Genomic DNA, 57,671 nt, shown 5'->3' with positions numbered 1-57,671 from the left:
GGATTTGGAAGAGAATATCACATTTCCAATGAATATCAGTCAATACTTAAAGCTGCAAATATCTCCACATTCAAATTTAATATTGTTAATCCTAATGAAAGTTCGGAAGGAAACATTGTATTTGATGTACCGAAAAACACGCAAGGATTAACTTTAAAAATTAATAATGATAAGTTAGATAAAGAACTCCAATTAAAAGTGGAATAGGCCAATAAATACGTCTCCCTTAACATTCTCTACTGACATAAAAAAGTACAGTCTTTTCTACAGCAGACTGTACTTTTTTTATCATTTCACATAACATTCCCTAATTTTTTTGACTAGCTGCTCTCCAATCACGAAAAGATGTTGGGCGTCCAGAAAAAGCTCTTTGCTTTGTAACAGATGGTTTTTCTTCAGGAGTCATTGTTTTTTCTTTAAGAGTCGCTGGTTTTTCTTTAAGCGTCACTGATTTTTCTTCAAGAATAGTCACAGTTGTTTGCATTTTCTCTAACTGTTCTTTCAACAATTGTTGTTCAATCTTTAAATCCGTAAGTAAACGTAAAATCATCTCAGAATTAGCCATAAGATCCTCCTTCCCCCAATACACAGAATAAAATACAATATGTAGAAGACAAAATTCCGGTGACAAAAATAAGATCGTCAACTCTTTTTAACTTCCAAAATCCTTTTATTTTTTTAAGGACCTGCTCCATTCACCCTTAAAAACATAAATTAAATTAAATCCATTAATAAATGGTCTTTATGGAAGGAGGAGTTAATATGGGCTATGGAGGTAGTTGTGGTGGAGGCTGTGGTTTCGGCGGCGGATTTGCCTTACTTGTTGTGCTCTTCATCTTATTAATCATCGTTGGCGCTAGCTGTTGGGGCGGCGGATTCGGCTGCTAAGGAGAGGCACTCTTGAGAGTGTCTTTTTTTTGATATGTGACTCATATACATATTGCTCATAATTTCCGTTCTGGGGATAGTATACAGCATCCCCCTAATTAATAGTTGGTTCAAATCGATATAATTCTTTTAAATATAGGTTAAAACTATATTTCTCAATGAATAAAACAACTTAACATGGTAAAATAATAGTTGGATGGGAGTCCAATATATTATTAAAATTAAGATGGTTCAAGTCGAAGGAAGGCACCTTAGGGTGTCTTTTCTTTATGAAAAATATCTAACTATCAACCTTTTCTTTATGACTTCTAACATCAACAAAGGGTGATACAAACTATTACATATGTTTGTACCACCCTTTATTGATGCGTTTAGACTTCACAGTTGTTGAAGTTGTTGAAGTTTTAGACTTCTCCCTTAGTGTACCCATATTATTAGAACATCCTGTAATCTGTAGACAAAATGTAGCTAATAAAAACAATATTAATAATTTCTTCAATAAATCCTCCTACATGCATAAAACACCATATGTTACAAAACAAACATAACATCAACTCTTTATAAAAACAATATAATCCTCGGTCCTTAAGCTATCTCTTAACATAGGAGTACCGCCACAAATCCATTTTTAAAATATCCCCTACTTAAGGAATTTGTAAGTATCAAGTAAGAAAAACGAGAGCTTTGCTTCGTATAATCAAAATATAAAGTGAAGGAAGAAAGATTATTTTTGGGATTAATATGCATGTGACAAGAGAAGAAAGCTACGTTTTTTTAGAATAATAATATGAGTATGTCTAAGTTTTAGAGATTGCTTGCAAATATTTTGAAGTTTTCGCACCAGAATTCTAATTACCATACCTGTTTTTTACCATCACATATTGGAGGTTAAAACATGAATAAAAAAAAGAAAATACAAAGATCAATACTTACCTTTCCCCTACTCTTTTCTTTAGGCGTTTCATCTTTCCCGCTTACCACAACTATTCACGCAGATACACACGAGGAACAATCTGCTGAAAAGAAACTAGTCTCTTTAACGGAGCTTACATCATTATTTTTTGAATATCTCCAGCAAGGTAAATATGCAGAGGCACTACAGTTGACGTCTACTGCTTTTCAATCCAAGTTTACAGCAACCACATTACAAAACTGGTGGACACAAAGTGGCTGGAGCGGGATAAAAAGCATGGGAACCCCTGTGATAAAAGAACGAAACTTGGTCCATCAGACGGTAGAAATTCCAGCAGCTACCGAAGGAACTACCATACCACTACTCCTTAAATTCACACCTGGCGGGAAAGTAGATGAAATTGGAGAAAGGCCACCCGAGGAATCTTTTACCATCCCCCATCCTAGCTATGATCAACCTAACTCCTATCAAGAACGTGAAATCGTCATTGGAAATTCTACCTATCCGTTACCAGCGACATTAACAGTTCCGAAGCATCAGCGTGGTGAAAAGGTACCCGTCGTTGTTCTTGTGCATGGTGCTGGCATCCATGATCGCGATGCTACCTATTTGGGAACAAAAATCTTACGAGACATTGCGGTGGGCCTTTCATCCAACGGAATTGCAGTGTTGCGCTATGAAAAACGTACCTTAGAACATGCATTAAAGATGAGTGCAGAACCTGTTACATTAGACCGTGATACTACAGATGATGCCATATATGCAGCAAAGTCAGCAGCGCAGCAGGAAGGCATTGATCCAAATAATATTTTCATTCTCGGACATAGCCAAGGAGCTGGCACAATGCCGCGTATACTGAGCAAAGCGCCTTCCTCACTTGTTCGAGGAAGTATCTTACTCGCACCACCTGCACGCCCTTTGACTGACATTGCCATTGATCAGTATCAATACCTTGGGGAGTCAAAGGAAGTAATCGATGAATTAAAAAGACAGGTCGCTTTTATCCAGGATCCTGCTTTCAATCCTGACCATCCTCCAGCTGGCTACAATTTGGGGTCACCTCATTTTATGTATGATGTTTCTAGGTGGCGTCCAGTTGAAGAGGCAAAATCACGAAAAGAGCCTTTACTCATTCTGCAAGGAGCACGTGATTATCAAGTAACAGTAAAAGATGAATATACAAAATGGCAGAAAGGACTTTCAAACCGCGGGAATGTTCAGTTCAAAAAATACCCGAAATTGAATCATTTCTTCACGGAGGGTGACGGGGAATTAAGCCTCCCTAGTGAATATGAAATCCCTGCTAACGTTCCCGAATACGTCATCCAGGACATTATTACATGGGTTAACGAGACAAAAAAATAAGAAAACATCAAAAGCCTTCATGCAATCATCATTGCGTGAAGGCTTTTTGAAACTGGTGATTCAGACATATCTATTATAATTATATTTTTCTACGCACTACATAAAAAACTAAGGACCCCATCATAACAGGTGCAACGAAATAAAAGAAATGTGAAAAAGAAAAAGTAAAAAGAAAAAGAAATGGTATAAGTGTATAGATAAATGCTAGTCCTATAAATAAAAGAATTCCAAATTGAAACTCTCTACATCGTTTAATTTTCCTATATAAGACTTCCCCAAGTAAACAAGCTATAAGAGCTGGTATACTACCATAAGTGACGATAGTTTTTATGAATCCCTGTAAAACGTCCGGGTGAATAAAGCTAGGATTAAAAATATATGAAATTAAGAACCATCCAAAAATAAAAGCAAATAGACTTGCAGCATAACTAACTACAAATTTTATCAAAGTAAGCAACGTAATCATCCCCATAATTTCCTAATATTATCTTCATTGTATCATTATATAAGATAGATAAACTGTGAAATAAATGGAGCATACATGTGAGTTTGACATAACGTCCTATTATTGGAATTGAAATGTGCTTACTTACACATCCAAACTGTTGATGATAGCTAATATTTGATGATCTGTCCATTTGCCATTAATCCTTATATTTTCTTTCGCTATACCTTCTTTTTTAAACCCCACTTTTTCTAATACACGAATAGATGCTATATTATCAAGCATCGCTCCTGCTTCAATTCTATGTAGCTTTAATTCCCTAAAAGCAAAATCTACAACAAGTTGAAGAGCCTCTGTTGTATAGCCCTTTGCATTATGCTCCTTATCCAAAGTAAAACCCGTATAACAGCTTTGGAGGTCTCCCCTAACAATTTGAGTTAATGAAATGTCTCCAATCAGTTTATCATTTTCTCTTAAAAAGATTCCAAAAGGGTATACTTGCCCTTCAGCTGTCTTTTTTAGAGCTTGTTCAAGACGTATTTTTTGATGTTCTTCTGTATAAAAAACTTCTGGGAGCAACGGGCAAACTCGTTGAAAAAATTCGCGATTTCTAATATGTAAGTTAGCTAACTCGTTAGCATCAGCAGTTTTATAAAGCCGAATATAAATGTGCTTCCCTACTAGTTTCATAACATCCCTCCAACATTTTTATATGTCTAATGAGGAAAAAATATACCGTATACTATATACAGTTGGATATTATCAGGAATCATTTTGCACGAAAGAAAAGACACTCCATATGAGTGTCTTTTCCAATAGTTTTTAGCAGAAGCAAGAAGCTCCAACGATGATTAATAAAATGAATAACACAACTAATAAAGCAAAGCCTCCCGAGAAGCCACAACCGCCACAACTACCACCATAACCCATAATAGTTCCTCCTTTAGATAAGAGGGGAAAACTAAGGTTCACTCATGTATTTTAATGGATTCGTTTCATCTTATGTTTTTCCGCATTGATTGAGCAGGTCCTTTCGAAAACTATTCACATATTAACTATATTTTTAAAAATGTATAATTTAACTATATCAATAAATAGATTAATTAATATAATGTATTAATTCTAAAAGAAGGGAGGAATAGCCATGCAATTAGTTTGTTTTAAAATAGTAAGTGGTCAGTATTTCTTGTTTGTAGAAGGTATTCAAATTCCTGTACCAATTCCAGCAGTTGCTGCAGCTTTATTAATTGGTTTAGGAGTAATTCCACTTTGTTCTTAATGTAAGGAATTCGGATCATTCCTATCTTTCCATTGGAAAAGCCTCAAGTATATGAATACTTGAGGCTTTCTTTATATTAAAAAAAACACCTTACAGCGCTTGAAGATCTCCTGATTTAAATAATGCGGCCGTTACATCATCACCGAAAGTATTGAAACAGAATACTTGCTCGTCTACCGTATCCATTACTGTAGCTTCACCTATCTTGCCACCTTGAAGTTTAATAAAATAGTTATGTTCTTCTAAAATTTCACTAAAATCTCTATTTGCCCATCTTTCAGTAATTGCTAATAGCTCTTCTTTATTCTTGAAATTGTTTCCGTTTAGAATGTTTCTTACTTTCTCTGCATTCTTTTTGGACATAGGGGTTGCTCCCTTTCCTTCACACGCTTTTACTTTTTGATGAGTCATGCTATGCATAGCTGAAATCACTTCTTCTTCAGTAGAAGTTACTGTAATGTGAAGTTGTGCATTTGAGCCTTTCACTTCTGCTTCATTCGATAGTATGTCTTCTTTATTAACCTCTGCAAAAACATGGTCCTCACTCTTAAGCGGGACTTCAGCAAACTGTAACATTCCATAAGTCATACCAGTTGCAAGTACTACTCCCCCTATAATAGATGCTAGCCAATACGTTAGCTTCTTGTCCATCTTCATTTCCCCTGTCTTCGTTTAAATATCTTAACTAAAGAATACCATATTTAATTCCTTTTTATTGAAGAGTCTCTAATTTTCACTATAAAAAAACGCGCAAATCGTTTAATGCAAATATAATAACTTCATAATCATGACTATGCCTATTCTCATAACAGAATCTATATACGATGTCACTAAATCATCTGGTGAACTATTAGCGGCAGAACTTATTATAAGAACACACTCTCTCATTATTGGACTTTTAGTTATTAGCACAGCTTTGCATCGTTATTCTCAAAAAGGATAAATATTGTACATACCAATTCTTATGTATGAAGACAACCAAAACAAGTGTTACGAAAAAAATATGAAAAAGACATCTTTGCTAGGGAAAGATGTCTTTTTTATATAAACCTTAATGTTCGTTCTGTAAAACTCTCGCTTTCTTTACTCCTTCTTTCTCTTCTTTTAAGAATAACGATACGATAAATGCAACAATAATAAAGATTAACCCAAGTGCAAATGCACCTTGGAATCCTGAAGTTAAACCGTTTAACTTCTCTACCGGATCCAGTGGATTTGCGGAGCTTTCCATATACTTAGTTGTTCCTGAAGACATTTTCGAAATAAAGATAGCTGTACCAATTGCACCAGCTACTTGTTGCAACGTATTAAACAGTGCTGTTCCATGCGGATATAAATCTGGTGTTAATTGATTTAAACCGTATGTTTGTGCTGTCATGACAAACATAAGTCCAACCATTAATACGCTATGCATAATAATAATTTGTAACATTGATGTATCAGGAGTAATGCCTTTAAATAAGAACATTGCAATCCCTACTAACACAATGCCGGGAACGATAATAACTTTCGGACTAAATTTATCAAATAGTTTACCTGCAATTGGTCCCATTATAGCGCTAATAACACTTCCCGGAAGCATGATGATCCCTGACTTAAAAGCTGTAACGAGTAAAACTGTTTGCAGGAACATCGGTAATAAAGTCATCGTTGAAAATAACGACATCATCACAATGACAATTAATCCGACTGATAATGTAAACATCGGAACTTTAAATGCGCGTAATTCTAAAATTGGATTCTCAATTTTTAATTGTCGAACGACAAAAATACATAATGAGATAAGCCCAACAATTAAAGCGCCATATACTTTCGCATCGGACCATCCTAAATCACCTGATGCACTAAAGCTATACACAAATCCGCCAAATCCTAATGTCGATAAAAGGATAGATGGGTAATCTACTTTTGGCCTTGTTAACTCTGAAACATTTTGAATGTACTTCATTCCAATCATAATGGAAATGATCACGACAGGAATAACAATATAGAATAACCAGCGCCAATTTAGTGAGTCTACGATTACTCCAGATAATGTAGGACCAATTGCCGGAGCTGCCATCATCACAAGTGCGATTAATCCCATTGTGGCACCACGTTTTTCAGGTGGACAAATGATTAAAATCGTATTCATTAATAACGGTGTAATTAATCCCGTCGCTACAGCTTGGACGATACGGCCGACTAATAAAACAGAAAATGTCGGTGCGGATCCCGCAATTAATGTACCAGCTAAAAACGTTACCATAGCGATCAAAAACATTTGTCTCGTTGTGAGCCATTGCTGAAGTAACGCTGTAATTGGGACTAAAACCCCAACTACTAACATGTAAGCTGTAGAAAGCCATTGAATCGTTGAAGCTGTTACGCCAAATTCTTTCATTAATACGGTTAACGCATTACCAAGTAACGTTTCGTTTAATAATGCAACCATTGCCCCTAGAAGTAATGCAATTAAAATGGGGGTATGTTTCAAATTAGAAGTATCAACTTTGCCACTTGCAGGGCTCTTAGTTGTCATATTCATTTACAAATTCTCCTCCTGTTTCTTGCTAAAAAAACGATAAATATACCTAAACACATGTAATATAATATACATATGTAGATTAAAAAGGGAGAATCAATTTTCAGCCACTGTATATTTAATCTACAAAAAAGGAGAATTGTAGATGAACGATAATGAAAAACAAATTGATTTACGTATTAGACGTACACATAAATTACTATGGGATTCCTTATTTGAATTAATGACACAATCAAAGCAGAAATATAGTACGATCACAATTAACCAAATATGTGACCGCGCGATGGTACACCGAACAACCTTTTATAAACACTTTGAAGATAAAGATGCTTTATTAGCATTTGGATTTAAACGATACAGCAAGATGATTGCTGAAATACCCGTTTCAGATCGATTAAGTAAACCATTTCAAGTAATGGAACAATTTCTACACCATGAAGAAATCGGTAAAATATTAGAAACGCAAATGTCTGATGAACAATTTATTAACCGGACACAGTATTTAAGTCACGAAACGAGAAAACAAGAAATAGAAGCGTTACATCAACTGCGCAAAAATCATACGATGCCAAATGATCTAATCATTGAATTTTATTCAGGGGCAATCACCTCATTAAGCGCATGGTGGTTTAAAAATGAAAGAAAAGTTTCTGCTGCTGAAATGGATAGGTATCTCCACCAACTTATTAACAGGGATATTTTTCAGTTTGAAGAGGAATAAGACTACACCTTTTCAATCATGCAATAAAGTGAAACTTTAATCAGTGGGGGGTTTTGTTCATCCCCCACTGATTATTAGTTGAACCAATCGGACTTTTACGGACAGTTGATCCCCCACCTAACTTCTTTGCTTCCACTGAATTTTGAGGTGGGGGTCTTACTGCCCGTTAAAGCGGGATCAAATTGACCACAAAATAGGAATATGATATATTTTCCGTAGAATACTATATAAGTATGACATCAAATAAAATGGCATATAATAAAAAGAAGAGATGCGCTAACATCTCTTCCTTAACTGCTACCGTATAGGGTGGTGGTTATTACACGTTACTATTTTTTACGAAACCCACCCTTTTGCTTCCTACGGCGCGGAGTGGGTTTTTTGTTGTCCTTACCCAGAAGTTGCTTCCGCAAAAAATACGCTGAAACTTCACGTACAGTCGCTTTTACAAATTCTTTTACAAGGTCAAACAAAAACTCCATATTATCACCCCCTTTCCTTCCAAATGGAAAGAAGGGATAACCACCCACCCTCACAATATGCAGTTACATATATTTTATCAAATGATTGTAAAGATATTATGTAAACAAAACAAATGAAATTTTACATAGAAAAAAAGCCCTTCTAAACCGGGCTTTTCTATCATCATTATTTAGCGATCTTCTTCAAATCCGAACTTTCTATAATTGAAAGCATATCCACCTTTTATTAAGACGGACCATAACCAATAAGATGAGCAATTATAACTGCTATTAAACCGATTGAGTATTCAATTAGAATTAAAGGAAGAATCCACCTTGCCCACCTTGTCCATGAAATTCCTGCAATTGCTAATCCAGCCATTAGCGTACCACCTGTGGGAAAAATAATGTTTCCAATACCATCCGCGAATGAAAAGGATAATACAGCTGTTTGGCGTGTAATGTCCAATAAATCTGCAAGTGGCGCCATGATAGGCATTGTCAACATTGTATGACCACTACCTGATGCTAAAATAAAATGAATCGCTACTTGGAAGTTGTACATTCCAACAACACTTAAAAAAGGAGAAATATGTTCCATTCCTTCCGACACTTGATACAGTAGTGGGTCTATAATATGCCCTTGATTCAAGACAACTAAAATAGCGCGTGATACACCAATGATTAAAGCTCCCCCGATTAAAGATGCCGATCCTTGTGTAAAAGATTCTACAGTATCATCAAGAGATATCTTGCCGAGAATTGCAATGATTATAGTTAAAATAATAAATAAGGCTGCAATTTCTTTTATATACCACTCGTACTTAATAACACCAAATACAAGAATAATATAATTGATTAAAAAGGCCGTTAATATCCATTTATGTCTTTTTGTTAACTCTACTTTCGCTGTTAGTAGGCTGTCTTGCTTGTTTGTATCGAATTTTCCGTAAATTCCGCTTGCAGGATCCCTCTTTACTTTCATCGCATGACGATAAACGAATGTAACAGCAATTACATATATGACTACGAATAAAACGAGGCGGAACCCCATCCCCGAATACATAGGAAGACCCGCTATCCCTTGAGCCAGCCCAACTGTAAACGGATTCATAATTGCCGTTGTAAATCCGACGGACGCTCCTACTAGTACCATCGCAGTTCCTGTTATCGTATCAAATCCAACCGCAAGAGCTAGCGGAATAAATAGAGGTACATACACTAAAGCTTCCTCCGCCATTCCCATTAATGACCCGCCAAGCGCAAAGAACAGCATGATAATAGGAATCATTAACTTTTCACGGTTAGCAAGTTTTTTTGCCATCGTTGAAACAAGAGCCTCAACTGTACCGGATGCCTTTAATACACCAAAAAAACCTCCAATAATCAGAATAAAAAAGATAATATTAGCAGCTTCTACCATCCCTGTAGGAATAGATTTTACCGTATCAAAAAATCCAAGTGGCGTTGATTCAATCCATTTAAATGAATTTGGATCTACTGTTGTATACCCATTTTTTTCAATCTGTTCATATTTTCCTGCTGGCAATATATGTGTAATAACAGCCGCAATAACTAACAAGACAAGTAACATTGCAAATACGTTTATTTTCCATTCTTTTCTTTCCTTTTTTTCTTCTGGCTCGAATGAAACTGCCTTCTCTGATACTTGACTCATATACCAATCCCCTTTGCAATAGAGTGAAACTTTAATCATTGGGGGATTTGTTCATCCCCCAATGATTATTACTTTTACAAGCAGCCGGCAGTCTGGTTTCCCCACTACCATGACGTACCAAGCTATCCACCAATTCTTTTATTTATAACACGCTAGGATTTAACTACCTTTTTACTAATTTCATTTACAAATTGGTTAAATAAACGTTGCTGCAAGACATCCTTTTCCGACATCATTTCTGGATGCCATTGAACGGCTGCTACATAACGATGAGCTTTCGATTCAATAGCCTCTATTACACCATCAAAGGACCATGCGCTCGCCTCGAAATCTTTTCCTAATGTTTTCACTGCTTGATGGTGAAAAGAATTAACCATTAAAGATTTTTGGCCAATGGCCTCATAAATTTTCCCCTCTTCCAGAAGATCTACAGAATGAGAGCCTTGCCATTTACGGAACTGTTCTCGAACATGGAAATATTCTGGCCCCATCTCGTGCTCTAAGTCTTGATAAAGAGATCCACCAGCTGCAACATTTAACACCTGTAATCCTCGGCAAATTCCTAGAATAGGAATATCTTTTTCTAAAGCCTGCTTTGCCAAATTTAATTCAAAATTATCTCGTTCTTCCTCTACAGTACCTATATATGATTTTGGAGTATCACCGTAATAAATTGGATTGATGTCCGCGCCACCAGCCAATAACAATCCATCTAATTGATTAAGTGTGGACTCAATTTGATCAACTTCCTCAATTGGAAGTAGAACAACCGTTGCACCTGCTCGTTGAATTGAACGAATGTAGTCATAAGAAAAGATAGCCATATCTTGACCTGGCAGCCCTCGTAAGCCCTCCTTCCCTATTTCACTATAATCAATATAATACCCCGTAACACCAATTAGTGGTTTCATTTTCTCTCACCTCATAATTTAAATGGTTTCGTTGTCTTTCTCTGCTGAAATTGTATACTCTTAACCTCCCTTTTCTAGCAAGTGGTAAAGAATTAAATATATAAATTATGACTCTACTCATTTCATTATTTCTTTACACACCATTGATATAAGCAAATATCGTGCCAACATTAAAATTTAAACGATTATTTACACATATTTAAATATTTTGTCACTTTATCGGTGTTTACTATGTTGAAATGTATTATAATTGGTTATTAAATGGTTACATAATAACCATTTAATAACCAACTTTAGACCAATTCCATTCAACTAAAGAGGTGCTCTATGAACAAATTTGAAACTAACCACATTGTATTGATCACCGTTTTAAAAGAAACACGAAAAGCCCTACATCAACAACTAACGGAGATGATAGGTGACCTCATAGATATTGAAAGTTTTTCTGTAGAAGAAAGCATTCCAAAAGTATTTCATTCTACATTAATCTTGTTACCTAATACATTTACGATAGAAACGGTGAAAGACTTTATTGGGGAAAACTGCGAAGTAATAATAGCAAAACGAACATTAAATTACGAAAACGTGGACCAGCTTTTATTTTTACCAGAAGGAACACAAGCCCTATATGTGAATGATAATCATGAAACAGTATACGAATCCATTGAAACGATGCGTCAATTGGGGCTGAACCACATTGAATATGTCCCATACTATCCTGGAAAAACGAATATACAAATGATTAAGCTCGCAATCACACCTGGCGAACTTGAAATTATCCCTGACTTTGTAGAAAAAGTAATTAATATCGGTCATAGATTAATAGATATTACGACAATCATGTCCATTCTAGATCGATTTCATTTAATGGAGGAATCAGGTAACCACGTTTCTGAGAGATACTATCGAAAAATAGTAGATTTAACAAAGAATTTAGCTAAAGCTCATCGACAACTTCATCAAGTTATTGATGGTGTTGGTGATGGCATACTAGCTATTGATTATGAAGGAAGAATTATTGTCTTTAATGAATTCTTAGAAAGCATGCTGAAAATAAAAAGTAAAAACGCTATTGGTCATCCGATTGATGCCATTATTGATAATATCGATTTAGTGAACTTCATCCTTTCAGATAAGCAACAAGAAAGCGGAATATTTGTTGTAAACGGCTTGGATGTAATAGTGGAACGCCTACATATAAATGATCAATCGATTATTGTTACTTTCAGAAATGCCCTTAAGACCATCGGATTTGAACGGAAATTGAGAAAAGAATTTGTCAAAAAAGGTTATGTAGCAAAATACAATTTTCATAACATCGTTGGGATTAGCTCTACGATCCAAGACACGAAACAAATTGCCAAAAGGTTAGCTAAGACTGATTTAACTGTATTAATTGAGGGTGAGAGTGGTACCGGAAAAGAGTTGTTTGCAAGTGCTATTCATAATGCTTCCCAGCGAAATAGCGGCCCTTTTCTTGCCGTTAACTTTAGTGCTTTATCGGATGATTTAGTCGAGAGTGAATTATTTGGTTATGAAGACGGAGCGTTTACCGGGGCAAAAAAGGGCGGGAAAATGGGTTTATTTGAACAAGCAAATGGTGGCACTATTTTTTTAGATGAGATTGGAGATATTAGCCTGAAACTTCAAGCACGACTACTTCGAGTATTGCAGGAAAAAGAGATTATGCGTGTTGGCGGAAGCCAAATAATCCCGATAGACGTCCGGATTATTGCAGCGACCAATAAAGATCTACTGAAAATGATTCAAGAAAATATGTTTAGAGAAGATTTATACCATCGGCTTAAAGTACTCTTTATACACCTCCCCGAATTAAGGGCACGCCGAAATGACATTGAATTATTAGCTAAACATTTTGTCGCACTATCGGACCCTAAAGTCAAAATTGAACAAGAACTAATTGAAGAACTTCAAGGATATCCATGGTACGGAAATGTACGAGAACTTAAAAATACGATAGATTATATGCTTGCTGTCCGTACCGGAAACCAAATAACAAAAAATGATTTGCCTAATCAACATTATTTTCAAAAGCCTCCACATAAGAAAACAAATAGTGATCAGGCAGAAAATATTAAACCCTTTTCTTCAAGTTCAAACGCTCTTGATCAAGAATCACTTTTCATCCTTACCCTTATCATGAATTATGAAGAAAATGGAAAGGCAATCGGACGAAGAATTATTTCTGAAAAGAGCCAAGAAGTCGAAATGAAATTAACTGAGGCACAGGTTAGACACCGATTGAACTTCCTGAAGATGAAAGGTTATGTGGAAATAAAAAAAGGTAGAGCAGGGATTCATTTAACAAGAAAAGGGTTGGAGATTCTACGTAGTCTTTAGTCAAGGTTCGGATTTTCAGATACATAGAGGCTGTTTTATAAACAGCCTCTTTTTTTTATGGAATAAAACGTCGATAAATTTAAGTTACAAATATTCAGAATTAATATTAAAATGAATAATGGGGATAGGGGTATGGGCTTATAAAATTTATACATAACGAGGGAATAGAAATGAAACTACAATTAAAAGCGGATTTAATGTTACTACTAGTTACATTTTTTTGGGGTGCATCCATCCTACTTACAAAGCTTGGACTTGATGGCATAGAAGAATATAATTTAATCGCATTACGATTTATTATCGCTTTTCTTTTATCAGGTTTAATATTTTACAAACATTTATTTAAGATCGATTTTAAAACTGTAAAATATGCATTTATACTCGCTTCTGTCTTATTTATCGTTTACATTTTCGCGACTTTCGGTACAAAGTATACGAGTGTTTCTAATGCTGGTTTCCTACTATGTCTCACAGTCATTTTCATTCCAATATTATCAGCTATATTTTTAAAACACATTCCGGAAAAGAAAGTTATAGTAGGGATCATTTTAACGATAATAGGAATCGGCTTATTAACATTAACGAGCGAATTCAAAATCGGTAACGGCGATATATTTTGCATACTGTCTGCCCTGTTTTATGCGATCCACGTCATCATTACTGGAAGTGTAACGAAACATGTGAATTCCATTGCACTTGGAGTCATACAACTCGGCTTCGTCGGCCTATTTAGTCTTATTTTTTCATTCATTATCGAAACGCCAAAACTGCCTAGCACAACCAACTCATGGCTAATCATCCTAGCCTTAAGTATATTTTGCACCGCAGTCGCATTCATCGTGCAAGTTATCGCCCAGCAATACACTACACCTACCCATACAGGTCTTATTTTTTCATTAGAACCTGTCTTTTCCGCAGGCTTTGCTTTCGTTTTCACAGGTGAAACGCTGACAGGAAAAGGATACTTAGGGGCTACGCTTATATTGTTGAGTGTGCTAATTGCTGAGTTAGATTTTAAGGGTTTGTTGAGGCCTAATTATAAGAAGAATATAGAGTAAACATTTCAATAGAATCAATAAACATACCCCAGAAAAATATGAGTTTATATTATTTTCATTCTCTTCACTTAGATTCTCCTTTTTAATGAGACTTTTTTAGATGCTATCTTCAAATAAGGTAGCATCTAAAAAATATTAAAAGGAATTTTCTCCCTAGTGTCTTCTTATATTTTATGTAATCTGCATCTTTGACCTTTTCTACGTTCTTTAATTACTTACTGAATATAGTCATACAGATTTTTCGCTAACAATAAACAAGTTACTGTAATGAAAAGGGCACGAACATACCCGCTCCCTTTTTTTATAGCGAATTTGGAGCCAACAATCCCTCCAGCAATTTGAGCAATCCCCATTATAAAACCATACGCATAGTTGACTTGCCCTACATACATAAACATCAATAATGCACCAACATTACTTCCTAAATTAAGAAGCTTCGCATTACCTGCTGCTTTTAAAAAGTCATACCCAATAAATAAAAGAGAAAACATTAAAAACGAACCTGTTCCAGGACCTAGAAATCCATCATAAAAACCAATAGCAAAAACAAAGAAAGTAAAAATAATGACGTGTCGACCAGACAATTTCTTATGAGTGGAAATACTACCCCAATCCTTTTTGAATATCGTATAAATAGCGACCGCACCAAGCATAATCAGCATCAACGGCTTCAGTACTTCTGGATTCATTAAATGAACAGTCCATGCCCCTATTATGGAACCTATGAAAGTGAGCGGAACTAATTTAAACGCCGATTTCAAATCAAGATTACCAGAACGATAAAACACAATATTACTAGTTGCACTTCCCATTGTCGATGCTAGTTTATTCGTAGCTACTGCACTTGCTGGATTCAGTCCTGTAAATAATAAAGCTGGTAAGGCGATCAATCCACCACCACCTACAACTGAATCAATAAATGCAGCTACAAATCCAAAAACAATCAAAATCATTAATACGGATGGGTCTAAATAAAAATCCATATTAGTAGCCTCCCCTTTAGTCACTATTGTAATAGTAACTACCAATTTGCTAAATGTAAAGAGTTATTGTAACGTTAAAATATAAAAGCAAACATCGGAGGAAAAAAAGTGGACTACATAGTGCAACAGCTTAAAAAAATTGGTTTTAATGAATATGAAGCTAAATCTTATGTATCTCTTGTTAAACAAGGGCCTGTCACAGCCTACCAAGTGAGTAAAGATTCGGGTGTCCCAAGAGCGCGAATTTATGAGATTTTGGGTAACCTTGTAGAAAAAGGAATTGTCATGAAGGAAGAAATAAATGACACCACTCGCTATTCACCTCTACCTGTTGAAATCTTTTTACAGAAGGCGCAAACAGAATGGCAATCTACTTACGAAGGAATAAGTGATTCATTAAAAAAACTAGAAACTTCCGAGGAAAAAACGGATAATCGAGTAATTACTTTAAAAGACAATCAAACAATCATTAGCTACTGTCAGACATTAATAAAAAAAGCAGAACGGCGTATTGTCATTTCAATGTGGGATGAGATGTATGAAGCGTTAAAAGAAGATCTATCTGAAGTAGCTGATAAAGTTACAATACAAGGTATTACCCTGCATGTTGAAAATCCCATTAAAAATCTAGAAGCTCACCGTATAACACCTTATACAGAGACCTTGTCTACAGAACATTGGTTTATTGTATCAATAGATTCTAAAGAGATGATTTATGGACCATCACTTGAAGAGCGTAATATTGCTTTTTATACAGATGACCCCGTTCATATATACTTATTAGAGGATTACGTATGGCATGATGTTTTAGTAAATCGACTTGTCCGACGTAGCCAAGATGATTTGCAGCAATGGATTACTGCAGAGAGAAAGTCTTTCTTTATGGGGAAATGAGAAGCATATTGAAAGAATCAAAAAATAAAGCATAAGTGAATGAAATAGAACACTTATGCTTTATTTTATTTGCAAAGTGATACTCCAGTCTTTTCACTATTTTCCCTCCACAAACCGACCAAACTCCTTCATAAACCTCAGCTTAAAACTCCCCACAGGCCCATTCCGATGCTTCGCCACATGAATCTCCGTCATCTCTTTCTGCTTCGTTTCCTTATCGTAATAATCTTCGCGGTACATAAGCATAATGACATCCGCATCTTGCTCAATTTGTCCGGTCTCTCTTAAATCAGATAATAGCGGACGCTTATCTTGTCGTGACTCTACAGAACGAGATAACTGTGATAACGCTACTACACAAACATTTAATTCACGCGCTAATAACTTAAGCTTACGAGAAATCTCACTAATTTCTTGAAATCGATTGCCCTTATGCTTCGGATCACCCGTAATAAGCTGCAAATAATCTACAATAATTAAAATCTTTTTATCACCGTGCTTCCTCTTTAACTTACGAGTTTGCATCCAAATATCTTGCACCGTAACGCCTGCATTGTCATAAATCTCAAATGGCAACTCACCAATCTCCGCAAACGCCTTACTTACCTTCTCCCAATCTTCCATCGCAAAACGATGCTTCGGATTTTTCAGCCTACCTCCTGACACTTCGCCTACGCAAGAAGCCATCCTTTTCAATAATTGCTTACTACTCATCTCTAACGAAAACAATCCCACCGCCGCTCCAGACTTCGCCGCATGTAGTCCAACATTTAGCGCAAACGCAGTCTTCCCCATAGAAGGACGCGCACCAAGGACGACAAAATCACCTTCCTGAAGTCCACACGTCATTTTATTTAACGATGTATAACCAGTCTCAATACCAGTAATCTCTTTCACATCTTGATGAAGCTCCTCATACAAATCAACTAACGCATCCTTCAAATCAAACTCACATACAGAGTCTTTCTCCTCTAACTCACAAAGTGCCGTAATCGTCTCACCGATAACTTTCTCACTCTTCTCCGCAATAAGACGCTCTCCCATCTTGTGCCCGAGAACACCAGCCTGATACATTTTCCACGCACCTCGAACAAGCCCCTCATAATATGAGAAGTTGCTAGTAGTAGGCACACCATCCATTAACCCTATAAAATACTCCATTCCCCCGATGCCCTTCAAAAAATTCGGGTCCAACCTAGAAGTGAAAGTCACAAGATCAATCGGTTGCCCCTCTCCTTCCATCTTTCGCATTAACTGAAATATAGACTTATGCACCGGCATCGAAAAATACTGCTCCGTCAAACGGCACTCCTTAATAAGCTCTCCATCAAGCAATAGAGAACCTAACACCGTCTTTTCCGCCTCCACATTTTGAATACTCATGGCCGCCACCCGCGCTCCGCTAAAAAGCGCTGCAACTCTTCCTCTGACGGCGCATTCTTCTCCCACTCCTCACACCTCGCCAAAAACTCCTCCGTCTCCCCCGTACTAACAGACGACTCCTTCTTCCGAAAGCTCGCCGTATCCGCCTCAACCTCAGAAACTTTCGTAAATCCTTTCCCGTGCCACCCTCTCAAAATGCCCTTCACATAAGCAACCGTCCGCTTATTATTCTCAAACGCAATTTGAAGAGCCTTCAGCACAAGCTCCTCTGACAAATCTTCCATCCACGCACTCAGTTCCTCCACAGTATGCGGAGACAAACTTCCGAAATGTTGCTCATAAAAAGAAAACACGCGACTTCCCGTCTCTTCTTCTATAACCTCTTCTTCCGCCTCTGTCTCCTCACAAACTGGCTCAACATCATCCACAGCCAAATCACTCGGCATACCGAAATGCGCTAAAAGCATCGGAACATTCAGCTCCTCCTCTACGCACTTCTGAAGAAATATATGTACAAACTCCTTATTCTTCACACCCTTCAGCTCACGAAGCACACACTTCTCCACATTCATATTCGTCACCGGATTATAACGAAGCCAATTCAAAACGAATAACTCACGAGTATCCGCATCATAAAGAATCTTCCCATAATCAATGAAGCGCTGCACAAGCTTATCAACAGTCTCCCGATTATAACCCGTCTCCATCTCAGCTAACCGCTTTGGAAAAGGAAAAATCCCACACTGCGTCGTCTTCGAACAAGTTAACAAATAAACATAAAAATACCGCTCCTCCGGCGTCAAATCCAAAACAAAATCATCCTGCCAAAAATTCACCTGCACAGTACGATACACCGCCATCCTAATTCCTCCCGTCTCCGTTCAAAAGTAAAAGCCTCTTCATATATATATATGGGAGACTGGCTGGGTTTTTGGCGTGTTATTTCAAAATTTTTTTGACTACTACTACGGTGTTTGTTGTTGTTTTTGTTTTGTTATGTTTTTTCTCAGTGATTTATTACTTGGTAGGGGCTTGTAAGGGGCTTAGGAGGGGTTAGTTATCAGTTACTTCGATTAGGAAGACTCGATCTGAGAAACTACCTCGTTCTTCTGATTTCTTTTTACGGATGTTGTTGATTTCTTCTAGTGTTGTGCCTTCGTGTTCGGCTAGGGCGTTAATTAGTTCTAGGAGGTCGGAAAGTTCTTCGAGTTTATCGGTTTTTGTTTTTGCTTCGATATATTCTGTTAGTTCTTCTTGTGTTTTCTTGCAGAGTTCTTTTATGTATTCGTCTTGGGGTAGGATTCTTGTTGTGGGTGTTTTTCCGTTAGCTTTTATTATTTGTGGGATTTTGTTTCGGATTAGTTTGTTGTAGGTTGGCATGGGATTTCCCTCCGTTTGGTTTTTCTTCTATTATAATGGAAAAGCAGTTTAACTAGGGGTTAAACTGCTGCATTGCTTCATTACATTCTCTACATTGCTTTGAGTCCTATCAAGTTATTCCATCGTTTCTTCAATACATAAAATATTTAAACTCTAAAAAATAACCATTTCGATTCAACTAATATTGACTCGAAATGGTTATTTATAAATTATATCTTGAATAATTAAACTAAATAAAATACAACCTATTTCCCAAATAATAATTAATCCGTCAAATTCTACACCAAAGAACTACTATTAACGATAGAATCCTTATACAAATAAACCATTATCATCCATCGTTATTAACACTTTAACAGCTCAATTTTATAGTACCTACATTTTAAACAAATCCAAAATCTCTTGATAATCTTCTGTAGGATCTGGAACTAACTTCTTATCTTCAATCGCTGTAATCATTCTTTCTTCTTTTTCTTTTAATCGATGATATATTCTTTCGTCGATTGTATTTCGTCTATCTTCTTGTCCATTCAACATTAAATAATAATATTGAGTATATTGATTCTCAGGAAGCCCCAGACGATGAATTCTATCCCTCGATTGCAACATATGAGTTAAATTAAATGAGTACTCTAGATATATTGCATCATGACATGTTTTATGCAAAGAAACAGATTCAGCTAAAGTATGTGGATTGGTAATTAATACATCTATCTTTCTCGCCTTAAACTTTTCTATAATAGCTTCTCGTTCTTCTTGAAGTGTACTACCATAAATAACAGCTGGATTCAATCCTCTTAATCTTAAATCTCTACATACCTTATCGATTGTACTCACGAACGTACACCATATAATACTTTGCTTTCCTTCTTCATACAGATTACTAGCTAAATTAATAGCTTCTCTATATTTTGATGTAACTGGGACATTTTTAATTAAACTTACTTCTTCTTCAGTAAAGACTACTGTTTTATCATCCATGTATGATAACCATTTTTGAGATTCTTCTTCTCCATACATTTCAATAGCATCAATTGACTTTAATAGTAGTTCAGGATTTGCCGTCGCTTGCATTAATCTAATGTATAAGTTAAACGGAATGTCCCCATATTTACGATACAGTAAATCAATAATTTCTTGTTCTTCTGTATTTGCTACAATTTGAATGATTTCATCATCATTAGCGGGGGGGACATCTAGCTCTTTTTTTGTTGTACGCCAAAAAAATGGATACATTTTATCGTTAATTTCATCTACCTTAGCCGGACTTGGTTTCACTAAATCGTTTGGTTTAAAATTAAAGAACATTTTATATTCGTCTGCATATAGTATATTCAAAAAATTAAATACATCTTGATATGAATTTGGAATAGGCGTACCTGTTAGCACATATTTATATCCAGCATTCACAGACACACGTTTGGCAGACTGTGCACGTTTGCTAGTAATACCTTTTATTTTATGCCCCTCATCAAAAACAAGCATTGTACGTTGATCAATTATGTCTAATAGTACCGATTCATATTTCTGCAAAGATTCATAGTTAATGAGAATCAGATTCTTTTCACCACTGTCTAATCTAAGTTGAAATTCATTACTTTGATTTTCATGGATATTTAAAATATTTAATTCCTTCTTACCCCCAAAATTTTCCTTAAACTCCTGCTTCCAAGATAAAAAAGAGTTTTTCGGACCAATCATTACTATCTTATCAACTTTATCTATTTCTGGTGAATTCAAATAGGCAAAAACACCGTAAATCATAGATGTTTTACCTGCACCCGGAACAGAAAAGTTTGATGCATTTATCATTTGTTGCATATAAAACGCACTCCACATTTGTTTATCTCTTAATGTACGAGATAGCTCCTTAGTAACAATCGTCTTGAATTTTTCAAAACGATTAAGAATTTTCTCATCTTGATTTTTTAGAAGAACTCCATATTTTGAACGTTCCTCTATAAAATATGCTTTTTCTTCGAGATATTTTTCTAATTTGTCACTCACAATGAAGTTGAATTTTTTTCGTTTTGCATATTTTTTTAATATATCAATTACCTTTTTCATTTCAATGTAAGTTAAATCCCCTGAAAACTTAGGATATTTTTGATCATAATATGGTGTCAATTTCTGAGTTATTACAAAATCTGAAGTTTTGATAGTATAGGATTCAAGGTTATCATAGAGAACTAACCTTTCCTCTTCTATGGTTAGGATTAACGCATCTTCAGTTAATATTTCCGTATCCAGAATAATTCGCCCCTTATCATACTTAATAATTTCCTTTTTAATCACTTCGTTAACTTCTTTAACATAAATAATGTTATTATTTTGCCTATCATCCCACAGTTTTTCAAATTCATCTCGTGCTTTTAAGATTTTTTGTTGATCGAACGGTGATGCAAGCCATGTAGCCGTAATATCGAATGACTCAAAATTTTTCTTTATAGCGGCTTCTGTCTCATTATTTGATCCAGTGAAATATATTACATTATTATCGATATCTTGACATAACCCAAATTTAGAATGGAATATACCTGTTTTAGTAAATCCTATTTTTATGTCTACATAACCATTTGCAATTAAATTAGCTAAATTCAAAAAATTTACTTGTTCTTGCAACGATAACGGATTATCTATTTTTTTTATTAACCCTTCTTGTAATTCTTTTCTTAATGCATAGCCTTGTCTAATTAGATTAAAGTCTGTTTCACTTATATCAATAGAAATAATCAACCTCATATGACCACCATTATAAATTAAGCCCTCCAAGCCCTTTGCATAAGCTGCAAGGGCTTGAGAACTGAAATAAGCACTAACTCTGTCATACGAAACTGCTCTAGACAATACTGGATTATAAAACTCTTTCGCTATATCTGATGTAGTAGTGTAATATGACGGTTGTAATGTAAGTTCATTAAATTTCAAGAGCTTCACCAAATTCTGCTAGTACACCGTTAATTTCTTCAAGAACTAAATTAAATTCTTTAGCATCCTCAACTTTGAGACGTTTCACCTGATCGCTGTCAATTTTATTTAAATATGTTAAAGCTTGATTTAATAATTCAACAGGCTTTTTACGGGCTTCTGTAATCTGTGTATCTTCAATTACCTTATCAATAATTACTGAGCTTTCTTTTCGTGCATCTCCTAATTTTTTTCCAATTTCTTTTACTGTTTGAGATGTAACAATATCTTCTTGCAATGTTTCGTATACTTCTTCAACAATTTCTTCATACTCTTCTAAGAAATCTTCTCGATTATCACTATGAATAACGGATTTCCCTATTTGACGAATATAACGAGTTAAATCACCTCGTTCATCGCTACGACTCGTAAAGATAGCTGTAAATAAGGCATTACGAATACGAAGGTATTCTGCTTGAATATCTTTCTCTTCAAAGCTTGGATTATCTAATTCTTCAAAACTCCATTTTTTAAATTCCTTGTTTAAGATAGTAACACATTCTTGTAATGGCCCATCTAATTCCATGTCACGCGCGATAAAATATTGTTCTTTTGCATTAATAAATTCTAAAAATTGAACCATTAAAATGGCCTTTTTAACTCCCATTTCTATATCTTTTTTATTTTTATTTGTAGAATCCCCATACTCTTTGATGGAAAACATTTTATTTTTCACAATGTCATTATACATATCTACTAAATAATCAATGGCATTATAATCTACTGGGCGTTCTTCACCGTGCTGTAGATTTAATTCTAAACGTTTTATATCTCTCTCATCAATACCATTCTCTGTGTCTAAAATAACGGCCTCAAAAAAGACGTCATTTCCTTCTTTTCTTAATTCTCTTAAACATGTAAAACGGCGATTTCCATCAATAACACGGCCATCTTGAAGTACAACACCTGGAAGACGTTGACCAAATCTACTAATATTATCTTTTGTAGCATCTAAAGCAGTTGAATTAGATTCACGAATAAACCCATGTAATACATCGTTGTATTCATCTATAATTGTTCTGTCGATATAATTTCCTTCTGCGATATATTTTGAAATGTAAGTAGCAATTCGACCATTTCTGTCATTATAGAATAGCTTCTCTAAGGGAATACGATAAACTGTGTAATTATTTGTTTTCCCTTTAATTGTTAACTTTCTTGTACCATCAGTTTTTTCGATACCTGTAACACTGGTTAATTTAGTAGTCATTGTCATCATAAATCTCCTCAAAATACATATTTTTATTTTTATATAATTTATTAAGCTCTTCTGAATAATAGATATCTGTTGACTTAATAAGTGATATAACTCGTGAAAAATCCAATACAATTCCCAAATACTCTTTTACATAAGCATCTAAATCATCAATAGATATCACACCGCATTTTTGAATAACCCATTGTATGAAATCAATTAATGCAACGTCTGTTTCCTGAACTGTAAATATATACCCTGTAGATAGTGTAATAGTTCTTATATTAGCAGCCCAAAGTACCCGATCATAAAAAAATCTCTCAAAACCAAACTTTTCAAGCTCATGCGTAAACCCTCGACTATGTAGTAGTTTCAACGTAAAGTACTCATTGCCATTCACATGTTCTAAAGCTTTTTGTTGAAAATCAATTAATTGATTTTTAGGTATACCAGCATTTTCAAGGTTTGTAGAAGTGATATAGATATCCTTTTCCAACTTAATTACATCAAGTGACTTTTCAAGTGAATACAATAAATTTCTAAAAATATTTGTATTATAAATCGCTTTATCATTTTTAGAGAAATAGTTTTTTTCTAAAATGTACTTTATAAAACAATCTTCAACAGTTTCATACTCATAACTAAATACATATTCACTCTTCAAATTAAATCCTAAATCTTTCATGGCAGATTTATTAAGGAATTTCTCACTAAAATTGGGTATTATAGCTTCACCAATCTGTGCTACTTCATTAACAAGATAGATTGCTTTATCTAATATATTTTTCAAATTTAGTATCTGTTCAGAAGTAAAAGTTTCTCTAGCTACTTTAATCGTATCACCATGTAAGTATTCTGGTAAAAACATAGAAATATGACTTTTTAAAGAATCTTGTCTTAGATAATATACGGATTCAATTTTACTTAGCAATTGATCAATTTGTATAGGTGCATACTCATAAAATAAACTGATTAAGAAATTGTTTTTTTCTACCCCGCCAACAGCAAATTCAGGCATCCGATTATAAATTATATTTGATGACTTGATTTCTTGTTTATAAAAATTGTGCAATTCATATTCATCCCTGATATCTATTTTCCCCATTAGTTCTTTGTTTTCACGGAATATTTTTGCTATGTTATACACTCCAGGATCCAGTTGATTTATTAAGAAAAATAATTTTTCTTTAGTGATATCATCAATACGGCTGAAATCAAAATATCTATAAACATTGCCTTTACTTCTAATAAGAATGTCACTACGCTCACTAAATCCTCGTATAGACACTTCATCAAAAAGAAATTTTTCATCTAGACTATTTTTATTTATAAATTGATTACATCTTTTAGCAACTAATTCATCTACAGAAGACTCTTGGCATGTGGTAATGATAACCTCATCAAATATGCTTGATTTAGTTAATGGTACAACCTGTTTCATATGGTTCATCATCATGTTCGAATATTGTAAAATCACATTCTTTTGTCGATCATCGAGTTTATAATTTGAATCTAATAAAATATTTGTAATTTTTTCGTACCCTTTTTTAAATTTGAGATTTAGTGCATTAAATACCGAAGTATTTTCTTTATAAACTTTACAAAAAACTTCTTGATTCCAATTGTACTTTTCGAATAATTCTTTATAAATTTTAAATTCGGCTAAATCATCATCAATTTTATTCAATAATTTTTGTTCCTTCTGAGAAATAGCCTGCCTACTAACATTTTTGAGATTAGCAATTTCTTGTAAAGAATATCCTTCTAATCTCATCAAGAGAACATCTTTATTAAGAAATTCTTCTTTTAAATACTCGTCCAAAAACTTATATTTTTTAAAGAACCTTAAATCACGCTCAAAAATCAATTCTTTTTTAATCATTTTTTCTAAAATTTTCATTTGAGTATCATTAGTCTCAGTTTTAAACTTAGAGTTTAATATATTACAAATTTCTTCTTTTTTTATATATTGATTTGGTTGTAGCTTACTAAATTCATCAATTATTACATTTTCAATAGTCGAAGGAGCTATTCTTCCTTTTAATATTTCAATTTTATCAAAAGCATTAAGCAATTTTTGATAAAAAGACTTTTTACTACCTTCCAGTATTTCATTAAATTCTTCTAATGAAATACTATATAAATCAGTATAAGTAATGCCTTTTTCAATTAGTAACTTAATATTTCTTTCACTAATGCCCTCATATGCTAATTGAAATAGATTATTTACACGGTAAGCATCTGCTACCTCAGAAAACACTGCTAGTAACTTCGTAACGGTTGCTGGCTTATGGAACTTTAGATTTTCTAGATTTGATGTCTGATATTTAATATCACTCCAAGATAGTCCATACTCCTCCCTTAGTTTTTCAACACTTCGAATGTTAAAACCGAAATTACATAAGGCATATAAGTCTAACATTGTGTCAATTTCCGGCATTATGAACTATTTCACTCCATTTCTCTATGAGAGCTCTGATTAAATGTGTATTCATTAATTAACTATTATTTAGATCTAAAAAGAGAATACTACTTTATCACTTAAAACTCAAGAAAAAAAAGGAAATTTCAAGAAAAAAAAGGAAATCTATCGATAGAAATATTATTAATAATTATAAAGGGATAATAGAATGCAAATTTAGCACTCTATTATCCCTTTATAATTATCGATTTATATAATCTAAATACATTTTTTTTGTACCAAATAATCGATGGAGTTCGATTGAATAATAAAGATTCATTTTTGTATTTAAAATTGCATTTTCTAAACGATCCTCTGGAACACGACATTTATACTTACTGATAATTTCTTGCGTCATTTCAAATAAAGAAATGGAATCTTTTCCTTTTAAAATATCTTTCATAATAATTTCAGATGAAATTTTGTACTTTGTTTTAGCAAAAAAAGTAATACCTGCAAATCTATATGAATGAATCCGCCCAGGACGTTTTATAATATTTTCATAAAATACATTATCAAAACCATAGTCATCTACTTCATGATAAAAACCTTCACCTTTTATAGAAGCCAATGTAAATAGCTCTTCCCCAACGTATTTTTCAATAGCCGTTTTATAAGAGACTATGTCTTCTCTCGATACTTTGGCTTTTCGCATTCCTTTCTCAGTTAAATAGATTGTATCTTCAACTCGTAATAGTTTATATGCATTTTCAAGGTTTTCGATTTTTCGTTTCGCCAGTGATGTTTGAAATATTGTATCTACTCTACTATCAAAATAGTTACTTTTTAAAATCTTCCCTTCTAGATACTCACTAATATCCAAAATCTGATTTTTTACTACAAACGTATTTTGAATATGATAACCATGTTGTTTTAAATTTTTTTCTTTTATATCACTTGCAGTAAAATTACTTTTTTCTTGCTTACCCAGATTTATTATTTCATCAATAGTATAAACCTCTTTAGACAAAATTTCTTGCCATTCAATATGTTGATTAATATCAAATTTTTTTCTACTCTCAGTTCTTGTAGGTGTAACTTCCTTTATATCTTTTAAAATCCCACCTATATACGATGCATTTATCCAATAGGCTTGTTTCGTAATCATTTGACCATCTGGTAACTCAACAATATCATTACTATCTTTTGCTTTAGGACGTACATGTACAACCTTATTCATTTTAGATCCTGGTAAGTTATTTGTTTTTATATATGTAGCCCCGTGTTTTTTTAACTCAATTTTCACCCCCTCATTTAAAATCTTTCTTAAGCATTCCCAAAAATCAAAAACATCTTTTTCCAATATTTCTATAGGCATCTGCCACAGTTTAAACCCTTTAAAATATACATCCTTCCCAATACTCTGGAATACAATAAAACAAAATAAAGTATTTCTAAATTTATTATAAATAAAGCTATTTTCCCATTTCTCTGAATGTACTCCTATAAAATCTATTTGTTCAAATGACATAGATTCCTTAGGTACTCCATTTCCCTGTAGTCTTACAGTTTTAATTGCTAAGGTACGCCCATCAACTTTATCTTTTTGATTTATTTTACTTTTCTTTAAAAATTGATTTACCACCATTACAACCGATAACTTTCCTTTTAACAAATCAAAATTCATACCTAAATCTTCAGCTATTTTCTCTATTGTTTTCCCATAATATGCTTGCCATTCTTTTTCAAGCTTTTGATTAAATTGCTCTAGATTCATTTTCCTACCCCTACTTTCTATAACAGTGGTGTTAATTTAATAAATTTATAAAACTACCACTGTTTTAAATCCTTTATTATTTTAATAATTTTATTCTCTTTATTTTTAAAAGATGGTGAATCCTATCATTAGGGCTTTAGTTATCCCTCACAATCCCCTCCTTCACTATAAATCATTTTATACTCTCTTCTATACAAAATAAATAACCTGACCTCTATATAAAATAGTAGTCAGGTTATTTAGCATCGGCCATAGTTCTTTTTATACAACTATGCCTACTTTTTAAAGACCCAGGCTCAGTTGGACAAAATTCTTCAGCTTTTCCTCTGTATTAATCTCCAAAATCCTTTTTCCCATTCGCTCCACCAAATCAACCACTAAAGCATTTCCCATACAAAAGTACCTATTTCTTTGTGGCATACCAGTATTTGTCCAGTCCATCGGGAAACCATTTAACAATTCACATTCAACTGGTGTTAAATATCTTAGTCTTTTTGTATAAGGATCTTCTATTACATGTGAACTTCTATTACATGTCCCTTCACTTGTTAACATTGTACGTCCAGGCTTTTCTAAATCATCAGGGAAAGCCATTCCTCCCTCAGAGTAGAAATATTTATGACCCGTCGCCTTTGATACTCTTTCTTCTTTTTTAGGACCTTTAAGATACTTCAGTTCCTCAAATTCCGTTCTTCCCTTTTTGTTAACCTTATCCATTTTCAAATAATACGATTCATCTGCAGGGCCAAATTTATCATATACCTTTTGAACAACTTCACCTAAAGTCTCTGCATTTTCAGTTACTGGAACTAATTCTTCCGTATATACTTGTCCATCCATCATTACGCCAGAATTATAGTATTCAGCTTTAAATGTATCAGAAACCTCAATAATATCGACTGGCAACTCAAATTGCCCTCTTTTTTTGTTTTCTTCAGGTGCTTCATGCACATTAAAAATTGGAGCGAAGAATCCATTTCCACACAATATCTCTAAAGGCTTCATTTTACTTTGAACAGACGTGAAATGAGATTCTTTTAAATACGCAAAAATAAATACTCTTCGTCTTCTTTGAGAATTTCCATAATCCGCAGCGTTAATAACTCTCCATTCCACTACATATCCTGCGTCTCTAAAGCTCGCCAGCATAATAGAAAAATCACGACCTCTTTGTTTTGCTGGTGATTTCAACAATCTATCTACATTCTCTAACAAAACAAATCTTGGCTTGCGAGAATTAACTATGTTCATTATCTCCCAAAAAAGAACACCTTTTTTTCCTTGTATTCCTTTTTCATTTGATAAAGTACGTGCTACAGAATAGTCTTGACAAGGGAATCCACCTACTAATAAATCATGCTCAGGTATTTCCGGCCAAGCTTCTGCTATATCTTTATTTACATGTATTCCTTTATTTTTAAAGCGAGTTGCATAACAATTAAATGCATGTTGTGCTTTAGTTGAGGGCTCCCACTGGTTTCCCCAAAGAACTTCAAAGTTTTCGTTTGCTTCTAGTCCTAATCTAAAACCTCCTACTCCCGCGAAAAGTTCTACTACTTTCACCATAAATACACGAACATCCTTTCGGTATTTTATTTATCTATGCTTCATTATAATAAAAAGTGAGGAAAAGATCAACTATAACATTTCAAGAACCATACTTTTTTATAATTTCTTATTTTGGCTTGTAACAATTAAGAAAACAGTTCGCTACTATATCAATAGTATAAAGGAATAAACTTCCCTTGAACAGATCCAATATAGCCCTTATCTAATAAAACAAATCGTCTTTTCCTTCTTATAAATTTTTACTTATATAAAATTGAAACAGCTTTTAATTATAGCATAACTTTAATATGTATTGTTTAAAATCATCAACGCAGCACTGTATACAGAAAGGAGATTATTATGGACTACACTACAATAGGAGAACTAATGAAAAAAGCACATGAAGCTGAAGGAAAAACATTTGGTGAAATCGATACAACTGACCGACTTGCAAATGCAAAGTCAAAAGGTGGACTAGGACAAGTAATCGAGGAAAGCTTTTTTGGATATGAAATAAATTCAAGCGCAGAAGCTGACTTTAAACACCTTGGTATTGAACTCAAAGTAACTCCATTTAAACAAAATAAAAACGGTTCATTATCAGCCAAAGAACGGCTAGTCTTAAATATTATCAACTATATGGAAGAAGTTCATACACACTTTGAAACCTCAAGCTTTTGGAAGAAAAACGAAAAACTACTATTAATGTTCTATGAATGGGTACCTGGTGTAGACCGTAAAGATTTTCACATTACAAAAAGCCTTTTATTCACCTATCCTGAAGCTGATTTAGAAATAATTAGACAAGACTGGGAAACCATCGTAAATAAAATTCGTGCCGGCAAAGCACATGAATTATCTGAAGGTGATACAAACTATTTAGGAGCTTGCACTAAGGGTTCCAATAAAAATTCACTTCGCTCACAACCGCATTCTGAAATTCCAGCAATGCAAAGAGCTTTTTCGTTAAAGCCTTCTTATATGACAGCACTAGTTCGCAGGTATCATTTAAACGAAGAACTAGTAAGTTTTACAACAACAAATGAACTAAAAGGAAAATCTTTAGAAGAAATCCTTTATTCAAAATTTGAAAATTACATAGGCTTAACTGATCAAGAAATCGCTCAAAAATTATCTATTGATTACAAACCTACAACCAAAAGCTTTGTTCCACTATTAGTAAGCTCTTTACTGGGTATTAAAGGAACTCGACTCGATAAAATTGAAGAATTTGCGAAAGCTAATATAGAATTTAAAACAGTTCGTTTAGAGCCCAACGGTAAACCCGAACAAAGCATGTCATTTGAAACAATCGATTTTCATCGATGGACAAACGAATCATGGGAAGAAAGCGAAATTAGAGAACGCTTCTATCAAACCAAGTTTTTATTCATAATTTTTGAATTTAACCAAACAAAAAAAGAAAATCCAAACCGTAAACTCTACTTTAAGGGTATTAAACTTTGGAACATGCCCGCCCCTACAATAGAAAAAGAAATTCGTGAACTATGGGAAGAAGTTAATAAAGTAATACATGATGGTATTCAAATCGAATTTAAAAAACGTGGTGACAAAGTCATCGAAGCAAATAACCTACCAAAAATAAATTTCAATGGTGTTGCGCATATTAGACCAAAAGCTCGTAACGGTGCTGATAAAGTAACTTTACCTAATGGTCAGCATATTACAAAGCAGTGTTATTGGTTGAATAATTCGTACATAGCTGATGTTATTACTGATAAAAATTAATAAAGAGTTAATTTTCTTTTTGAGAAATGCACCCTCCATATTAAAAAGGAAGATATCACTTTTCTCTAAAGATACCTTCCTTTTATCCATTTGTCACCATTTTGCAAATAGTACTTCTAAAGAATAATACAAAATTATTGTGCCGAGCTAATAAGTAATTATTTATAAGCATTAGAAATTGTGCTCTTTTGTCCATACATAACTATGTATCAGCTGTTAAAACCAATGCTGGTGAGATAATTTTCATATAGCTTTATACTTCATTCTAGAACTGTTCAGCAACATAATCGTAGTAATCAGATAAAATCCCCTGGTATCTTTCTTTTATTTGTTGATCCGTTTGAAAAGCAACCACTTGACCGCTAAAAGACTTGGTCATTATAATTTCTGATTTGTTATACATATCTTCTTTATCGACTTTATCTTCATGTTTGCGTTGTTCTAACAAAATTAAATTCCCTAAAGAAAATCTTTTATCTAGAGTAGTAGATTGATCAATAATATGTTCTAAGCTAGCTTCAGAAATAAACTTAAAAGAATCGTTGCTATTCTTTTGTCCATTTTCTATTTGTTGTTTTTCTGATAAAACTGTCAAAATAAGTTTTATCAGAATCTTATTTTTTTTCTCTGTTTTATTCATGTCTTTATGCTTCGTATTATGATCATAAGTTAACTCATTTGCATCTAATACCGCTTGTTTTGAAGGTGTCTTCTCTGATAGCGCAGCAAATAATCTATTAATTACATCTGGCATTTGACTTTTATCTTTATCTCTAAATTCTCGACCATACTTAGAATATATATTTCTAATTTGGTTACTTGGTGACGACGTTATTACAAACAATGATTGAAATAATAGCACTTTATTTAGCACTTTTTTAAATTGTTTAGATGTAATACGATTGTTGTCTCTTGCAAAAAACAAGCCTAACAATAACGTTCTAACCTGGGTCACATCTAATTCATTTAAGTTCTGTAGATGCCGTTTAATAATAGAGTGATCATTAAACAAAAAATACCTTTGCTCTCCAAATAATTTATCATTATCTTGGGGGCTAATTATTGTTTTATAATGTGCTGATTCTTGAACTAGCTCATTTAAAACCGTTTGATAGCTTGAGGTTGTAGCTTCATATTTTTCTAGAAATATAGGAAATACATCCTTTTTTGCAGCCGGTCTATATTTAGAAGAAAGATAATGTATAAAGAACGTTGACATACTACTCGTTTCATTAATTGAAACATTATCCTCAATTGTTTTCCAGTGTTTATTTGCTGAACCTGTATCATCATCTAAAAGTTCAAAGATTTCATTTTTTATTAAGTCTGGTCCACTTAGCGGCATTCCTCGATAGTTAAAATTACGATATATGATGTTGGCAGATTGTTGATCCTCGGAATAGATAATAATTACAGTCGAATTCAATAAATGAGCTCCTAAAGTATCAAGAAAATCCAAATAATCCCTAGTAGGAATATCTTCAATTTTTTCCGAATCAGCTTTATTGAATTTAGAACCACTTAATCTCTTTGCTAGTTCCAAACGCGAAAGTTGAATTTTAAACCATTCATAAGTCTCTAAAAGTAATTGTTGCCCTTCATTTTCTGGATTATGTACTGCTCCATTTGTTTTATGCCCATTAATATTTAAAATATTCACTGGTAAAATGGGTTCTAATTTTCTATTAATAACTCGAGCTCGTGAGGATGACGTACCCTGTCGTATTTCCTTAACAACAAGTGCATCATCATATTGATGATCGTAGTCAATACCTTCTTCTTTTTTTGTTTCTTCAATAATATCCCTTATAGCAGCTAAAAACAAAGTCATAGTTGTCAAACGCTGTTGGCCATCTACTACAATTTTTTCCTTTTTATCATCAGAATAATCACCTACGACTAAGAAAGTTCCAAAAAAGTAATTTTCTAAGTGCCCATCATTATTTATTTTTAATATATGAGAACCATTATCGTATGTTGCTTTACTAACTACTAATAAATCATTCAAAAAATCCTCAAAATTTTCTTTTTCCCAAGAGTAATCTCTTTGAAAATTAGGGATTTTATAAATATTACGCGCCCCAAAAACATCTCTTATCTTCTTATCTGTTGGATGAAATTTCATAATATTACATGCTCCTTGCTACTTATTCTAGTAAAAATACTTGTTCAGATATATATTTTATTGATGTTCATACAATATTGTTTTACTTACATGACAGATATTAATTACAATAAGTTCAACTTTATTATACATTTTAATATTAACAGAAAATGTATAATCCAAGATATTAAATTATTTAAAACCTCGCTGAATACTGTACTGGTTTCAAATTAAGCTTCTTATTTAAATTACCCTCTACTTTATAAAATTTACCGCTGTTAGTTGAACTGTTGTATTCGTATACTCTGATTAATTGATAAGAACTAGAATGTTCTTCCGAAAAAGCAAGTTCATTGGGAGAAATGAAGAAATCCGAATTGATACCACCCTTTGTAGTTTTAACTTCAAGATACAGCGGTGAGCCATCTTCTTTAAAGGATCGGATATCATATCCTGCACCATCACCTTCTACAACTGATGTATGTATAATCTTTTCTGCTAAATCATGACGTCCAGCATTGATAAATTGTGTATGTATATAATCGAAAACAAGTAATTCTCCTAGCAAGCCAATTTTTTTATTTTTTTTATTACTAACTTCAAAATCATTCTTTTTGGCGTTAAAATCATTTTTCTGTCCTTGGCGCCCCCTTTTTTCCGGTTCACTTGTTTCAAGTAAACTATTTTCTTTTACATCATAAGACGTAGATAATTCTTTTACTAAAGTTAAATCTGATGTAGTGCAATATTCATTAGTGGTAAATTCAAAGTCTAAAAGCTGCCACTTAAACAAAACTGGATGTTCTTTTTCTAAATCATGAGCTAGATAAGCAAGTCTCCCCATATAAGTAAATGGTTCTGTTTTATTTGTTTTTGGATTGATTTTTCGAGTTCGTAAAAACAAGTAAATATTATGTTTTTGATAATCATGGCTAATAAAATCTAAGATTTGGGGATGTTTTAACCCTTGTTTCTTTTGCGATTGCCATGTAAGAACTCCCTTTTCTGTGATACTTTCTTTGAATTCTTGGCCTAATTTATCCTGGCCAAAAGTTACGAAGAAAACATACTCACGTGGACGGCCTGGAATTTTCACAATACCATGAATTCCCCATGTACCAGCACCAGGTGTAAATGGTGTAACACCATCAAAAATATTATATATATCTTCACGGGTATATTGATTAAGTAACTCTAATTTTTTCAACCTTTCATCTCCTTTTCCTATAATAACTAGTATTTACAATATGGAGCTAATTCAATATAAATCTTTCTAAATACTATTAAATTAATAATTCCCCTATACATTTCTTTCCTAAGATACATCTTATTTCTCTTATTTTTAGACGTATAAAATTTATTTTCATATTTTATACTCCACTTAAACCGTGTATCTAAATAAAGGTATATAAAAATTACTCAATCAAATTCTACCAAATAATTTTGAACAACCAATTTAGTGTCTAATTTTTTCATTTGCTTTCTCACACTCAATGTTCTGTATAATTATTTCCTCTTTTTATCTAAATACATAATATCCCTTTTGTAAAGAATATTAAATAAACTATCACATTCCTTTAGGAGGAAGAAATTTAAATTTTTTCAGAATATCAGATTACCAATAAGATGAAATATTGTATTATATATACATAAAATATAAGAAGGAGTATTCTCCCATGGCCTTACATAAATTTACCCGAAAAGAATTAGATAAAATTTTTAAAGATGCTGTAGGTAATACACTTGGAGACTGTGATGTTAACAATGTATTTGCAAAGACTATTAAATCACCTAAAATTACCGGCATCGCTGGAGACGTTGTAGAACAATCTATCTTAGGTTATCCCCCTGATACAGATAAAAAACCTGATTTAATTGTGGACGGTATTGAAACAGAATTAAAAACAACTGGTATTCGTAGGCCTAAGAAGAATAGTAGAACCAAAAAAATGTCTAACACTATTTATGAAGCAAAAGAGCCTATGTCAATTACAGCTGTTTCACCTGAATCAATCACTGATGAAGAATTTGAAACCTCTAGCTTCTGGCATAAACTAAAGCATCTATTATTAGTATATTATCACTACAACTCTCCAGAAACTGTAACAGCTGCTGAATATGCTAAATTTTTCATTGAAGGTTACCATTTTCACACGTTTTCAGATGAAGATAAAGAAATTCTAAAAAACGATTGGCTCATTGTGCGTGATTTTATTCAGCATTTAAAAGATACATACGAGGACCCTAAAGCTGAATATCCTCGAATTTCTTCTGAACTACGAAAAAGTTTAATGCTGATAGACACAGCACCTAAGTGGCCTAACCGCCCTCGTTTCCGTCTAAAACGGACTACCGTATCAACTCTAGTACAAAAACATTTTGGAGATAAATTTGAAAAGCTGGATGATACATATTTAAACTTTAAAGAACTTGATAATAAATTACATAATCTTACTCAAAAATATAAAAATAAAACGGTAGGAGAGCTCATGAAAGAATTTGACATTCTACCAACTACAAACGGATCCGCACCAAAATCTATCTCGGAACAAATTATTGTAAAAATGTTTGGGGGAACAGTGAAAAAACTAAGTAAAATTGAGTTATTTAGTAAGATTGGAATTGTTCCAAAATCTATCGTGCAAACTACCGAAAGTCGCCGTACAGAAGATATGAAATTTTGCCAAATTGATTTTGAAGAATGGACTGATCCAAAAATACAATTTGATGAATCCTTTGTCTATAACTACTTTCATGAAAAACAGTTTTTATTTATTATTTTCGAAGAGCCTTCTATGAATGCTCCATTACTGGATAATAAATTCCTTGGATTTAAGCGCCTTTCTATGAATGATAAAACTATAGAAAATGATATCAAACCTGTATGGGAAACAGTTCGTTATTTAATTAATAATGACAAACTAGAAGAAACAATTGACTTAGATAAAAACTATAAACCTATTATCAACAAACGTTCCAATACTGTTAGAACATCGATTAATTTCCCTAAGTCAACAGATAATTCATTTTTCATTCGTGGAACAGGCAGTGACGCATCAAAGAAACCACTTGTCATTAACGGTATCAGCATGTATCAACAACAACTATGGCTTCGTGGAGATGTTATTGTTTCTATGCTTAAAAATATCGATTTTATTTAATCAATAAATAAATTTAGTATTTATTTGAGCGACTATAAATCATTTAATAAAGATTTTAATTTCACCATCCTTTTTTACATAATGTTATCTAAGGATTTGCATAAAAAATTTTTAAATATTATAGATTGATAGAGCTTGGATTGTTACAAGATTTCTTCCATATCTTATTTATAACATTTTGCCATAAATAGATTGCCAAGTACCACCTTTCATACCTGGCAATCTATTTAAAATATAAACCCTTTTTCAGCAATATCCGTTAATATTTTGATTCTCTTCATCACTAAATAACTCATTCTTGTCGCCTAGTACTCCATCTTCTTTTACTTAATCACTAAATTCTGCCATTTCCTCATACCTAAAATCACATTCCTCCAAAAACCCCCTAGTCTCCCCACTCCCCTTATAAAAACTCTCCCAACCCCGCTCCCTCAAAATCCCCTTCCAACTATCACTCTCCACCATCCTCTTAATAACACCATCCCAATAAGCAACCTCTTCCTCCGTCATATCTTTTGGTCCCATAATACCTTTCCAGTGCTGGAAGATGACGTTGATGCCTTGTTCTTTCCAGGTTGGGATTTCTGGTAGTCGGTCTAGGCGTTTTGGTGCGGATACGGCTAGTATTTTTATTTTGCCGGCTTTGTATTGTTTTTCGGCTTCGGATAGAGTCATGGTTGCGGCGCTGATTTGTTTGTTCGTTAGGGCGTTTATGATTTTTTCTTTGTTTTCGTAGACGAAGAATTGTAGTTCGGCTGGATTTATGCCGAATGCTTTGCTTACTTGTACGAATGATAGGTGATCGTCGTTTCCTAGGCCTGGGGCAACGCCGATTTTGAAGTTTTTCTTGTCTTGTTTTAGTTGTTCCATGAGTTGTTTTGCGTTTTCTATGTTTGATTCTTTTGATACGACAACGACTTCCCAGTCCGATGCTAGTGTCGCGAGCGGCGTGAAGTCTTTATATGTTAGTTTACTGTGGCCTAGTAGGTTGTTCGTTATGAGTAAGCTTGAGTTGATCGCTAGTACGTGACCACCTTTTTGTTTCGTATATTTCCATCCGACGTCACCGCTGCCACCTACTTTGTTTGTGACTGTGATTGGTTTTGTGAAGATTTTTTCTTCTGTCAGTGTTTTTTGCATCGCTCGTGCCGTTAAGTCCCATCCTGCTCCTTGAACGTTTGGCGCAACGATTTCTACTTTGTCTATGTTTACTTTATTCGTATGGGATTTTTCCGAAGAACAACCAGCTATTACTCCTGTCATGATCCATATACATAGTAATAATCGTTTTTTCATAGTCCTCGTCCTATGCGATATTTTCGTTCTGGTCGTCCGATAATGCCGTATGTGTACTCTACTGTGCATTCGTTTGTCGCTACTAAGTATTCTAAATATCTTCTTGCGGTTGTTCGGGAGGCCCCCATTTGTTCTCCCATTTCTTCTATTGTAATGCCCTCTTCGAATCCTTTTATAATCCCTTTCACTTTTTGCAGTGTTAACGGGTCCACACCTGTCGGTAAGTTTTTTATGTCTTGTGTTTGCGAGATGCCGAAGAAGTTATCGATGAGTGCTTGATTCACTTCATTGTTACTATGTAATAATTGCTTCTTTCTTTTATAGTCTTCAATTGTGCGAACGAATTTTTCTAACGTAACCGGTTTTATAAGGTAGTTGCTTACGCCATTTCGAATTGCTTTTTCTAACATATGATTTTCATTTGCCGCTGTAACCATAATGACGTCAACGTTTGGAAAGTCAGCATGGATTTTTGGTAATAAGTCCGTTCCGATTCCATCTGGTAAATAATTATCTAATAGAAGCAAATCGACTTCTTCCTTTTGTAGTAATTCCATCGTTTCTTTCGCGTTCAATGCTTTTCCGATCACTTTTACGTCCTTTATTTTTGATAAAAACTCTTCCTGAATTTGCGCGACGCGGAAATCATCTTCTGCAATTGCAACCTTCAACATATGTCCATCCCCCTGTTTGTTATGTACTTTCTTTCAATGTTTTCGGAAGGTAAATTGTAAAAATAGCTCCCCCATTTTTCTCGTTTTGAATTTCAATTGTTCCCCCTAGTAGATCTACCATTTCTTTCACGTTTGCTAGTCCGTAACCACGATCATTTCCTTTCGTTGAAAATCCTTTTTGAAAAATAGTCGTGATTTTTTCTGCCGGTATCCCTATCCCACTATCTATCACTTCAAACACAATATCGTGCCCAATATCCGTAACAAAGAAGGACACATTCTTTTCCTCTTGTGTACTCACCGCATCAAATGCATTGTCGATTATGTTTCCAAGAATCGTAATAAGGTGCGAAACTTTTATATGGTCTGGTAACGGATGAAGCGCACTATCTCCTTCAATATGAAAATCAATTTTCTTCTCAGATGCTGTTCCGATTTTTCCTAATAAAATAGCTTGTACTTTCGCATCATGAATTTGATGGAATAAAATATGGTTTTGACTTTGATGAATATTAGATTCTTGTTGAATAAATTCAATCGCTTCTTTGTAATGTCCTAATTGAAGTAATCCTGATAAGACGAAAAGTTTATTTGTAAATTCATGCGTTTGAGCGCGTAAATCCTCGGAATACTTTCTTACCTCAGATATTGTGTTCACAAGGTTTTGCAGTTCTGTTTTATCTCTAAAACTGCATACAACGCCTACCGTACTATTATTTTCGAGTATCGGTGTCATGTTTAAAATAAACACTTTATCTTGAAACGCGATTTCTTGATCGCTTTCTAGCACTCTTTCCATATTAAATTCCGGTAAAACTTTTGAAATGTGCTGCTGCATATAATCACCATTTACATGAAGCATCTCTTCTGCCGAAGTGTTCATCATCGTAATAAAACCGTTTTGATCAATAGCGATAATTCCTTCTTTTATAGATAGTAGTATCGCGCTTCGTTCCCGGTATAACGCCGCAATTTCATTCGGCTCTAAACCGAGTGTATCTTTACGAATGCTACGTGCTAAAAGAATGCCGCCAATAATTCCGACTACTAATACAGCTAAGGAAAAGAGTATAATTTCTTTCGTTCTGCTCAGTATGTTAGATTCAATACCTTTTATTAAAAACTCTACTGTCACAACACCTACGACTTGATCGTAGTCTCCGTTATGAACAATAATGGGTGCCTTTGCCATTAAAGCCGGACCACTTTCACCATTTCCTTCGAGCGTATAATAGCCACCAAAAGTGAGTGCTTCATAGTTATACGGGTTGTTACTCTTTGTGCCAATTAACTCCGAATTAGAATGGGAATACATCACCCCAAAGCGATCTTCTATAATGACAGTATCGGCACCAGATTGCTCGCGAACTTGTTCCGCAATAGATTGAATGTTACTTTTATGCTCGTTATTTTGAAAGGCATCTTTTATAGCTGGCATAAAAGAAAGCGACTTGGCTGTTTGCAGTGCTAATTGTTCCACTTGGCGCTTCGTATCAACGGACTGAATGTAAACAAATATTCCTGCTAATAGGAGAACAACAAATAAAATTAACGTAATAATTAAGCTTACTATTTTCGTTTGCAATGACACTTTGCGTGATTTCTTCATTCTTCATATCCTTTGATAAAATATTCTAAACTATCAATCTCCTTTTTCTATTATTATGACAAAACGAATAAGGAAGCAACTATTAAAACTCTCCATGTACATAAAGTACAAAAAGAATAAAATTGTCATAATATTGAGATTTTATTCTACAGACAGTACAATTCAACTATAATGAACACGCTTTCATAATTATCATTTTATTTATAAGCAAGAGGAGGAAAGATTATGGCTCAAGTAAAATCTAATCGAGTCGCCGGCAATATTTTTAAAGGGTCTGTCGGCAATTTAATTGAATGGTACGATTGGTACGTTTACTCTGCTTTCGCTGTTTACTTTTCAGCAGAGTTCTTTCCTAAAGGAGATCCAACGAGCCAGTTACTGAACACAGCAGCTATTTTTGCAGTTGGATTCTTAATGCGCCCTATCGGAAGTTTATTAATGGGACGCTATGCGGATCGGCACGGACGCCGGGCAGCATTAACGCTTTCGATTACAGTTATGGCCGGTGGTTCTTTAATTATCGCCTGTACACCTAGTTACGAAAGCATCGGTATTATGGCACCAATTATTTTAGTTCTTGCTCGTTTACTACAAGGATTATCACTCGGCGGAGAGTATGGAACTTCCGCAACGTATTTATCTGAAATGGCTAGTAGTGGTCGCCGTGGCTTTTATTCAAGCTTCCAATATGTAACGCTCGTTGCTGGGCAAATGGTTGCGTTAGGCGTTCAAATTGTTCTTCAGCAATTGCTAAGCGAACCAGATATGAAGGCTTGGGGCTGGCGCATTCCATTCATTATTGGAGCGATGGGTGCAGTAGCTGTATTATGGCTTCGCCGCACGATGGATGAATCGGAGCAGTTCGCAAACATAAAATCACAAAAACGCGAAAGCGCAGGAACCGTTCGCGCTCTTATGAAACACCCGAAAGCAGTATTAGCAGTAGTCGGCCTAACATTAGGAGGCACTGTCGCATTCTATACGTACACAACATATTTACAAAAGTTCATGGTAAACACAGTCGGTCTTCCGAAAGAAGTTGTAAGCTGGATTAACTTTGTCGCACTACTTATTTTCGTCGTACTTCAACCAATTGCAGGACTACTATCAGATAAAATCGGACGCCGCCCATTATTAATGGCATTCGGTATTCTTGGAACATTACTAACAGCACCGATCTTCTTCTTCATGGAAAAAACGACAGAACCAATCGTAGCATTCTTACTCATGATGGTCGGTCTCATCATCGTTACTGGTTACACTTCTATTAACGCAATTGTAAAAGCAGAACTCTTCCCGACCGAAATTCGCGCACTAGGCGTAGGTTTACCATATGCACTAACAGTTGCGATATTTGGCGGAACAGCTGAGTTCATCGCATTATGGCTAAAAAGTATCGGAATGGAATCACTATTCTACTTCTACGTAGCTGGATGTATCGCGATCAGCTTTATTACGTATTGGCGTATGGATGAGTCATCGAAGACTTCGCAGATTGAGGCAGAGCTTGGTGGTGGGGATACATTAGTTAATAATAAGTCTAGTTAAAATTATGTATTCTATAATCTTCGTTTATCTGAACTCGATTTAATTTATCTAAGAAGGCATAATTCATTAAGATATAATTTAAAAACCTCTACTTATATGTAGGGGTTTTTGTATGACGAAAAAACACGTATTATCGACAATTGCAAAAAGCTGGAGACTTTGCTGGTATAGAATTTATCGGTACTCACACCATGCGAAAAACCTTCGGCTATTGGTTCTATAAACAAACAAAAGATGTTGCTATGTTACAAGAAATTCTTAACCATAGCACATCCCCCTGAAATATATTGGAATTAATAAAGAAGAAAAAGATAATATTCTTGATACATTTCAAATTTAATTCACTTAAAATTACTATTTCAATCATCATAAAAAAGACCTTTTATTTTAAAATAAAAGGTCTTTTTTATAAACATATATGTATTAAGATTTATATTTTTTTACTGTACAAGGAATAGTTACAATGTACAAATCAATAGCATAGATTGTAACACAGATACCTTTACCTTCAGCTTCTAACTTTTTATCTAGTTGAGACAAATGCTCTGAAACTTTTCTTTTTCCCCATCTTCTAGGAAACCATTGAAAAACCTTAGGAACATTATATTTTTTATTATACCAAGTATTCAATCTCCAAAAAATGAAAAAAACCAAAACAATAATTATGATATGAAAAATATCAGAATATGAAATTCCTAAAACCATATTATATTTTCTCCATTTTCACTAAAACTCAGATAATTTACTTCTTAATTCTAATTCATCCTCTGTTTCGAAACCCTTAAATAATAAATGAATTATTTGATTATGATTAAAAAACACATTATATTCTTTTGATAAATTACCATGAGGATATGGACAAGAAACATAATCGCATAATTTATTATCAGCTTGTTGTTGCTTTCTTCCATAAATCATAAGAGGTTGATTAATTTCTTCTATAAGAGCTACAGAACCAATTGGTAATAATTAGCCTCCGATTGGAAAATAAGAGACGAACAAAGACAATCTACTCAGCTCCCTTAAGGTTTTAATAGTTTAATATTTGATTTTCAAGTTTGCCTTCACAAATTCCTGTTAACACTAATAATAAGAAGAACAGGCCGTAAAACGGGCGATCAATTTGATCATATAGGTCATACGCTTCGCCAAGTAGAACATCCGAATCATGTGGTTGTTCACCCTGTAACAATTACTAACAGCGCGTAGAAAACATTTGGATAAATAAGAGGCAAATAAATGATTAAAAAGTTGTAACCCCTACTATAAGAAATACTATTATTACCAAAGGAAGAATGATAATCATAAAGGATATTATTATTGTTAATAATGCTTTCCATGCTGAAAATTGGTGTGCTTCTCCTAAACATTTTAAGGAAATAATGATTGTCCAAATTCCAATAACTATATCAATTATGGCAAAAATAAGAAACAAAATCGTTAAAGTTATGCTACTCTCCATTTTCGGTGTCTCACTCGTAAAGTTTTCTATCCCAAACAAGAAAAATGAAGGCACCCAAACTAATATAAGAGAGTAAACGTAAGGGATATAAGAATAGGCAACTGAGTAACGTGTTTTTTCAAAGGTACCTTGTCCACCAAGTTTTTTTGCCACCCAATTAAATAACGCTGGTAGCAAAAAATAATAAATTAAGAAGGCAACGAAGGTACCGAATATAACCATTGAGATTAATGAAACTGGACTACTTATTGAATCCGCCATATTTTTAGAAGATGCTCGATCTAAAGTCTGTACGAATGAGCCTAATAAAATGAGTAAAAACACATTCTTAGGTTTGGATATAAAAATTTCTTTCATTGTATCACGTGGTTTTGTCCAAATGGAGAACCAAGGATTAAGTGCACGTTTAAATTGATTTTCTGGAGTTTCCATATAAAAAACATTCCCCTTTCTTAAAACATATTAAATTTAAATCCCTAATTATCCCAATTATGTACATATAAATATTAAAGCATAAATAGTCGATTATTTAAATGTAAATATTCAATCATTTAATTTCATCTGAAACTTAGGGGGAGTGCTTCTTAGCAATTACCTCTATATTTTCTTACATTTTTAACTATGGGCTGATTAGTTACTTTCATTTTTGAGTACCTCACATTCTTTAATACACGGGATAAACAGCTATAATCTTATCATTAATAAGAACAAACCTAATTTCCATTCCTTCAGATGTTTTACCACAATATAATCTTCCACTTATACATCTTTTATTGCTATAAGCCTCGTGAATGGCTTCCATAAGAAGAATGCGATTATATACTTGAAATGCAACAAATTCTCTTTAAAAGCCTATACGTATTTTCCCTCCATCTTCTATATGCTTCCGTAAATAATAATACTTATGGAGTTCTATAATCATATAAAACAAACCAAACGAAAACACTGTGCATGCACACATAAATACAATCGCACCCATCTGTTGTGTTGCAATGCTAAGAATTATATTAGCAATTAACTGCCCCGATCCAGCTGCAATAGCTGCTACTTTTACACCACCAATTTCTTCATTCTTAAATGTTTCTTTTATCATAATTAATTTATTTTCTTCAATGACCTAATCCTCTCTAACTAAATAGCTTTTATTCTTATCTTCCCAGTATCTATATTCATAGGGTACTTGTTCATCAAATCGCTGTAAATAACCTCTCCAGTTATTCGGAATATATTCTTCAAAAGATATTGATTCCGGATAATTAGAATAAAAAGTTAAACGCTCAAAATCTATTAGGAAACATGGATTATAATCATAATAGGCTTCTTCTCTATTAGTTCTTAGTTCTCTTAAAAATTCTAACCTAATATCTTCTGTAAATCTTTTATATTTTTCTATTCTTTCTAAAAAGTTAGCTATTGTAGTCTCATTTAAAATACTAATGCCTTTTCTTTCTTCTGGATATTCACTAGGAGGATAACCAGCTTGATTATAATCTAAACACCATAAATCTGATTCAGTTATATACCAATTGAGCTTATTTTTATATTTTACACCCACTATAATATTTTCGGCGTATAAAGGCTTAATCATTTAACTCGTTCTCCTCTCTTACTTAATAAGTTTAGCATTTCGTCCATATTCTACTAACCACCGACTAGTGGGGTCAGGTAATTCGTATGCAATACCTTCAAATTCATTTTTATCAAAAGTACCCTTGTCAACAATCTTAGGAGCTGTTCTACCCTCGTTAAGTGGATTAGTTTTATAATCCTTCTGAATAAAAACAGCCTATGTAGTTATACAGGTTCTTCAACCATAAGTAGTTGTTTTCTTCCGTAAATTACAACCTTTTTTGTCCCTCCTTTTAAGAGAACAATAGAGCCATTTGGTAAAAACTTTTCTTTAAAAAATTGCATAATTCCCTATCCTTGCTTTATCTAAATGTAATTCTATATTCATGATGTTGCTTCTCCCTTTTCTTTTCCGCATTCTTTACTGACTATAGGAGAACCACGATTATATACTTAAAATTCAATACAGACTCTTTAAATGGTTTCATGTGTTCTACCCCCATCTTCTATATGCTTCCTTAAATAATAGTACCTATGGAGTTCCATAATGAAATGAAACAACATAAACGAAAGCATGGAGTATACACACATTAATACAATTGCTACCATCTTTTGTGTTGCAAAACCAAGACTGATATTAGCAATGAGTTGACCCAATCCTACAAAAGCCACTACTCCAAAACTAGAGTTTTTTTTCGATGATTTTGATTTTTTGATTGATTCCTGAAGTTTTTTAATATGATTTTTATAATAATAATGCAAAGCAAAAATATACAAACCAACCGAAAAAATAAAATAGATAGGAGTTTGTAATCCTAACATTCCATATGCAAACTTTTGGGTTATAACTAATAATCCTACTGAACATACGATGCCAAATACCCCACGAAATAGAGTGTATTGTAATTGTCGCTTCCTAGGATTTATAACAATCCATATTGCCCATACATTTAAAAAAGCAACTGGTGGAACTATTATGTACATATATATCGGTTGAACAGGATTCGCAAAAGCAGGTAAAAGCACAAATATATCTGCTATCCCAATCACAAGAGTAATTATAGTCGATCTTATATCATTTACAGCATAAAGAGCCATATAATATTCAAAAGCTTTTTTGTTAAAATCTGTATTTTTTTCATGTTAATTAAACCACCCCGCAACTGTTGACCAAGCTTTTTTCGAACCCGTTTTCACCCTATCCTTAATACTATTATCTTCACCATCACCATCTAAATCAACATCCCATTTTACACCTTCTGTGAAATATTATTCCCTTCTCGAAAAGAAGATCAACCCATTAATACGATCTAGAGGCTTATCAAAAATTTCAAAAAGCCAAAGATTTTGCCGATATCGAATCTATTAGGACTCACACCATGCGCAAAAGCTTTGGCTATTGGTTCTATAAACAAAAGATGTTGCTATGTTACAAGAAATTTCAAATCACAGCACACTACAAATTACACTTAAATATATTGGTATCAATAAGGAAGAAAAGGATAATGTCCTTGATACACTCCTTATCTAATTTTTAAAAGTAACTTTCTTGAAAAATATAACAGGAAATTCAAACTATATATTAAAAAAAGTAAAAGCGGACTCATAAGAGCCAACTTTTACTTTTTTTAATATATCTTATGAAAGATTTAAAATTAATTCTGCTAAACTATCACAAATAACTTCGAAGCTTCTGCTTTCATAATCTTCTAATTTTACTTGTCCATTTTCATTATCTACAACTACCAAGAGACCATTAAATTCCATACCAATAGGAATATTATTCAGTTGATTATCATGTGCGCCTCGGTATCCTTGTAAAGATACATAAAAATCATGTAGTTCAATTCCTGGTATAACAGGATTTAATTCAAAATCATAACCTAAATAATTACCCCCTAAGTCTAAAAACCAATAAGAATTATAATATTCTTTAATTGAATTATGTAATTCTATCCCCAAATCTTTTTCTATATCAGAAAAATCATGAATTATATTTTTCTCTAAAGGTTTCCAAAATACGTACCCCTCTGTATCAGGTTCTCCTTCATAGATAAAAGTCTCTGCTTCTTCTATCCATAAAGATTTTGGCAATGAATTATTACAATCTTGCCACTCTCTAATTATTTTATCAAAACAATTTTTCATTTCATTTTTCATTTTTTTATTTACCGCCTAATGTATGATGTTCAATAAATTTCTGAAGCATTTCTACATATCCTGCATCTTTTCCCCCATGCTCCAATCGATTTTTCTGCGTTATGAATCCCTCCAAAACCAGGATGTAGTGGCAGCGGAACACCAACAGCTTGACCACCACCAATATGGTGATGGACTAATTTAGTTCCACGTAATCCAGTAAAATCATTTCTTATTAAATTTACTGTGTATCAGTTCAAAGAATTTATTTGTACCAAGTGAAATTGCGCCAATAATAAGAACACCAATAATAAAATAAATCTTTTTAAATAAGTTGTAAGGAGATAAAATAGCAACTACAAGAAGTATTATAATTGCAACGAATGTGACTAATTTCCCAACTTTAAATGCTTGCATATCAGCTTTCCTCCTTCTGGATAAAAACAGCCAATATAGTCATACATCACAGGTTCTTTAACCATAAGTTTTTGTTTCCTTCCATAAATCACAATACTTAAAATTCAATAAACCTCTTTAAAAGGTTTCATGTGTTCTACCCCCATCTTCTATATGCTTCCTTAAATAATAGTACCTATGGAGTTCCATAATGAAATGAAACAACATAAACGAAAGCATGGAGTATACACACATTAATACAATTGCTACCATCTTTTGTGTTGCAAAACCAAGACTGATATTAGCAATGAGTTGACCCAATCCTACAAAAGCCACTACTCCAAAACTAGAGTTTTTTTTCGATGATTTTGATTTTTTGATTGATTCCTGAAGTTTTTTAATATGATTTTTATAATAATAATGCAAAGCAAAAATATACAAACCAACCGAAAAAATAAAATAGATAGGAGTTTGTAATCCTAACATTCCATATGCAAACTTTTGGGTTATAATTAATAATCCTACTGAACATACGATGCCAAATACCCCACGAAATAGAGTGTATTGTAATTGCCGCTTCCTAGGATTTATAACAATCCATATTGCCCATACATTTAAAAAAGCAACTGGTGGAACTATTATGTACATATATATCGGTTGAACAGGATTCGCAAAAGCAGGTAAAAGCACAAATATATCTGCTATCCCAATCACAAGAGTAATTATAGTCGATCTTATATCATTTACAGCATAAAGAGCCATATAATATTCAAAAGCTTTTTTATTAAAATCTGTATTTTTTTTCATGTGAATTAAACCACCCCGCTACTGTTGACTAAGTTTTTTTCACACCCGTTTTCACCATATCTTTAATACTATCATCTTCACCATCATCATCTAAATCAACATCCCATTTCACACCTTCTGTGAAATATTATTCCCTTCTCGAAAAGAAGATCAACCCATTAATAAAATCTAGGCTTATCAAAAATTTCAAAAAGCCGGAGATTTTGCTGGTATGTCCAAGTTTAGTAGATTACTTGCAAGAACTTCGCACCAAAACCACCTTAAATCAGTATGCCACAATTATCATAAAACAAGTTAAATACCAACGTAATCAAAAGTTATTCGAAGCATCTAGAGCAGCATATGAAATTGGCAGAAAGGAAGATATTTAGATAGGAAGAATTTTTTTCATAAAAAAGACATGCTAAATTATAGCATGTCATCTTTTAAAGATTTCTACCAAAACGTTTAAAGTATTCTTACTAAAAGGATATTTATAAACAAAAGCTTTATTTACATTTCTAATAACTTTTCACGTAAAACTAATTCTTCATCTGTCATGTATCCTTTATGCATTTCTTCTGTGATTTTATCGTAGTTAAAACACAACACATTCTCATTACCTATAAATCCAATAGGGTAAAGAACACCTACATAATCAAATTCACGTTTATCTTCTGAAATAGCCATTCTTCCAATAATCATAACGCTTTGTTCCATATCTTCTAGCTTAACTACTGTTCCAATTGGTAATAGTTTCATTGATACTTTTGCCTCCTAAATATTGAATAAATTCCGAGAATTATAAATCTACTATTTTTTCTTATTGTCTATACGTTTATAGATATACTCTACTGTAAAGTATGCAATAACATTGCAAATTAGCAGCAAACCTATAAGTAAAATTTTATCTTCTAACCGTATAGTAGAAGAAGCCCCAATTAACAACATAAACATAATACATACAGTAAAAGTCAGAATTCTATTTATTGTACGCATATCTTAATTACTCCAGTCTTATATTAATCCCGTTTTTTTGTAAATTTATCATAAAATTTCTCTTGCGCCCACCGTCCAAATTTTAAAAAACATATTAAACCTGCTCCCAAAAGAATGAGAACGATAGTTCCTAACAACTTTTCCCACCAATTGTTGGATGGAGTAATCATTAACCCTATAATAGATACGGATATTACGACATAAACTAAAATATATAATGGTTTATACGATGGTGTTTTCATATCATTTTTTCTCCTCAGATTTTTCAAATTTAAAACTACTTCCCACAGTAAACCCCTCTAAAACAGGAACTGTTATACCAGTTTCTTTTCCAACGCTACCTTTCAAACCTATTGCGCCCAATCCCAAATCACCTTTAATTTTTAGATCTGTATCTCCAATAATTGGCAACCAATCTGGAAAATGTAGCATACTTACTTCTACTTCATACTTAAGTGTAGAAGCTTCCGATGCTGCTTTTAAGGAGTAATCGTCAATACCTGCTACAACTTCTCCTGAAAAAATTTTTTGAGTAACTGTAACCTCTCTATCTTTTAATTGTATAATACCTAAAGGTGTCATGAAAGGAATTGTGGATTTAAATTTATATGAGTTATCTAAAATACCTGCTTCCCCTTTTAAACCAATAACTTTACTAGCAAATACATCTTCTTTTAAACTCTTCCAATCATAGGGTATATTCACATCCAATTGCCCAGCTATAGCCTTTGTTGAAAGCTCATCAATATATCGTTCCTTAGTAAGCTTATCACCATTAGAGAAGCTGCTCTTTTTTCCCATTATAGACCCTTCAGCCTCAAATCCAATTCGCTTTCCTTCTTTACCCTTTACTGATCCCTCCATGAACTTAGCATCTTCGTCTCGTGACTTTTTCTTATCTGCTTCAAGAGTTTTCTTTTCTGTAATTTTCTTTTCTGTAATTTTCTGAATAGGCGCTATCCAATCCATATTCAACCCTTGCGTACTAAATGTACCACTTGCAGGACTAAAGCCTTTTCCACTTTGAACTTCCGCCAAACCTGTCGCAATGCTAACAGCTAGTTGGAGAGCAGTATCATAATTACTACTAGAAGTATAATTAAATTCATATAGATGTTCTAGTTTTTCTTGCAGTTTTTGCCTCATCACAGTAAAAAGATTTACCATAGCTTCCATACCTGGGATTGGCATAGCTTGACTGATGGCTTCCATACTTGCTTTCATTCGGTCAATTTCTCGAATTTGTTCTAATATTTCTTGTTCAATTACATCTGTGGAAGCGACTTGTGATTGAAATTGACTTGGAAAAGCATCGTTCTGGCGAATTAACTCTTCACACAGATAAATGATTCCTTGCGCTAAAGGACGAAAGGTTTGTACAAAAAATGATTTTGCACTGCTATAAGTTTGTCCTTGTAGAACAGTATCAATTGCAAAGGCATCAATTGACTGAATGACTTGTTCCATACCTTGAATAGTAGCGTTACATACAGCATTCATACTTTGAGTTTGGCCTTGTACTTCTCCTAAATACATATTTAAGCTCATGCATTGACCTCCCTCGCTAATTGTTGTTGTTGATAGGAAAGATCGTTTTCTAAATCACTAAGGTTTCGTCTTTCTTTAAGCAACGTTTCTTTTTGGTTTTCTAATTCAAATGTGACTTTTCGTTCAATATGTTGTGCCTCTTGATATGTATTCATAAAAAACTGAGACATTTCTCTATCACCATGCCAAGTTCCTAAAATTCGATCAAACAAACGATGGTTTCGACCTCTCCATTCATAAAAATCTGCTTCCGCTTGCTCCTGAATGTGAATCGCGGATTGATTTCGGTCTTGTTCTTCAAATACACTTCTTAACTTTTGATTTACTTGATTGATTTGTTTTTCAATATCTTGACTCATTATATTCCTCCTGCCATTTTACCTTTACGTAGGTTGTCACATTAGCGAAAAGTGTTGTGAAGTTCGTTATCCATTCTCTCAAACTCTTGGGCTACTGAATGAATATTATCAACCGCTTGTTGAAAGGCAGCGGAAAATTGTTTCGTCAAGTCTAACATTTGTTGATTCGCTTCTTGTGCTTTGAAATTAACAGATAATGTTGTACGCGTCGCCTTTGTTATAGAACGATTTGTTGCACTTTGGATTATATTCGAAGCTGTTCTCATCTGCGTAGCAATTTGTTGTGCCGTTTGAAAATTACTTTGAAATTGTCCCATCACTCAAATCCTTTCTCTAATTTTCAGAAGATGCCAAAGAAACCCCAATAAATATATGAAAATTCCCTATTAATATCACTCTTTTTAAACGTGTGTCCAGCTAAGTTGGGCATGCAATCAAATGAGCCATACACTATAAGCTGTATGGCTCATTTGAAATGCCTGTTATATAGAGTATGACAATTTTTATTTCAAACCGAAATTACGTGATAATTCTTCATCATGAGAAGCAACAGCTTCTGCAGTTTTATTAAGCTGCATATTAATTTCTTGTAATAGCTGTGCAAAGTTTTGTACTTTTGGCTTTAATTGATTGAACTGTTGATCAAAACCTTCGAAAGCACGACCTTCCCATTCTCCTCTTAATTCATTTTGTAAGTTTTGTAGTTGACTTAAAATGTCCTCAATTTGATTTGCACCTTGTCCATATCGAGCCGCTTTCGATTTAAGCTCCTCTGGTGACATACGAATTTGTCCAGCCATTTTCATTTCCCCTTTAATACATAATGAGCAAAATATAAATTGGTTAATTTTACTAAATATATTATAATGTATTATTTTGAACTTTAAAACATTTTATCTTTCTATTGAATATTAGAATATTAATATTCAACTTTTTCTTACTTTACAAGATTTTATGCAAAAAAGACCACCAAAAGGCAGTCCCTCAAAACTCAATCCCATCCCGCGCTCCACTACTTTCTCATACAAATAATTCGCAACGATAATATCTACTACAGCCAAACCAACTGATTTAAAAATAGTAATCTCTTCATCATTTTCGCGTCCGTTTTTCCCCCGCTTAGGATTTGTCCAAGTTCGGCGTGGAGATTGCTAGTTTTATCGAAATTTGAAAATTACCTGTTTCTAGATTCTATTCAATTAAGCAATCCTACAAATGCCTCTTCTTCCTCATCTATAAAACCTACAAATATAATTTCTTCGATATCCTCATGATTAAATACAAATGTATACTCAGGATTAATATATCCTTCTGAATAAAAACAGCCAATATAGTCATACATCACAAGTTCTTTAATCCTAAGTTTTTGTTTTCTTCCATAGTTATTTATGTGAATTCAGCTCGTTTTTTTGTTTTGGGTGAAAAAATTTTTAACTTGATAGCAATGTGGTGCTGCCCCTATTAGGCAAATTCGAAAAAGAAAAGACACCCAAAGGTGCCTTCTTCCGACTTGAACCATCTTAATTTTATTGTGTAGTTATTATATAAGAAAAGAAGACATCGCTTAAGATGTCTTCTTTTCCTTGTACACTTGGTGTTAAGAAGGTATTTATTGCTTAAAAACCATAAAAAAATATAACAATCATCGAGTAAACCTATTATAGCATCAATAAATAGAGTTTTTATATGCATTTTTACATATATATAGATTTATTTATGTTTTATCTATATAGTTAAATTGTCTGTTTCTTGTTTTAATTCGTTTGTTTATTTTGAGTGCTCCAGCAATGGAGCCTTTTTTTTATGCAATAAAACATTTTCTTAGCATTACTTAGTTGATCTATATTAACTTTACCCCCTTAAATTATATCTATATTTTACCAAATATTTATATAGATAACCAGTTTTTTCTAAAAATCTAGTGAATTGATAATTTTAATGTTAGTTGTTAATATTCATAGAAAAATTCATTATGCAATGAAAATTGAGAAATCAAGAATTATAAAAAACTTATAGTATCTTTTGTAAAAGTATATTTATAATTTGTATATTAATATGTTATAATTTAATTTCTAAAACTACCAAAAAAGGACTGCCAGTAATGAACTGAATCCAAAAAATTAGACAAATATATTAAGCAGCTACTAAGGATTGAACTCTGTATTGCACAGGGGACAATCCTTTTAGTTTTGTTTTAATTCTTTTGTGATTGTAGTAATGAATATAAGTTTCTAGTTCTTGCTTAAATTGTTCCATACTTTCAAACTCTTTAAGATAAAGTAATTCAGACTTTAATAAGCCAAAGAAATTTTCCATGACTGCATTATCTAAGCAATTTCCCTTACGGGACATACTTTGGATAACGTTATGTTTTTTAAGCGACTGATGATATTGTCGCATTTGATAATGCCAACCTTGATCCGAGTGTAAAATAGGAGTTTCCTTATCATTCAAACATTGAAACGCCTTATTTAACATTTTAGAAACAAGGGAATAGGCAGGTCTATGTTCTATATTGTAAGCTATAATTTCTCCGTTATATAAGTCTAAAATGGGTGATAGATATAGTTTTTTACCATGTAAGTGGAACTCCGTCACATCTGTTACCCATTTCTCGTTTGGTTTTGATGCGTGAAAATTACGTTTTAAAATATTAGGAGCGAATTTCCCGACAGTCCCTTTATATGAACGATATTTTTTTAATCGAACAAGACATTTTAATCCCAGGATATTCATTAAACGTCGAACGGTTTTATGATTTAATGCATGGCCTCGATTACGTAATTCCAATGTAATACGACGATAACCATACCTCCCAAAATTCTCACTAAAAATCTCTTTAATTAATTCTTTAACTTTCTTATATTTATCTGGACGTTTCGCTTGTTTCATCCAGTAATAATACGTACTACGAGCGATATTAGCGACTTTCACAAGGTCAACGACCTTATATTTATGCCTTAATTCATAAATCAATTGCGCTTTGTCTTGGTCTGTGATGTTTTCTTCTTTTGAACTAAGGCATTCAACTTTTTTAAATAGTCATTTTCCATACGCAGACGTTCATTCTCTGCTTGTAGCGCTTCTATAGAACCTTCAAGAAATACTTCGTTTTGTTTTAAATGTTGTAGCTTAGCTTTTTCTTTGGCCATGGTTAGACGCCCCTTTTTCTTTGATTTTAGGGCATCTAATCCTTCTGTTTCATAAGCTACTTTCCATTTTCGGAGTGTTTCGCAAGAAGGAATATTAAAAAAAGCAGCTGTTTCTCTCAGAGATGTCCCATTTTCATTCATATAATGAATTACATCTAGTTTATACTCGAGAGGGTAAGTTGTATAGCGTTTTTCAAACGCCTTTTCCCCTGAAAATTCAAACCGTTTAATCCATTGATAAAGTTCTCTAGGATGAACCCCTATAGAATTAGCAATGGTTTTTCCGCCTTCCGTACCTTCTAGATATCGTTTTACTGCTTGTATTTTATCTTTTGAAGAAAATTTAGCCATAAAAAATGCACCTCCAATTGTTAGTTATGTGTCTAACAATTGGGGTGCACTTCAGTAATGGTGGTCTTTTTTAAATTGGTAAGATTGTACTAGGTTGAGCAAAAAAATGGAACCGAAAAAGTTATTTCTAATGAGGATAGCCTTCTTATGATGAAGTTTCATTCAGTGGATCTGCAAGCAAACATAAAAGAAGGAAAAAATTACGATTTTACTTTACGTGGATATAGAGTACCTATACTTTCATGGTTTCCAAATTTAGATGGTGCCGAACCACAAAATTAGCACTATTCTTTAATAAAAAATCCTACTCATTTTTTAATGAGTAGGATTTTTTATTAAAGAGCTATTTCGTATTAATTTGTGCCATCATTTAATATGCTATTTTTAAATGATTTCCAAATTTGATGACTAATTATCTAAATTTCTAAACTCTATACAGCACTATCAATTAAACAATTATTAAATATATCTTCTATCTAAAACATCGTATTATCATTAACTGCTTCACTTGGAATCTCTTGAATTACATCCCAGTGTTCGACAATCTTTCCATCCTTGATACGAAATATATCCACTATAGCAACTCCCTTATCTTGAGAATTAGTACGAGAATGTACATGAAGAGCAACTGTATCCCCTTCAGCTACTACACGTTTAATCTCTGCAGAGGAATTAGGATTTTTAACAAAATCCTCCTTAAAGAAATCCATGAAGGCTTTTCGTCCATCAGCAACAAAAGGATTATGTTGCTTATAATCTTCGCTAACATATTTAGGGATAATATCGATATTATGTTTGTTAAAAACTTCATTATAGAAATCAACTACCATCTTTTTATTCTTTTCATTTTCTTTCACTTCTTTTGATACAGAAGCAACATTTTCGCTCTTTATTGAGTTACCTTTGTTATTACCGGTGGAAGCTTGAAATATCAAAGTCGATACAATTCCTAAAATAAACACAGAAATAATTATTACTATTAAACTTTTCTCTAATTTCATATATACCTACCTCTTCTACTTAAATAAGTTCTCTTCTATAAAAAGCTTGAAGAAGGAGAAACCTTCCCCAAAATGTAATGTCAGGGGTAATGTTAGGAATTTCATTTATCCTAACCTCCCCCTATACAACGCATATTAGAAACGATTCATTCTAACTTAATACCTCATTAACAGTTGCACTGTCCACAATTTGAATAAACTTCTTAACCTTATCGTTCTCATCAAACTTATAAAGGTGACAAAAATCTGCTATGAACGATTTCCCTGTAGCTTTATATGTCCCACTATATTTTCCATACACGATAACAGTATTGTTATTAAAAGCATAGATTTCATCTTTAGCGCTATAGTCATCCCATTCTGTGCCAAGACGTTCATGTACGTTTTTCACTACTTCATCTGGACCTATATAAGTACCTGCATATGGAAACCCAGCAGCTTCTGTCCAAGATACATTTTCACTTAAATACGTTTTGAACGCATCCAATTTCCCTTCGCCAGTTAACCCATACGTTTCATGTAATAGCTTTTGATATTTATTCATATCATTAACCCCAAGGCATTTCTTTTGTTACAACTTTTGCACTTAATTCTAATACACCTTTATTTGCATAGCCTGGATATGCTGCTTCAAGTTTTGCCACAAAATCTTTTGAAGTTCCACTTTCCTCAGAAGCTTGAACCGCAGTTCTTAGATAATCCATTGTCGCAGTAAGTGCTTGATTATTTAGGGATTTTTCGATTGATCCATGGCTAGGTACAATTATGTCAGCATGTAATGCTTGTAATACTTTCAAGTTCTCAATCCACGCCTCCATAGCCGCTTTTGAGCTAGTATCCGCTAAGAATACATGTATTTCGTTAAAAACATCAATACCACCAATTAATACTTTTAGTTCTTTATTAAATAGGCTAGTTCTGTAATGATCTAAGCCTACTAGTTCAAATGTTAACCCCTGAAAATCAATCGCTTTTTCTTTAAACACTTGAGGTAATACCACGTTACTTGGTGCATTTTCTCCAAGGGCGTCTTTCCAAACTTTTAATTTCCCTAAGACAGAATGAACGATATGTTCAACAGTAGACTCTGTTGCATACGCTATAGCTTCTGGGTAAACAGCTTTAATGCTCTCTAATCCAAAGTAGTAGTCTGGATCCCCATGAATAATAAAGATTTTATCTAAAGATAAGTCGTTTTTTTTCAGATACTCAACAATTTCTTTCGAATCAGATTGAGTAAATTTTGAGTTTATTAAAAATGCATGTCCTGCTTTCTCAACTAATGTTGCTGTGACCATAAAGCTTTTTTCGTCCGAACTAAACACCGTTAATTTCACATCTTTTTGATTTGTATCGATTGTTGTAAACATAGTATGTTATTCTCCTTTTGTTAAAGTTATTAACTAATTATCATATTTTTATCTTGTTCCGATAAAGTGAAACTTTAATCAGTGGGGGTTTTGTTCATCCCCCACTGATTATTAGTTGAACCAATCGGACTTTTACGGACAGTTGATCCCCCACCTAACTTCTTTGCTTCCACTGAATTTTGAGGTGGGGGTCTTACTGCCCGTTAAAGCGGGATAAAATCTCCCACTCCCATTTATCTGAAAGTGTAATAGTACTAGCGAATATTCCGGAGATCAATGTCAGGTGGCCTAAGATAACGTGTTTGCTACTATATCCTAAATTTTCTTAATATAAATTTTTAAAACGCGCTTCAATTTTATCCGGTGTCATTACGCCACCACCAATAGGAATAATTTGATTATCCTTTTGTAAAAGTAAGGAAGGATAGCTATTAACACCAAGCTGTCGAACTTTATTAAAATCATTTTGGACATCTATTATTGTTTCTTGAGCGTTTAAACGTTCTAATACTTGTTCAGGGTCCAAACCATGCTCGATTGCAATTTTACGATATGTTTCAGGATCACTCAGACTTTGGCCCTCATAATAAAACGCTTTTTGCATAGCCGAAGTGAATTCTAATAAACGGTCTGGCGCTAATGAGCGTAAAGCTGAAAAGCCAATTGCAGCATCTTTCGAATTCATTTTAAAAGTCCCTTCCTCCACCAATTTTTGATAGGAAGGACCAAATTCAGCACCTGTAAGTTGATTAATTCTTTTATTTCCTTCTTCTATATATGAGAAGTTTTTCATTGGTAAATTATCCAAAAATAACCCTCCACATAAAACCGTTAATGGCACTTCAGTGTGGTTTTTGTAAAATCCTTTAATACTTTCTGAAAAACCATAGCACCATCCACAATATGCATCCCATACGTAAATAAGGTTATCTTGTTTCGTCTCCATTTAAATCTCCTACCTTTTTTTTATTATCCAGCTCAACTAAATTTTTGATTTATATAAGTACATCTTTTTATACCTTGTTCTTTTTTAGATACCTTACTATATTTCCCCAAAACTAATATTTCCAAAGAAAGATCCACCAAGGTTTTTAACAAAAGATAACGTTGCACCTTATTGCCCCGTAACAGAAAATACTAAAGCTTAGAATATGCATCGATTTGAATGTGTTAGTAACTTTCTACACCGGGTGGCAACGTATGGACCACCATCCTTAATTAAATATATAAATCATATTTTTAGCAGATATTAGTTGTAACTAAATT

General features: G+C 33.5%; 57 protein-coding genes and 6 pseudogenes (1 of these 63 running past the window's edge). 14 read left to right on the top strand and 49 right to left on the bottom strand.

Going from position 1 to position 57,671, the window contains the following annotated elements:
* Nucleotides 1-207, top strand: partial view of a DUF4352 domain-containing protein gene (locus tag NST90_RS04905; RefSeq protein WP_046392417.1) — the 3' end only. The gene continues 333 nt to the left of window position 1, outside the view; the window shows 207 of its 540 coding nt (coding positions 334-540); its start codon lies beyond the left edge, outside the window; the stop codon is at nucleotides 205-207.
* 100 nt (nucleotides 208-307) lie between these two features.
* On the opposite strand, the gene NST90_RS04900 is transcribed toward NST90_RS04905, so the two are convergent.
* A complete protein-coding gene (locus NST90_RS04900; RefSeq protein WP_000013699.1) occupies nucleotides 308-565 on the bottom strand; it encodes a hypothetical protein in 258 nt (85 codons plus the stop codon).
* A gap of 197 nt (nucleotides 566-762) precedes the next feature.
* On the opposite strand from NST90_RS04900, the gene NST90_RS04895 reads away from it, so the two are divergent.
* Nucleotides 763-888 (top strand): YjcZ family sporulation protein, encoded by a 126-nt coding sequence (locus NST90_RS04895; RefSeq protein ID WP_000540377.1) that lies wholly within the window; start codon nucleotides 763-765, stop codon nucleotides 886-888.
* A gap of 895 nt (nucleotides 889-1,783) precedes the next feature.
* A complete protein-coding gene (locus tag NST90_RS04890) occupies nucleotides 1,784-3,166 on the top strand; it encodes an alpha/beta fold hydrolase (protein ID WP_283748244.1) in 1,383 nt (460 codons plus the stop codon).
* Between the two features lie 79 nt (nucleotides 3,167-3,245).
* Here the strand turns inward: NST90_RS04890 and NST90_RS04885 are convergent, their stop codons facing one another.
* The 3 genes from NST90_RS04885 to NST90_RS04875 form a co-directional block, all read right to left on the bottom strand.
* Entirely contained in the window at nucleotides 3,246-3,632 is a 387-nt protein-coding gene (locus NST90_RS04885; RefSeq protein WP_283748245.1) for a hypothetical protein, read from the bottom strand.
* Nucleotides 3,633-3,755: 123 nt separating this feature from the next.
* Nucleotides 3,756-4,301 (bottom strand): GNAT family protein, encoded by a 546-nt coding sequence (locus NST90_RS04880; RefSeq protein ID WP_000779763.1) that lies wholly within the window; start codon nucleotides 4,299-4,301, stop codon nucleotides 3,756-3,758.
* 132 nt (nucleotides 4,302-4,433) lie between these two features.
* A complete protein-coding gene (locus NST90_RS04875; protein ID WP_000540375.1) occupies nucleotides 4,434-4,541 on the bottom strand; it encodes a YjcZ family sporulation protein in 108 nt (35 codons plus the stop codon).
* A gap of 214 nt (nucleotides 4,542-4,755) precedes the next feature.
* Here NST90_RS04875 and NST90_RS04870 point away from each other — a divergent pair, with 214 nt between their 5' ends.
* Nucleotides 4,756-4,890 carry a hypothetical protein gene (locus tag NST90_RS04870; protein ID WP_001177693.1) on the top strand — a complete coding sequence of 45 codons (135 nt, stop codon included), beginning with the start codon at nucleotides 4,756-4,758 and terminating at the stop codon, nucleotides 4,888-4,890.
* Between the two features lie 90 nt (nucleotides 4,891-4,980).
* Here the strand turns inward: NST90_RS04870 and NST90_RS04865 are convergent, their stop codons facing one another.
* Nucleotides 4,981-5,541, bottom strand: a complete 561-nt coding sequence (locus NST90_RS04865; protein ID WP_283748246.1) for a PRK06770 family protein — start codon at nucleotides 5,539-5,541, stop codon at nucleotides 4,981-4,983.
* 400 nt (nucleotides 5,542-5,941) lie between these two features.
* On the bottom strand, nucleotides 5,942-7,417 hold the full coding sequence (locus tag NST90_RS04860) for an MDR family MFS transporter (protein ID WP_283748247.1): 1,476 nt from the start codon (nucleotides 7,415-7,417) through the stop codon (nucleotides 5,942-5,944).
* A 142-nt stretch (nucleotides 7,418-7,559) separates the two neighbouring features.
* On the opposite strand from NST90_RS04860, the gene NST90_RS04855 reads away from it, so the two are divergent.
* Nucleotides 7,560-8,135, top strand: coding sequence for a TetR/AcrR family transcriptional regulator (locus NST90_RS04855; protein ID WP_000999273.1), 576 nt, complete (start codon nucleotides 7,560-7,562; stop codon nucleotides 8,133-8,135).
* Between the two features lie 329 nt (nucleotides 8,136-8,464).
* Here the strand turns inward: NST90_RS04855 and NST90_RS04850 are convergent, their stop codons facing one another.
* The 3 genes from NST90_RS04850 to NST90_RS04840 form a co-directional block, all read right to left on the bottom strand.
* Nucleotides 8,465-8,617, bottom strand: coding sequence for a hypothetical protein (locus NST90_RS04850; RefSeq protein ID WP_000394757.1), 153 nt, complete (start codon nucleotides 8,615-8,617; stop codon nucleotides 8,465-8,467).
* A gap of 226 nt (nucleotides 8,618-8,843) precedes the next feature.
* Nucleotides 8,844-10,274 (bottom strand): C4-dicarboxylate ABC transporter permease, encoded by a 1,431-nt coding sequence (locus NST90_RS04845; RefSeq protein WP_283748248.1) that lies wholly within the window; start codon nucleotides 10,272-10,274, stop codon nucleotides 8,844-8,846.
* 152 nt (nucleotides 10,275-10,426) lie between these two features.
* On the bottom strand, nucleotides 10,427-11,185 hold the full coding sequence (locus NST90_RS04840) for a gamma-glutamyl-gamma-aminobutyrate hydrolase family protein (RefSeq protein ID WP_283748249.1): 759 nt from the start codon (nucleotides 11,183-11,185) through the stop codon (nucleotides 10,427-10,429).
* Nucleotides 11,186-11,512: 327 nt separating this feature from the next.
* On the opposite strand from NST90_RS04840, the gene NST90_RS04835 reads away from it, so the two are divergent.
* A complete protein-coding gene (locus tag NST90_RS04835; RefSeq protein WP_283748250.1) occupies nucleotides 11,513-13,546 on the top strand; it encodes a sigma 54-interacting transcriptional regulator in 2,034 nt (677 codons plus the stop codon).
* Nucleotides 13,547-13,716: 170 nt separating this feature from the next.
* Nucleotides 13,717-14,604: a DMT family transporter gene (locus NST90_RS04830; RefSeq protein ID WP_283748251.1), complete on the top strand. Its 888-nt coding sequence runs from the start codon at nucleotides 13,717-13,719 to the stop codon at nucleotides 14,602-14,604.
* Nucleotides 14,605-14,819: 215 nt separating this feature from the next.
* On the opposite strand, the gene NST90_RS04825 is transcribed toward NST90_RS04830, so the two are convergent.
* Nucleotides 14,820-15,587: a TSUP family transporter gene (locus NST90_RS04825; protein ID WP_000348458.1), complete on the bottom strand. Its 768-nt coding sequence runs from the start codon at nucleotides 15,585-15,587 to the stop codon at nucleotides 14,820-14,822.
* A gap of 108 nt (nucleotides 15,588-15,695) precedes the next feature.
* Between NST90_RS04825 and NST90_RS04820 the strand changes: the two genes are divergently transcribed.
* Nucleotides 15,696-16,481, top strand: a complete 786-nt coding sequence (locus NST90_RS04820; protein ID WP_000384623.1) for a TrmB family transcriptional regulator — start codon at nucleotides 15,696-15,698, stop codon at nucleotides 16,479-16,481.
* Between the two features lie 96 nt (nucleotides 16,482-16,577).
* On the opposite strand, the gene dnaB is transcribed toward NST90_RS04820, so the two are convergent.
* The 8 genes from dnaB to dcm all read right to left on the bottom strand — a co-directional run bounded on the left by dnaB (nucleotide 16,578) and on the right by dcm (nucleotide 29,150).
* Complete coding sequence (gene dnaB / locus NST90_RS04815) at nucleotides 16,578-17,864, bottom strand: replicative DNA helicase (RefSeq protein ID WP_140160720.1); 1,287 nt, start codon at nucleotides 17,862-17,864, stop codon at nucleotides 16,578-16,580.
* Nucleotides 17,861-18,724: a DnaD domain protein gene (locus NST90_RS04810; RefSeq protein ID WP_098541730.1), complete on the bottom strand. Its 864-nt coding sequence runs from the start codon at nucleotides 18,722-18,724 to the stop codon at nucleotides 17,861-17,863. The genes dnaB and NST90_RS04810 overlap by 4 nt, the downstream gene beginning before the upstream one ends.
* Before the next feature lie 193 nt (nucleotides 18,725-18,917).
* Nucleotides 18,918-19,244: a nucleoside triphosphate pyrophosphohydrolase gene (locus tag NST90_RS04805; protein ID WP_283748252.1), complete on the bottom strand. Its 327-nt coding sequence runs from the start codon at nucleotides 19,242-19,244 to the stop codon at nucleotides 18,918-18,920.
* Between the two features lie 375 nt (nucleotides 19,245-19,619).
* Nucleotides 19,620-22,172, bottom strand: coding sequence for an SNF2-related protein (locus tag NST90_RS04800; RefSeq protein WP_283748253.1), 2,553 nt, complete (start codon nucleotides 22,170-22,172; stop codon nucleotides 19,620-19,622).
* A complete protein-coding gene (locus tag NST90_RS04795; RefSeq protein WP_339201155.1) occupies nucleotides 22,162-23,421 on the bottom strand; it encodes a hypothetical protein in 1,260 nt (419 codons plus the stop codon). The genes NST90_RS04800 and NST90_RS04795 overlap by 11 nt, the downstream gene beginning before the upstream one ends.
* Nucleotides 23,411-25,846, bottom strand: a complete 2,436-nt coding sequence (locus tag NST90_RS04790) for a hypothetical protein (RefSeq protein WP_283748255.1) — start codon at nucleotides 25,844-25,846, stop codon at nucleotides 23,411-23,413. The genes NST90_RS04795 and NST90_RS04790 overlap by 11 nt, the downstream gene beginning before the upstream one ends.
* 223 nt (nucleotides 25,847-26,069) lie before the next feature.
* Nucleotides 26,070-27,584 (bottom strand): MutH/Sau3AI family endonuclease, encoded by a 1,515-nt coding sequence (locus NST90_RS04785; RefSeq protein ID WP_283748256.1) that lies wholly within the window; start codon nucleotides 27,582-27,584, stop codon nucleotides 26,070-26,072.
* 282 nt (nucleotides 27,585-27,866) lie between these two features.
* Nucleotides 27,867-29,150, bottom strand: a complete 1,284-nt coding sequence (gene dcm, locus NST90_RS04780) for a DNA (cytosine-5-)-methyltransferase (RefSeq protein ID WP_098537922.1) — start codon at nucleotides 29,148-29,150, stop codon at nucleotides 27,867-27,869.
* A 342-nt stretch (nucleotides 29,151-29,492) separates the two neighbouring features.
* Here dcm and NST90_RS04775 point away from each other — a divergent pair, with 342 nt between their 5' ends.
* On the top strand, nucleotides 29,493-30,881 hold the full coding sequence (locus NST90_RS04775; RefSeq protein WP_283748257.1) for a Sau3AI family type II restriction endonuclease: 1,389 nt from the start codon (nucleotides 29,493-29,495) through the stop codon (nucleotides 30,879-30,881).
* 265 nt (nucleotides 30,882-31,146) lie between these two features.
* On the opposite strand, the gene NST90_RS04770 is transcribed toward NST90_RS04775, so the two are convergent.
* Complete coding sequence (locus NST90_RS04770) at nucleotides 31,147-33,006, bottom strand: DUF262 domain-containing protein (protein WP_283748258.1); 1,860 nt, start codon at nucleotides 33,004-33,006, stop codon at nucleotides 31,147-31,149.
* 175 nt (nucleotides 33,007-33,181) lie between these two features.
* Nucleotides 33,182-34,192, bottom strand: coding sequence for a DUF3427 domain-containing protein (locus NST90_RS04765; protein ID WP_283748259.1), 1,011 nt, complete (start codon nucleotides 34,190-34,192; stop codon nucleotides 33,182-33,184).
* Between the two features lie 469 nt (nucleotides 34,193-34,661).
* On the opposite strand from NST90_RS04765, the gene NST90_RS04760 reads away from it, so the two are divergent.
* Nucleotides 34,662-36,146, top strand: coding sequence for a MutH/Sau3AI family endonuclease (locus NST90_RS04760; protein ID WP_283748260.1), 1,485 nt, complete (start codon nucleotides 34,662-34,664; stop codon nucleotides 36,144-36,146).
* Nucleotides 36,147-36,473: 327 nt separating this feature from the next.
* On the opposite strand, the gene NST90_RS04755 is transcribed toward NST90_RS04760, so the two are convergent.
* From NST90_RS04755 to NST90_RS04745, 3 genes are read right to left on the bottom strand one after another with little or no spacing between them, the layout of a single operon-like run.
* On the bottom strand, nucleotides 36,474-37,442 hold the full coding sequence (locus NST90_RS04755; protein WP_283748261.1) for a tripartite tricarboxylate transporter substrate-binding protein: 969 nt from the start codon (nucleotides 37,440-37,442) through the stop codon (nucleotides 36,474-36,476).
* Complete coding sequence (locus tag NST90_RS04750; protein ID WP_135238803.1) at nucleotides 37,439-38,116, bottom strand: response regulator; 678 nt, start codon at nucleotides 38,114-38,116, stop codon at nucleotides 37,439-37,441. Before NST90_RS04750 ends, NST90_RS04755 begins: the two co-directional genes overlap by 4 nt.
* 19 nt (nucleotides 38,117-38,135) lie before the next feature.
* Nucleotides 38,136-39,725, bottom strand: coding sequence for a sensor histidine kinase (locus tag NST90_RS04745; protein WP_084065372.1), 1,590 nt, complete (start codon nucleotides 39,723-39,725; stop codon nucleotides 38,136-38,138).
* Between the two features lie 225 nt (nucleotides 39,726-39,950).
* Here NST90_RS04745 and NST90_RS04740 point away from each other — a divergent pair, with 225 nt between their 5' ends.
* Both NST90_RS04740 and NST90_RS04735 read left to right on the top strand, forming a co-directional pair.
* Entirely contained in the window at nucleotides 39,951-41,273 is a 1,323-nt protein-coding gene (locus NST90_RS04740) for an MFS transporter (protein WP_084065374.1), read from the top strand.
* A gap of 131 nt (nucleotides 41,274-41,404) precedes the next feature.
* Nucleotides 41,405-41,613: pseudogene (locus NST90_RS04735) on the top strand (integrase); the annotation flags it as partial.
* 83 nt (nucleotides 41,614-41,696) lie between these two features.
* Here the strand turns inward: NST90_RS04735 and NST90_RS04730 are convergent.
* The 8 genes and pseudogenes from NST90_RS04730 to NST90_RS04695 all read right to left on the bottom strand — a co-directional run bounded on the left by NST90_RS04730 (nucleotide 41,697) and on the right by NST90_RS04695 (nucleotide 45,402).
* Nucleotides 41,697-41,978, bottom strand: a complete 282-nt coding sequence (locus tag NST90_RS04730; RefSeq protein ID WP_135238801.1) for a hypothetical protein — start codon at nucleotides 41,976-41,978, stop codon at nucleotides 41,697-41,699.
* 21 nt (nucleotides 41,979-41,999) lie between these two features.
* On the bottom strand, nucleotides 42,000-42,233 hold the full coding sequence (locus NST90_RS04725; RefSeq protein ID WP_073990571.1) for a DUF4176 domain-containing protein: 234 nt from the start codon (nucleotides 42,231-42,233) through the stop codon (nucleotides 42,000-42,002).
* A 70-nt stretch (nucleotides 42,234-42,303) separates the two neighbouring features.
* Complete coding sequence (locus NST90_RS04720; protein ID WP_042890540.1) at nucleotides 42,304-42,465, bottom strand: hypothetical protein; 162 nt, start codon at nucleotides 42,463-42,465, stop codon at nucleotides 42,304-42,306.
* Between the two features lie 51 nt (nucleotides 42,466-42,516).
* Nucleotides 42,517-43,167 (bottom strand): Yip1 family protein, encoded by a 651-nt coding sequence (locus tag NST90_RS04715; RefSeq protein WP_000449722.1) that lies wholly within the window; start codon nucleotides 43,165-43,167, stop codon nucleotides 42,517-42,519.
* Between the two features lie 412 nt (nucleotides 43,168-43,579).
* Nucleotides 43,580-43,795 (bottom strand): annotated as a pseudogene (locus NST90_RS04710) (hypothetical protein); the annotation flags it as partial.
* 57 nt (nucleotides 43,796-43,852) lie between these two features.
* On the bottom strand, nucleotides 43,853-44,323 hold the full coding sequence (locus NST90_RS04705; RefSeq protein ID WP_000595043.1) for a hypothetical protein: 471 nt from the start codon (nucleotides 44,321-44,323) through the stop codon (nucleotides 43,853-43,855).
* Nucleotides 44,324-44,501: 178 nt separating this feature from the next.
* A pseudogene (locus NST90_RS04700) lies at nucleotides 44,502-44,649 on the bottom strand (DUF4176 domain-containing protein); the annotation flags it as partial.
* 129 nt (nucleotides 44,650-44,778) lie between these two features.
* The gene (locus NST90_RS04695) at nucleotides 44,779-45,402 is read right to left on the bottom strand and encodes a hypothetical protein (protein WP_139894332.1); all 624 of its coding nucleotides are present in this window, start codon (nucleotides 45,400-45,402) and stop codon (nucleotides 44,779-44,781) included.
* Nucleotides 45,403-45,486: 84 nt separating this feature from the next.
* Between NST90_RS04695 and NST90_RS04690 the strand changes: the two are divergent.
* Nucleotides 45,487-45,835 (top strand): annotated as a pseudogene (locus tag NST90_RS04690) (tyrosine-type recombinase/integrase); the annotation flags it as partial.
* Between the two features lie 107 nt (nucleotides 45,836-45,942).
* Here NST90_RS04690 and NST90_RS04685 read toward each other — a convergent pair.
* The 14 genes and pseudogenes from NST90_RS04685 to NST90_RS04620 form a co-directional block, all read right to left on the bottom strand.
* A complete protein-coding gene (locus NST90_RS04685) occupies nucleotides 45,943-46,464 on the bottom strand; it encodes a SecY-interacting protein Syd (protein ID WP_097863258.1) in 522 nt (173 codons plus the stop codon).
* Between the two features lie 29 nt (nucleotides 46,465-46,493).
* Nucleotides 46,494-46,628 (bottom strand): hypothetical protein, encoded by a 135-nt coding sequence (locus NST90_RS04680; protein ID WP_229189016.1) that lies wholly within the window; start codon nucleotides 46,626-46,628, stop codon nucleotides 46,494-46,496.
* A 40-nt stretch (nucleotides 46,629-46,668) separates the two neighbouring features.
* Nucleotides 46,669-46,860 carry a hypothetical protein gene (locus NST90_RS04675; protein ID WP_001147554.1) on the bottom strand — a complete coding sequence of 64 codons (192 nt, stop codon included), beginning with the start codon at nucleotides 46,858-46,860 and terminating at the stop codon, nucleotides 46,669-46,671.
* An 11-nt stretch (nucleotides 46,861-46,871) separates the two neighbouring features.
* Nucleotides 46,872-46,955: pseudogene (locus NST90_RS04670) on the bottom strand (DUF4176 domain-containing protein); the annotation flags it as partial.
* Between the two features lie 22 nt (nucleotides 46,956-46,977).
* Complete coding sequence (locus tag NST90_RS04665; protein WP_061139746.1) at nucleotides 46,978-47,646, bottom strand: hypothetical protein; 669 nt, start codon at nucleotides 47,644-47,646, stop codon at nucleotides 46,978-46,980.
* A gap of 492 nt (nucleotides 47,647-48,138) precedes the next feature.
* Nucleotides 48,139-48,387 (bottom strand): DUF4176 domain-containing protein, encoded by a 249-nt coding sequence (locus tag NST90_RS04660; RefSeq protein WP_000771621.1) that lies wholly within the window; start codon nucleotides 48,385-48,387, stop codon nucleotides 48,139-48,141.
* Between the two features lie 260 nt (nucleotides 48,388-48,647).
* Entirely contained in the window at nucleotides 48,648-48,866 is a 219-nt protein-coding gene (locus NST90_RS04655) for a hypothetical protein (RefSeq protein ID WP_000856866.1), read from the bottom strand.
* A gap of 1 nt (nucleotide 48,867) precedes the next feature.
* A complete protein-coding gene (locus NST90_RS04650) occupies nucleotides 48,868-50,172 on the bottom strand; it encodes a T7SS effector LXG polymorphic toxin (RefSeq protein ID WP_000056055.1) in 1,305 nt (434 codons plus the stop codon).
* Nucleotides 50,169-50,531: a DUF3958 family protein gene (locus tag NST90_RS04645; RefSeq protein WP_000076120.1), complete on the bottom strand. Its 363-nt coding sequence runs from the start codon at nucleotides 50,529-50,531 to the stop codon at nucleotides 50,169-50,171. Before NST90_RS04645 ends, NST90_RS04650 begins: the two co-directional genes overlap by 4 nt.
* A gap of 41 nt (nucleotides 50,532-50,572) precedes the next feature.
* Nucleotides 50,573-50,848: a TIGR04197 family type VII secretion effector gene (locus NST90_RS04640; protein WP_000529653.1), complete on the bottom strand. Its 276-nt coding sequence runs from the start codon at nucleotides 50,846-50,848 to the stop codon at nucleotides 50,573-50,575.
* A 186-nt stretch (nucleotides 50,849-51,034) separates the two neighbouring features.
* Nucleotides 51,035-51,331, bottom strand: a complete 297-nt coding sequence (locus tag NST90_RS04635; RefSeq protein WP_000918591.1) for a WXG100 family type VII secretion target — start codon at nucleotides 51,329-51,331, stop codon at nucleotides 51,035-51,037.
* Between the two features lie 126 nt (nucleotides 51,332-51,457).
* A complete protein-coding gene (locus NST90_RS04630) occupies nucleotides 51,458-51,610 on the bottom strand; it encodes an ornithine cyclodeaminase (RefSeq protein ID WP_229163620.1) in 153 nt (50 codons plus the stop codon).
* 116 nt (nucleotides 51,611-51,726) lie between these two features.
* A pseudogene (locus NST90_RS04625) lies at nucleotides 51,727-51,912 on the bottom strand (DUF4176 domain-containing protein); the annotation flags it as partial.
* 752 nt (nucleotides 51,913-52,664) lie between these two features.
* Nucleotides 52,665-54,034 (bottom strand): IS3-like element ISBth167 family transposase gene (locus NST90_RS04620; protein WP_087942837.1). Its coding sequence is split into 2 segments (ribosomal slippage): nucleotides 52,665-53,569 and nucleotides 53,569-54,034, totalling 1,371 coding nucleotides; the frame shifts between segments, so codons are not numbered across the junction.
* 147 nt (nucleotides 54,035-54,181) lie between these two features.
* Between NST90_RS04620 and NST90_RS04615 the strand changes: the two genes are divergently transcribed.
* A complete protein-coding gene (locus tag NST90_RS04615; protein WP_000975273.1) occupies nucleotides 54,182-54,316 on the top strand; it encodes a hypothetical protein in 135 nt (44 codons plus the stop codon).
* A gap of 194 nt (nucleotides 54,317-54,510) precedes the next feature.
* Here the strand turns inward: NST90_RS04615 and NST90_RS04610 are convergent, their stop codons facing one another.
* The 4 genes from NST90_RS04610 to NST90_RS04595 form a co-directional block, all read right to left on the bottom strand.
* Nucleotides 54,511-55,035 carry an ester cyclase gene (locus tag NST90_RS04610; RefSeq protein ID WP_283748302.1) on the bottom strand — a complete coding sequence of 175 codons (525 nt, stop codon included), beginning with the start codon at nucleotides 55,033-55,035 and terminating at the stop codon, nucleotides 54,511-54,513.
* Nucleotides 55,036-55,186: 151 nt separating this feature from the next.
* A complete protein-coding gene (locus NST90_RS04605; RefSeq protein WP_283748301.1) occupies nucleotides 55,187-55,579 on the bottom strand; it encodes a nuclear transport factor 2 family protein in 393 nt (130 codons plus the stop codon).
* A 4-nt stretch (nucleotides 55,580-55,583) separates the two neighbouring features.
* Nucleotides 55,584-56,405 carry a cytoplasmic protein gene (locus tag NST90_RS04600; protein WP_283748300.1) on the bottom strand — a complete coding sequence of 274 codons (822 nt, stop codon included), beginning with the start codon at nucleotides 56,403-56,405 and terminating at the stop codon, nucleotides 55,584-55,586.
* A 325-nt stretch (nucleotides 56,406-56,730) separates the two neighbouring features.
* Entirely contained in the window at nucleotides 56,731-57,351 is a 621-nt protein-coding gene (locus tag NST90_RS04595) for a DsbA family protein (RefSeq protein ID WP_000448622.1), read from the bottom strand.
* Nucleotides 57,352-57,671: the final 320 nt, after the last annotated feature.

The organism is Bacillus sp. FSL E2-8900 (genome assembly GCF_037966225.1).
Lineage (GTDB): Bacteria > Bacillota > Bacilli > Bacillales > Bacillaceae_G > Bacillus_A > Bacillus_A cereus.
The sequence above is the reverse complement of the archived record's forward strand: the minus strand, read 5'-3'. Positions and strand labels throughout refer to the sequence as shown.

Excerpts from the sequence above, each read along its gene's own strand:
- NST90_RS04865 (WP_283748246.1), bottom strand. The coding sequence starts at position 5,541 with ATGGACAAGAAGCTAACGTATTGGCTAGCATCTATTATAGGGGGAGTA.
- NST90_RS04770 (WP_283748258.1), bottom strand. The coding sequence starts at position 33,006 with ATGAAATTTCATCCAACAGATAAGAAGATAAGAGATGTTTTTGGGGCG.
- NST90_RS04645 (WP_000076120.1), bottom strand. The coding sequence starts at position 50,531 with ATGAGTCAAGATATTGAAAAACAAATCAATCAAGTAAATCAAAAGTTA.
- NST90_RS04740 (WP_084065374.1), top strand. The coding sequence starts at position 39,951 with ATGGCTCAAGTAAAATCTAATCGAGTCGCCGGCAATATTTTTAAAGGG.
- NST90_RS04605 (WP_283748301.1), bottom strand. The coding sequence starts at position 55,579 with ATGAATAAATATCAAAAGCTATTACATGAAACGTATGGGTTAACTGGC.
- NST90_RS04855 (WP_000999273.1), top strand. The coding sequence starts at position 7,560 with ATGAACGATAATGAAAAACAAATTGATTTACGTATTAGACGTACACAT.
- NST90_RS04675 (WP_001147554.1), bottom strand. The coding sequence starts at position 46,860 with ATGCAAGCATTTAAAGTTGGGAAATTAGTCACATTCGTTGCAATTATA.
- NST90_RS04795 (WP_339201155.1), bottom strand. The coding sequence starts at position 23,421 with ATGACTACTAAATTAACCAGTGTTACAGGTATCGAAAAAACTGATGGT.
- NST90_RS04685 (WP_097863258.1), bottom strand. The coding sequence starts at position 46,464 with ATGAAAAATGAAATGAAAAATTGTTTTGATAAAATAATTAGAGAGTGG.
- NST90_RS04655 (WP_000856866.1), bottom strand. The coding sequence starts at position 48,866 with ATGAAAACACCATCGTATAAACCATTATATATTTTAGTTTATGTCGTA.
- NST90_RS04615 (WP_000975273.1), top strand. The coding sequence starts at position 54,182 with ATGATGAAGTTTCATTCAGTGGATCTGCAAGCAAACATAAAAGAAGGA.
- NST90_RS04595 (WP_000448622.1), bottom strand. The coding sequence starts at position 57,351 with ATGGAGACGAAACAAGATAACCTTATTTACGTATGGGATGCATATTGT.
- NST90_RS04835 (WP_283748250.1), top strand. The coding sequence starts at position 11,513 with ATGAACAAATTTGAAACTAACCACATTGTATTGATCACCGTTTTAAAA.
- NST90_RS04600 (WP_283748300.1), bottom strand. The coding sequence starts at position 56,405 with ATGTTTACAACAATCGATACAAATCAAAAAGATGTGAAATTAACGGTG.
- NST90_RS04715 (WP_000449722.1), bottom strand. The coding sequence starts at position 43,167 with ATGGAAACTCCAGAAAATCAATTTAAACGTGCACTTAATCCTTGGTTC.
- NST90_RS04755 (WP_283748261.1), bottom strand. The coding sequence starts at position 37,442 with ATGAAAAAACGATTATTACTATGTATATGGATCATGACAGGAGTAATA.
- NST90_RS04900 (WP_000013699.1), bottom strand. The coding sequence starts at position 565 with ATGGCTAATTCTGAGATGATTTTACGTTTACTTACGGATTTAAAGATT.
- NST90_RS04650 (WP_000056055.1), bottom strand. The coding sequence starts at position 50,172 with ATGAGCTTAAATATGTATTTAGGAGAAGTACAAGGCCAAACTCAAAGT.
- NST90_RS04885 (WP_283748245.1), bottom strand. The coding sequence starts at position 3,632 with ATGATTACGTTGCTTACTTTGATAAAATTTGTAGTTAGTTATGCTGCA.
- NST90_RS04895 (WP_000540377.1), top strand. The coding sequence starts at position 763 with ATGGGCTATGGAGGTAGTTGTGGTGGAGGCTGTGGTTTCGGCGGCGGA.
- NST90_RS04880 (WP_000779763.1), bottom strand. The coding sequence starts at position 4,301 with ATGAAACTAGTAGGGAAGCACATTTATATTCGGCTTTATAAAACTGCT.
- NST90_RS04760 (WP_283748260.1), top strand. The coding sequence starts at position 34,662 with ATGGCCTTACATAAATTTACCCGAAAAGAATTAGATAAAATTTTTAAA.
- NST90_RS04850 (WP_000394757.1), bottom strand. The coding sequence starts at position 8,617 with ATGGAGTTTTTGTTTGACCTTGTAAAAGAATTTGTAAAAGCGACTGTA.
- NST90_RS04845 (WP_283748248.1), bottom strand. The coding sequence starts at position 10,274 with ATGAGTCAAGTATCAGAGAAGGCAGTTTCATTCGAGCCAGAAGAAAAA.
- NST90_RS04790 (WP_283748255.1), bottom strand. The coding sequence starts at position 25,846 with ATGCCGGAAATTGACACAATGTTAGACTTATATGCCTTATGTAATTTC.
- NST90_RS04825 (WP_000348458.1), bottom strand. The coding sequence starts at position 15,587 with ATGGATTTTTATTTAGACCCATCCGTATTAATGATTTTGATTGTTTTT.
- NST90_RS04705 (WP_000595043.1), bottom strand. The coding sequence starts at position 44,323 with ATGATTAAGCCTTTATACGCCGAAAATATTATAGTGGGTGTAAAATAT.
- NST90_RS04840 (WP_283748249.1), bottom strand. The coding sequence starts at position 11,185 with ATGAAACCACTAATTGGTGTTACGGGGTATTATATTGATTATAGTGAA.
- NST90_RS04890 (WP_283748244.1), top strand. The coding sequence starts at position 1,784 with ATGAATAAAAAAAAGAAAATACAAAGATCAATACTTACCTTTCCCCTA.
- NST90_RS04665 (WP_061139746.1), bottom strand. The coding sequence starts at position 47,646 with ATGAAAAAAAATACAGATTTTAATAAAAAAGCTTTTGAATATTATATG.
- NST90_RS04860 (WP_283748247.1), bottom strand. The coding sequence starts at position 7,417 with ATGAATATGACAACTAAGAGCCCTGCAAGTGGCAAAGTTGATACTTCT.
- NST90_RS04810 (WP_098541730.1), bottom strand. The coding sequence starts at position 18,724 with ATGGCGGTGTATCGTACTGTGCAGGTGAATTTTTGGCAGGATGATTTT.
- NST90_RS04695 (WP_139894332.1), bottom strand. The coding sequence starts at position 45,402 with ATGGCTCTTTATGCTGTAAATGATATAAGATCGACTATAATTACTCTT.
- dcm (WP_098537922.1), bottom strand. The coding sequence starts at position 29,150 with ATGGTGAAAGTAGTAGAACTTTTCGCGGGAGTAGGAGGTTTTAGATTA.
- NST90_RS04745 (WP_084065372.1), bottom strand. The coding sequence starts at position 39,725 with ATGAAGAAATCACGCAAAGTGTCATTGCAAACGAAAATAGTAAGCTTA.
- NST90_RS04610 (WP_283748302.1), bottom strand. The coding sequence starts at position 55,035 with ATGAAATTAGAGAAAAGTTTAATAGTAATAATTATTTCTGTGTTTATT.
- NST90_RS04870 (WP_001177693.1), top strand. The coding sequence starts at position 4,756 with ATGCAATTAGTTTGTTTTAAAATAGTAAGTGGTCAGTATTTCTTGTTT.
- NST90_RS04875 (WP_000540375.1), bottom strand. The coding sequence starts at position 4,541 with ATGGGTTATGGTGGTAGTTGTGGCGGTTGTGGCTTCTCGGGAGGCTTT.
- NST90_RS04785 (WP_283748256.1), bottom strand. The coding sequence starts at position 27,584 with ATGAATCTAGAGCAATTTAATCAAAAGCTTGAAAAAGAATGGCAAGCA.
- NST90_RS04750 (WP_135238803.1), bottom strand. The coding sequence starts at position 38,116 with ATGTTGAAGGTTGCAATTGCAGAAGATGATTTCCGCGTCGCGCAAATT.
- NST90_RS04805 (WP_283748252.1), bottom strand. The coding sequence starts at position 19,244 with ATGCCAACCTACAACAAACTAATCCGAAACAAAATCCCACAAATAATA.
- NST90_RS04775 (WP_283748257.1), top strand. The coding sequence starts at position 29,493 with ATGGACTACACTACAATAGGAGAACTAATGAAAAAAGCACATGAAGCT.
- NST90_RS04635 (WP_000918591.1), bottom strand. The coding sequence starts at position 51,331 with ATGGCTGGACAAATTCGTATGTCACCAGAGGAGCTTAAATCGAAAGCG.
- NST90_RS04830 (WP_283748251.1), top strand. The coding sequence starts at position 13,717 with ATGAAACTACAATTAAAAGCGGATTTAATGTTACTACTAGTTACATTT.
- dnaB (WP_140160720.1), bottom strand. The coding sequence starts at position 17,864 with ATGAGTATTCAAAATGTGGAGGCGGAAAAGACGGTGTTAGGTTCTCTA.
- NST90_RS04730 (WP_135238801.1), bottom strand. The coding sequence starts at position 41,978 with ATGGTTTTAGGAATTTCATATTCTGATATTTTTCATATCATAATTATT.
- NST90_RS04660 (WP_000771621.1), bottom strand. The coding sequence starts at position 48,387 with ATGAAACTATTACCAATTGGAACAGTAGTTAAGCTAGAAGATATGGAA.
- NST90_RS04640 (WP_000529653.1), bottom strand. The coding sequence starts at position 50,848 with ATGGGACAATTTCAAAGTAATTTTCAAACGGCACAACAAATTGCTACG.